This is a genomic window from Woodsholea maritima DSM 17123 (assembly GCF_000382325.1).
Lineage (GTDB): Bacteria > Pseudomonadota > Alphaproteobacteria > Caulobacterales > Maricaulaceae > Woodsholea > Woodsholea maritima.
Window position 1 is genome coordinate 910,808 of record NZ_KB908056.1, and the last position, 55,962, is coordinate 966,769.

At 54.6% G+C, this 55,962-nt stretch carries 60 protein-coding genes (1 of these 60 running past the window's edge); 30 read left to right on the top strand and 30 right to left on the bottom strand.

The window, feature by feature from the left end; genetic code table 11:
* The 4 genes in view from gshB to rsmI are tightly spaced (at most 57 nt apart) and all read right to left on the bottom strand, a layout consistent with a single transcriptional unit that may run on beyond the window.
* Window positions 1-284, bottom strand: the start of a protein-coding gene (gshB, locus tag H151_RS0104255) for a glutathione synthase (protein ID WP_019960400.1). It extends 658 nt beyond the left edge of the window; the window shows 284 of its 942 coding nt (coding positions 1-284); it begins with the start codon at window positions 282-284; the stop codon falls past the left edge of the window.
* A 41-nt stretch (window positions 285-325) separates the two neighbouring features.
* Window positions 326-925 carry a BON domain-containing protein gene (locus H151_RS0104260; RefSeq protein WP_019960401.1) on the bottom strand — a complete coding sequence of 200 codons (600 nt, stop codon included), beginning with the start codon at window positions 923-925 and terminating at the stop codon, window positions 326-328.
* A 57-nt stretch (window positions 926-982) separates the two neighbouring features.
* A complete protein-coding gene (locus H151_RS0104265; RefSeq protein WP_019960402.1) occupies window positions 983-1,372 on the bottom strand; it encodes a YraN family protein in 390 nt (129 codons plus the stop codon).
* Window position 1,373: 1 nt separating this feature from the next.
* Window positions 1,374-2,369, bottom strand: coding sequence for a 16S rRNA (cytidine(1402)-2'-O)-methyltransferase (rsmI, locus tag H151_RS0104270; protein ID WP_019960403.1), 996 nt, complete (start codon window positions 2,367-2,369; stop codon window positions 1,374-1,376).
* Here rsmI and H151_RS0104275 point away from each other — a divergent pair.
* Entirely contained in the window at window positions 2,362-3,903 is a 1,542-nt protein-coding gene (locus tag H151_RS0104275; protein ID WP_019960404.1) for a penicillin-binding protein activator, read from the top strand. The two genes, rsmI and H151_RS0104275, sit on opposite strands and share 8 nt — an antisense overlap.
* Before the next feature lie 3 nt (window positions 3,904-3,906).
* Here H151_RS0104275 and hemW read toward each other — a convergent pair whose 3' ends face one another.
* Window positions 3,907-5,040, bottom strand: a complete 1,134-nt coding sequence (gene hemW, locus H151_RS0104280; RefSeq protein WP_019960405.1) for a radical SAM family heme chaperone HemW — start codon at window positions 5,038-5,040, stop codon at window positions 3,907-3,909.
* On the bottom strand, window positions 5,037-5,663 hold the full coding sequence (gene rdgB / locus H151_RS0104285; RefSeq protein WP_019960406.1) for an RdgB/HAM1 family non-canonical purine NTP pyrophosphatase: 627 nt from the start codon (window positions 5,661-5,663) through the stop codon (window positions 5,037-5,039). The genes hemW and rdgB overlap by 4 nt, the downstream gene beginning before the upstream one ends.
* A 648-nt stretch (window positions 5,664-6,311) precedes the next feature.
* Between rdgB and H151_RS0104300 the strand changes: the two genes are divergently transcribed.
* Window positions 6,312-6,863 carry a DUF2975 domain-containing protein gene (locus H151_RS0104300; protein ID WP_019960409.1) on the top strand — a complete coding sequence of 184 codons (552 nt, stop codon included), beginning with the start codon at window positions 6,312-6,314 and terminating at the stop codon, window positions 6,861-6,863.
* A gap of 14 nt (window positions 6,864-6,877) precedes the next feature.
* Complete coding sequence (locus H151_RS0104305; RefSeq protein WP_019960410.1) at window positions 6,878-7,102, top strand: helix-turn-helix domain-containing protein; 225 nt, start codon at window positions 6,878-6,880, stop codon at window positions 7,100-7,102.
* A 269-nt stretch (window positions 7,103-7,371) separates the two neighbouring features.
* On the opposite strand, the gene rph is transcribed toward H151_RS0104305, so the two are convergent.
* The 3 genes from rph to H151_RS15430 all read right to left on the bottom strand — a co-directional run bounded on the left by rph (window position 7,372) and on the right by H151_RS15430 (window position 10,962).
* Complete coding sequence (gene rph / locus H151_RS0104310; RefSeq protein ID WP_019960411.1) at window positions 7,372-8,088, bottom strand: ribonuclease PH; 717 nt, start codon at window positions 8,086-8,088, stop codon at window positions 7,372-7,374.
* A 163-nt stretch (window positions 8,089-8,251) separates the two neighbouring features.
* Complete coding sequence (locus H151_RS0104315) at window positions 8,252-10,435, bottom strand: TonB-dependent hemoglobin/transferrin/lactoferrin family receptor (protein WP_019960412.1); 2,184 nt, start codon at window positions 10,433-10,435, stop codon at window positions 8,252-8,254.
* A 161-nt stretch (window positions 10,436-10,596) separates the two neighbouring features.
* Entirely contained in the window at window positions 10,597-10,962 is a 366-nt protein-coding gene (locus H151_RS15430) for a hypothetical protein (protein ID WP_019960413.1), read from the bottom strand.
* A 168-nt stretch (window positions 10,963-11,130) separates the two neighbouring features.
* Here H151_RS15430 and hrcA point away from each other — a divergent pair, with 168 nt between their 5' ends.
* Window positions 11,131-12,195 carry a heat-inducible transcriptional repressor HrcA gene (gene hrcA, locus H151_RS0104325; RefSeq protein WP_019960414.1) on the top strand — a complete coding sequence of 355 codons (1,065 nt, stop codon included), beginning with the start codon at window positions 11,131-11,133 and terminating at the stop codon, window positions 12,193-12,195.
* A gap of 72 nt (window positions 12,196-12,267) precedes the next feature.
* The gene (grpE, locus tag H151_RS0104330; protein WP_019960415.1) at window positions 12,268-12,930 is read left to right on the top strand and encodes a nucleotide exchange factor GrpE; all 663 of its coding nucleotides are present in this window, start codon (window positions 12,268-12,270) and stop codon (window positions 12,928-12,930) included.
* 69 nt (window positions 12,931-12,999) lie between these two features.
* Here grpE and H151_RS0104335 read toward each other — a convergent pair whose 3' ends face one another.
* Both H151_RS0104335 and H151_RS0104340 read right to left on the bottom strand, forming a co-directional pair.
* On the bottom strand, window positions 13,000-13,392 hold the full coding sequence (locus H151_RS0104335) for a glycine zipper domain-containing protein (RefSeq protein ID WP_019960416.1): 393 nt from the start codon (window positions 13,390-13,392) through the stop codon (window positions 13,000-13,002).
* A 142-nt stretch (window positions 13,393-13,534) separates the two neighbouring features.
* Entirely contained in the window at window positions 13,535-14,161 is a 627-nt protein-coding gene (locus H151_RS0104340) for an alpha-ketoglutarate-dependent dioxygenase AlkB (RefSeq protein ID WP_019960417.1), read from the bottom strand.
* A gap of 132 nt (window positions 14,162-14,293) precedes the next feature.
* Between H151_RS0104340 and H151_RS0104345 the strand changes: the two genes are divergently transcribed.
* The 6 genes from H151_RS0104345 (at window position 14,294) to dapB (ending at window position 21,249) form a co-directional block, all read left to right on the top strand.
* Window positions 14,294-15,778, top strand: a complete 1,485-nt coding sequence (locus tag H151_RS0104345) for an FMN-binding glutamate synthase family protein (protein ID WP_019960418.1) — start codon at window positions 14,294-14,296, stop codon at window positions 15,776-15,778.
* 91 nt (window positions 15,779-15,869) lie between these two features.
* Complete coding sequence (locus H151_RS0104350; protein ID WP_019960419.1) at window positions 15,870-16,295, top strand: putative adhesin; 426 nt, start codon at window positions 15,870-15,872, stop codon at window positions 16,293-16,295.
* 63 nt (window positions 16,296-16,358) lie between these two features.
* Window positions 16,359-16,826 carry a hypothetical protein gene (locus tag H151_RS0104355; protein WP_019960420.1) on the top strand — a complete coding sequence of 156 codons (468 nt, stop codon included), beginning with the start codon at window positions 16,359-16,361 and terminating at the stop codon, window positions 16,824-16,826.
* A gap of 297 nt (window positions 16,827-17,123) precedes the next feature.
* Complete coding sequence (gene dnaK / locus H151_RS0104360; protein WP_019960421.1) at window positions 17,124-19,040, top strand: molecular chaperone DnaK; 1,917 nt, start codon at window positions 17,124-17,126, stop codon at window positions 19,038-19,040.
* A gap of 134 nt (window positions 19,041-19,174) precedes the next feature.
* Window positions 19,175-20,362 carry a molecular chaperone DnaJ gene (gene dnaJ, locus H151_RS0104365; RefSeq protein ID WP_019960422.1) on the top strand — a complete coding sequence of 396 codons (1,188 nt, stop codon included), beginning with the start codon at window positions 19,175-19,177 and terminating at the stop codon, window positions 20,360-20,362.
* A 62-nt stretch (window positions 20,363-20,424) separates the two neighbouring features.
* Window positions 20,425-21,249: a 4-hydroxy-tetrahydrodipicolinate reductase gene (dapB, locus tag H151_RS0104370; RefSeq protein ID WP_019960423.1), complete on the top strand. Its 825-nt coding sequence runs from the start codon at window positions 20,425-20,427 to the stop codon at window positions 21,247-21,249.
* A 3-nt stretch (window positions 21,250-21,252) separates the two neighbouring features.
* On the opposite strand, the gene H151_RS0104375 is transcribed toward dapB, so the two are convergent.
* Window positions 21,253-21,717, bottom strand: a complete 465-nt coding sequence (locus H151_RS0104375; protein ID WP_019960424.1) for a VOC family protein — start codon at window positions 21,715-21,717, stop codon at window positions 21,253-21,255.
* 184 nt (window positions 21,718-21,901) lie between these two features.
* On the opposite strand from H151_RS0104375, the gene H151_RS17495 reads away from it, so the two are divergent.
* Window positions 21,902-22,372, top strand: coding sequence for a hypothetical protein (locus H151_RS17495; RefSeq protein ID WP_156823357.1), 471 nt, complete (start codon window positions 21,902-21,904; stop codon window positions 22,370-22,372).
* Here H151_RS17495 and H151_RS0104385 read toward each other — a convergent pair.
* Both H151_RS0104385 and H151_RS0104390 read right to left on the bottom strand, forming a co-directional pair.
* On the bottom strand, window positions 22,302-23,006 hold the full coding sequence (locus H151_RS0104385) for a hypothetical protein (protein WP_019960426.1): 705 nt from the start codon (window positions 23,004-23,006) through the stop codon (window positions 22,302-22,304). The two genes, H151_RS17495 and H151_RS0104385, sit on opposite strands and share 71 nt — an antisense overlap.
* A gap of 38 nt (window positions 23,007-23,044) precedes the next feature.
* On the bottom strand, window positions 23,045-23,593 hold the full coding sequence (locus H151_RS0104390) for a DUF2244 domain-containing protein (RefSeq protein WP_156823358.1): 549 nt from the start codon (window positions 23,591-23,593) through the stop codon (window positions 23,045-23,047).
* A 114-nt stretch (window positions 23,594-23,707) separates the two neighbouring features.
* Here H151_RS0104390 and H151_RS15435 point away from each other — a divergent pair, with 114 nt between their 5' ends.
* A complete protein-coding gene (locus H151_RS15435; protein ID WP_019960428.1) occupies window positions 23,708-24,466 on the top strand; it encodes a LolA family protein in 759 nt (252 codons plus the stop codon).
* A 38-nt stretch (window positions 24,467-24,504) separates the two neighbouring features.
* Here H151_RS15435 and H151_RS0104400 read toward each other — a convergent pair whose 3' ends face one another.
* A complete protein-coding gene (locus H151_RS0104400; protein WP_019960429.1) occupies window positions 24,505-25,188 on the bottom strand; it encodes a YggS family pyridoxal phosphate-dependent enzyme in 684 nt (227 codons plus the stop codon).
* A gap of 87 nt (window positions 25,189-25,275) precedes the next feature.
* Between H151_RS0104400 and H151_RS15440 the strand changes: the two genes are divergently transcribed.
* Window positions 25,276-25,830, top strand: coding sequence for a thiamine phosphate synthase (locus H151_RS15440; protein ID WP_019960430.1), 555 nt, complete (start codon window positions 25,276-25,278; stop codon window positions 25,828-25,830).
* 7 nt (window positions 25,831-25,837) lie between these two features.
* Here H151_RS15440 and H151_RS0104410 read toward each other — a convergent pair whose 3' ends face one another.
* Together H151_RS0104410 and H151_RS0104415 are read right to left on the bottom strand one after the other, a co-directional pair.
* Complete coding sequence (locus H151_RS0104410) at window positions 25,838-26,434, bottom strand: NtrZ family periplasmic regulatory protein (RefSeq protein ID WP_019960431.1); 597 nt, start codon at window positions 26,432-26,434, stop codon at window positions 25,838-25,840.
* Window positions 26,435-26,545: 111 nt separating this feature from the next.
* On the bottom strand, window positions 26,546-27,661 hold the full coding sequence (locus tag H151_RS0104415) for a porin (protein ID WP_169336703.1): 1,116 nt from the start codon (window positions 27,659-27,661) through the stop codon (window positions 26,546-26,548).
* A gap of 377 nt (window positions 27,662-28,038) precedes the next feature.
* Between H151_RS0104415 and H151_RS0104420 the strand changes: the two genes are divergently transcribed.
* The 5 genes from H151_RS0104420 to H151_RS0104440 all read left to right on the top strand — a co-directional run bounded on the left by H151_RS0104420 (window position 28,039) and on the right by H151_RS0104440 (window position 33,491).
* Entirely contained in the window at window positions 28,039-28,518 is a 480-nt protein-coding gene (locus H151_RS0104420) for a DUF3576 domain-containing protein (RefSeq protein ID WP_019960433.1), read from the top strand.
* Between the two features lie 91 nt (window positions 28,519-28,609).
* The gene (gene leuS / locus H151_RS0104425; RefSeq protein ID WP_019960434.1) at window positions 28,610-31,228 is read left to right on the top strand and encodes a leucine--tRNA ligase; all 2,619 of its coding nucleotides are present in this window, start codon (window positions 28,610-28,612) and stop codon (window positions 31,226-31,228) included.
* Window positions 31,229-31,258: 30 nt separating this feature from the next.
* On the top strand, window positions 31,259-31,774 hold the full coding sequence (gene lptE / locus H151_RS0104430; protein WP_019960435.1) for an LPS assembly lipoprotein LptE: 516 nt from the start codon (window positions 31,259-31,261) through the stop codon (window positions 31,772-31,774).
* Window positions 31,775-31,776: 2 nt separating this feature from the next.
* Window positions 31,777-32,823 (top strand): DNA polymerase III subunit delta, encoded by a 1,047-nt coding sequence (gene holA / locus H151_RS0104435; protein ID WP_019960436.1) that lies wholly within the window; start codon window positions 31,777-31,779, stop codon window positions 32,821-32,823.
* 2 nt (window positions 32,824-32,825) lie between these two features.
* Complete coding sequence (locus H151_RS0104440) at window positions 32,826-33,491, top strand: pseudouridine synthase (RefSeq protein ID WP_019960437.1); 666 nt, start codon at window positions 32,826-32,828, stop codon at window positions 33,489-33,491.
* 127 nt (window positions 33,492-33,618) lie between these two features.
* Here the strand turns inward: H151_RS0104440 and H151_RS0104445 are convergent, their stop codons facing one another.
* From H151_RS0104445 to H151_RS0104470, 6 genes are all read right to left on the bottom strand, one after another.
* Complete coding sequence (locus H151_RS0104445) at window positions 33,619-34,572, bottom strand: ParB/RepB/Spo0J family partition protein (protein ID WP_019960438.1); 954 nt, start codon at window positions 34,570-34,572, stop codon at window positions 33,619-33,621.
* A complete protein-coding gene (locus H151_RS0104450) occupies window positions 34,569-35,399 on the bottom strand; it encodes a ParA family protein (RefSeq protein WP_019960439.1) in 831 nt (276 codons plus the stop codon). Before H151_RS0104450 ends, H151_RS0104445 begins: the two co-directional genes overlap by 4 nt.
* A complete protein-coding gene (gene rsmG, locus H151_RS0104455; RefSeq protein WP_019960440.1) occupies window positions 35,389-36,021 on the bottom strand; it encodes a 16S rRNA (guanine(527)-N(7))-methyltransferase RsmG in 633 nt (210 codons plus the stop codon). The genes H151_RS0104450 and rsmG overlap by 11 nt, the downstream gene beginning before the upstream one ends.
* Before the next feature lie 23 nt (window positions 36,022-36,044).
* Complete coding sequence (gene mnmG / locus H151_RS0104460) at window positions 36,045-37,937, bottom strand: tRNA uridine-5-carboxymethylaminomethyl(34) synthesis enzyme MnmG (RefSeq protein WP_019960441.1); 1,893 nt, start codon at window positions 37,935-37,937, stop codon at window positions 36,045-36,047.
* 124 nt (window positions 37,938-38,061) lie between these two features.
* Window positions 38,062-39,396 (bottom strand): tRNA uridine-5-carboxymethylaminomethyl(34) synthesis GTPase MnmE, encoded by a 1,335-nt coding sequence (mnmE, locus tag H151_RS0104465; RefSeq protein WP_019960442.1) that lies wholly within the window; start codon window positions 39,394-39,396, stop codon window positions 38,062-38,064.
* Window positions 39,397-39,399: 3 nt separating this feature from the next.
* The gene (locus H151_RS0104470) at window positions 39,400-39,642 is read right to left on the bottom strand and encodes a DUF6489 family protein (protein ID WP_019960443.1); all 243 of its coding nucleotides are present in this window, start codon (window positions 39,640-39,642) and stop codon (window positions 39,400-39,402) included.
* Window positions 39,643-39,725: 83 nt separating this feature from the next.
* Between H151_RS0104470 and H151_RS0104475 the strand changes: the two genes are divergently transcribed.
* From H151_RS0104475 to H151_RS0104485, 3 genes are all read left to right on the top strand, one after another.
* Window positions 39,726-40,412: a dienelactone hydrolase family protein gene (locus H151_RS0104475; RefSeq protein ID WP_019960444.1), complete on the top strand. Its 687-nt coding sequence runs from the start codon at window positions 39,726-39,728 to the stop codon at window positions 40,410-40,412.
* 2 nt (window positions 40,413-40,414) lie between these two features.
* Window positions 40,415-41,374, top strand: coding sequence for a glycerophosphodiester phosphodiesterase family protein (locus tag H151_RS16850; protein WP_019960445.1), 960 nt, complete (start codon window positions 40,415-40,417; stop codon window positions 41,372-41,374).
* Window positions 41,375-41,450: 76 nt separating this feature from the next.
* Window positions 41,451-42,341 (top strand): LytR/AlgR family response regulator transcription factor, encoded by an 891-nt coding sequence (locus H151_RS0104485; RefSeq protein ID WP_019960446.1) that lies wholly within the window; start codon window positions 41,451-41,453, stop codon window positions 42,339-42,341.
* A gap of 265 nt (window positions 42,342-42,606) precedes the next feature.
* Here H151_RS0104485 and H151_RS0104490 read toward each other — a convergent pair whose 3' ends face one another.
* From H151_RS0104490 to hemE, 5 genes are all read right to left on the bottom strand, one after another.
* A complete protein-coding gene (locus H151_RS0104490) occupies window positions 42,607-43,236 on the bottom strand; it encodes a glutathione S-transferase family protein (RefSeq protein WP_019960447.1) in 630 nt (209 codons plus the stop codon).
* A gap of 161 nt (window positions 43,237-43,397) precedes the next feature.
* Window positions 43,398-44,654: a transcription termination factor Rho gene (gene rho / locus H151_RS0104495; RefSeq protein WP_026353822.1), complete on the bottom strand. Its 1,257-nt coding sequence runs from the start codon at window positions 44,652-44,654 to the stop codon at window positions 43,398-43,400.
* Window positions 44,655-45,000: 346 nt separating this feature from the next.
* Window positions 45,001-45,447: a protoporphyrinogen oxidase HemJ gene (gene hemJ / locus H151_RS0104505; RefSeq protein WP_019960450.1), complete on the bottom strand. Its 447-nt coding sequence runs from the start codon at window positions 45,445-45,447 to the stop codon at window positions 45,001-45,003.
* A gap of 16 nt (window positions 45,448-45,463) precedes the next feature.
* On the bottom strand, window positions 45,464-46,501 hold the full coding sequence (gene hemH / locus H151_RS0104510) for a ferrochelatase (protein ID WP_019960451.1): 1,038 nt from the start codon (window positions 46,499-46,501) through the stop codon (window positions 45,464-45,466).
* 20 nt (window positions 46,502-46,521) lie between these two features.
* A complete protein-coding gene (gene hemE, locus H151_RS0104515) occupies window positions 46,522-47,556 on the bottom strand; it encodes a uroporphyrinogen decarboxylase (RefSeq protein ID WP_019960452.1) in 1,035 nt (344 codons plus the stop codon).
* A gap of 501 nt (window positions 47,557-48,057) precedes the next feature.
* On the opposite strand from hemE, the gene H151_RS0104520 reads away from it, so the two are divergent.
* Genes H151_RS0104520 through dnaQ form a run of 5 tightly spaced genes read left to right on the top strand, consistent with a single transcriptional unit; the run spans window position 48,058 to window position 51,608 of the window.
* Window positions 48,058-48,891, top strand: a complete 834-nt coding sequence (locus H151_RS0104520; RefSeq protein ID WP_019960453.1) for a pyruvate, water dikinase regulatory protein — start codon at window positions 48,058-48,060, stop codon at window positions 48,889-48,891.
* Window positions 48,888-49,475, top strand: coding sequence for a Maf family protein (locus H151_RS0104525; protein ID WP_019960454.1), 588 nt, complete (start codon window positions 48,888-48,890; stop codon window positions 49,473-49,475). The genes H151_RS0104520 and H151_RS0104525 overlap by 4 nt, the downstream gene beginning before the upstream one ends.
* A gap of 4 nt (window positions 49,476-49,479) precedes the next feature.
* Window positions 49,480-50,310, top strand: a complete 831-nt coding sequence (gene aroE / locus H151_RS15450) for a shikimate dehydrogenase (protein ID WP_019960455.1) — start codon at window positions 49,480-49,482, stop codon at window positions 50,308-50,310.
* A gap of 2 nt (window positions 50,311-50,312) precedes the next feature.
* Window positions 50,313-50,909 (top strand): dephospho-CoA kinase, encoded by a 597-nt coding sequence (gene coaE / locus H151_RS0104535; RefSeq protein WP_019960456.1) that lies wholly within the window; start codon window positions 50,313-50,315, stop codon window positions 50,907-50,909.
* Window positions 50,910-50,915: 6 nt separating this feature from the next.
* Window positions 50,916-51,608 (top strand): DNA polymerase III subunit epsilon, encoded by a 693-nt coding sequence (gene dnaQ / locus H151_RS0104540; RefSeq protein ID WP_019960457.1) that lies wholly within the window; start codon window positions 50,916-50,918, stop codon window positions 51,606-51,608.
* Between the two features lie 34 nt (window positions 51,609-51,642).
* On the opposite strand, the gene secB is transcribed toward dnaQ, so the two are convergent.
* Entirely contained in the window at window positions 51,643-52,143 is a 501-nt protein-coding gene (gene secB, locus H151_RS0104545) for a protein-export chaperone SecB (protein ID WP_019960458.1), read from the bottom strand.
* Between the two features lie 262 nt (window positions 52,144-52,405).
* Here secB and H151_RS15455 point away from each other — a divergent pair, with 262 nt between their 5' ends.
* From H151_RS15455 to H151_RS0104565, 3 genes are read left to right on the top strand one after another with little or no spacing between them, the layout of a single operon-like run.
* On the top strand, window positions 52,406-53,077 hold the full coding sequence (locus H151_RS15455) for a Tim44/TimA family putative adaptor protein (RefSeq protein ID WP_019960460.1): 672 nt from the start codon (window positions 52,406-52,408) through the stop codon (window positions 53,075-53,077).
* Window positions 53,078-53,093: 16 nt separating this feature from the next.
* A complete protein-coding gene (mltA, locus tag H151_RS0104560) occupies window positions 53,094-54,281 on the top strand; it encodes a murein transglycosylase A (protein ID WP_019960461.1) in 1,188 nt (395 codons plus the stop codon).
* The gene (locus H151_RS0104565) at window positions 54,278-54,967 is read left to right on the top strand and encodes a Smr/MutS family protein (RefSeq protein WP_019960462.1); all 690 of its coding nucleotides are present in this window, start codon (window positions 54,278-54,280) and stop codon (window positions 54,965-54,967) included. The genes mltA and H151_RS0104565 overlap by 4 nt, the downstream gene beginning before the upstream one ends.
* A gap of 184 nt (window positions 54,968-55,151) precedes the next feature.
* On the opposite strand, the gene H151_RS0104570 is transcribed toward H151_RS0104565, so the two are convergent.
* A complete protein-coding gene (locus H151_RS0104570; protein ID WP_019960463.1) occupies window positions 55,152-55,859 on the bottom strand; it encodes a type 1 glutamine amidotransferase domain-containing protein in 708 nt (235 codons plus the stop codon).
* Window positions 55,860-55,962: the final 103 nt, after the last annotated feature.

Here is a 55,962-nt window from a genome sequence, read left to right on the forward strand (position 1 = left end):
ATGTCAAAGGGCGGATCCTGGCGCATCAGGACAACATCCACATCCGTCGCGAGATCCAGCTCCACGCGCTCGCCCACAATCGCAGGCTCGCCCTCAACGCGCTGCACCGTGACCGATTGCGCGCGGGCCATCACTCGGCCTTCACGCCAGCTTAGATGGTGGGGCTGATAAGTCCAAAGCGTATAGCCACGCGCCTGAGCCGCCTCCATCAGTGCGAAGGTCGTATCGCCATGAATATTCACCTGTTCAACGGGGTCCATCTGGACGGCGATACGAAGGCTCATGGATCAATCCTTTTTAGTCGCGTAGAAAGTCTGCGCGTGAATTAGATGGGATTACACATTTCGGCGCGGCGTGCCCCGCGTAAGGGGGTTTGATCGCTTTCATCACCCGCACGCACATACACCACAACCCGCTCTACCCCATCGACGAGGGAGGCATGTTGCGCCGCGCGTTCGCGTTCATCCGCGGTGCGGGCATAGCCCAACAGATAGACGACGCCATTACGGGTTTCGACATTATAATTGACGCTGCGTACCGCGCTATCGGCGAGCAAGCTGGCACGCACACGCTGGCTAAGCCAGGCATCGCGCGCGCGGTCACCCACGGCGCTGGCCCCTTCGCCGACGGTGATTTCATTGGCGACCTGACGCACTGAGGGCGCACTCCAGGCCAGGCATTCAGCATAAATGCGCGCGCTGGTTTCACTGACCTGACCGGTTAGCAGCGCCACACCTTCGGTGACCTCGACATCAACCCCGCTCAGCGCATGCTCTTCAGAGCGCAGCATGGAGGATTTAATGCTAATCGAAGCGTTCTGGTCATCAAGCTCTCGTCCGACCGAGCGACCCGGCTGCACCGAGGCGCAGGCGCTCAAACTCAAACCCAGTAAGGCCAGAACTAACAGGCGGTGAACGATTTTCATGACCCTTATGTCTCCGATTGAGGCACATCAATGATGTGGGCAATTTGCCCGCAAAAACTAGATGAGATCTGTATTAAACGCATGATCGCCCTCAAACGCTGCACGCCAATGACAGATCCATAGGCCCTGCACCACACCGCACACATCAAAACGCATCAGCTGATCTGTGCCATATCCACGCCGGGCGCGCCACTGGGCCGCCGCGCGGATCAAGCGATTTTGATAAGAGGGGTGAAACCGCGTGAGGATTTGAGCGCGCGAGCGCCCGGCTTTCACCTCGATAAAGCACAGCCATGGACCCTTTTTGGCCACCAAATCCAACTCGCACGCGGGCAGACGCACGCGTCGATCTAAAATCTGATAGCCTTTTAGGGTTAAATAGACACTGACCCAAAGCTCCGCCCAGCGCCCTAATGCCTCCGCCCAGATCCGCTTGGCCCGCGCCATATCAGGCCTTTAGCTCCAAGGCCCGCTGATAGAGATCGCGCTTTTTAAGACCTGACAGCTTGGCGACTTGGGCCGCAGCCCCGGACGGGCCTTGATCGCGCAGAGCGTCAAGGAGGGCCGCATCTATGCGGGCACTATCCCAGTCCTGCTCGCCCTCTATAGGGGGAGCGACCAAGAGCACAATCTCCCCCTTGGGATTACCTTCAGCCTCATAATGATCGGCAAGCTCAGGTAATGTGCCCCGGCGCGCTTCTTCATAAAGCTTGGTGAGTTCACGCGCGATTACGCCCTGGCGCGCACCAAAGACACTGGCCGCATCGCCAAGGCTGGCTTTTAGACGCTGCGGGGCTTCATACAGGATCAAAGTCGCATCAATGCCTTTTAGATCCTCAAACCAGCGCAATCGCTGTTGATGCTTATTCGGGGGAAAGCCCGCAAACATAAAGCGATCGGAGGGAAGGCCCGAGATACATAATCCGGCCAAAGCCGCGCTCGCCCCGGGCAAGGGACTGACCATCAAACCTTCCTCAATCACCGCGCGCGCCAGCTTAAATCCCGGATCAGAGACCAGCGGCGTTCCCGCATCGGTGACCAGCACCAATCGCTCGCCCCCCTTAATGGCGGCCAACAGGCTGGGGCGTAGACTTTCGGCATTATGCTCATGATAGGCTTGCAGATGGGCCTTAATGCCATACGCGTCCAAAAGCCGCCGAGTTTGGCGCGTATCCTCAGCCAGGATGCGGTCCGCATTCGCCAAAGCATCCAAAACCCGCAAAGTAATATCGCGTAAATTGCCGATCGGGGTCGCCGCGAGATAGAGGCCCGGGTCGAAACGTTGGACTTTTCGTGTCAAATCGCGCCACGTGGCGTCAGCCAAGGCTTGCCCCGGCTCGCTTAGACGGCTAGCTTCGCGCTCATCACATTCAGGTTCCGCTGGGGATAGATCTGGATGGGGCTCTTGAGAAGGGCGCTCTGGGGAGGAGTTTGAAATGGTCATGACGCTGTTGTCGCGCGCCTTGCGCGTTTCGCCAAGTCCAAAGCTCGGTTCTTTAAAAACTCTGACCGGTTTATCGCTGGGCCTCGTCCTGTTAAGCGCTTGTACCACCACCGATACGCCCGGTCCTGTGGTCGCGCCCCCGCCCGTCTCCCCCGTCACCGGACCTGCGCCAGAGCCTGTAACCCTGCCCGTTGACCTGACCCAGCCCACCTATACGCCCGCCCATATGCGCGGTCGTGGAGATTTAATCCGCGTCGGCGTTCTGCTTCCCTTCTCCGCCACCCAAGCTGCCGCCCGCGCCGAAGCCACGCAAATCCTGCATGCTGCTGAACTGGCCTTGTTTGAACGCGGCTCGGATACGCTGCTGCTGCTGCCTAAAGATACCTCCGGCACCCGTGAGGGCGCACGTGGCGCCGCCGAAGCGGTTATCGCCGATGGGGCCGACCTGATCATCGGGCCGCTTTTTGCCGACGCCGTAGAGGGCGCGGCCAGTATTGCGCGTCAAGAGGGCGTGGCGATGATTGCCTTCTCCACCGATGAGCGGATTGCGGGTAATGGCGTCTACCTTCTCAGCTTCCCTCCGGCAGAAGAAGTGCGGCGCATTGTCGATTATGCCGCCGATCAAGGTGCCGAGCGGTTTGCCTTTATCGGTCCGGCAAACCAATATGGTCAGGCCGTGGCGCGCGCCTATCAAGACGCGATTGATATTCATGCCGGTAATTTTGGCTATGATGGCGATCCCGCTACGCTCAGCTATGAAACCGAAGTCGTCACCCCAGATCCAGAAAACCCCGGCGCGTTTATCACTGAAACCATCACGGTGCCCCGCACGCCTGCGCGTTTGGTGGCGGAGGAATATTATTCCGGCGGTATTCAGGCGATGACCGATGCGGCCCGCCGTCTAGCGCGCCTGGGCGTTACCCCGATTGATTCCATCCGCGCCTCGGCGATGACCGGGCGCGATTGGCGACCCGATCCACAATCGCCCTTCCAGGTCGTTTTGCTGCCTGAAGGCGGGGATAATCTGCGCATGCTGGCGCCCGTTCTGCTCTATCAGGATATTGACCCCCTAAAGATCAAATTCTTAGGGACGGGGCTTTGGAATAATAGCGCGACTTTGCGTGAACCCGCGCTGGCCAATGGCTGGTTTGCCGGGCCGGATCCGCGCGCGCGCAGCCGGTTTGAAAGCGTTTATAATGACAGTTTCGCTCGCACGCCTTCTCGCCTGTCGGGTCTCGGCTATGATGCGATCTCTCTGGCCAATCTGATCGCCCGGATGCCGGGTCAATTTGAAGCGACCAATTTCGAAAACCCTGAAGGCTTTATTGGGGTTGATGGCCTGTTCCGCTTCCGCCCCGATGGTACGATTGAACGCGCCATGGCTGTCTATACGGTGCGCGGTGGGGAATTACGGGTGTTAGAACCTGCGCAAGAGCGTTTCACAACCCCTGTTCAGATGTATCAGGCTTTAGAGCCCACCTCTCCCAGTCAGGATCAAGATGATCGCCTGGATATCGGCGGGGATAATTTTTAGGCCCTAATCCCCAGCCGGGGCCAATTCCATCGCCAGGCGATCGGCATAAAGCCGACCCTGGGGTGTGAGGCGGACGGTTTCATCCTGATCGATCAAGAGTTTCTGGGCAATAAACCGCGCCAAAGCCTCCGGATCCACATCATGGCCCGTTGCCGCGCGCAAACTCGCCCGGTTCAGCCCTTCTTTTAGCCGTAGCCCCATCAAGATCCGCTCTTGGGCATCTTCCAAAGCCGTCACCGCTTCAAATGTCTGGCTAGGCCCTTTGATATAGCCGCCCGGCGTCAAAACCGCGCTTGCGCCCTGGCGTCCACCGTATAGTGGCCGACCCCAGCGTGAATGCGCCCCCGGCCCGATGCCAATCCAATCGGCCCCCGTCCAGTAAAGCTGATTATGGCGTGAGCGCTGATCATCACCGCGCGCATGATTGGAAATCTCATACGCCGCCAACCCATGGGCTGCGCCCAGATCCTGGGTTAAGGTGAACATGTCGGCCGTTAAATCATCATCGGCGGGCACGATCGCGCCACGTTCCGCCTTCTTGGTGAAGGCCGTCCCCGGTTCATAGGTCAGCTGATAGCACGAATAATGGCCCAGCCCCCAAGACAGCGCCTCTTGCCACTCGCCTTGCCAATCGCGCAAGCTTTGCCCGGGGCGCGCATAAATGAAATCGGCCGAAACCCGCTCAAACAGGCTCTGCGCGGTCTCCACCGCCTTGATCGCCGCTGCGCGGCCATGATCACGGCCCAGCACGTTGAGATCATGATCATTAAGGGCCTGAATGCCGATGGACAGGCGCTCTACCCCAGCGGCTTTGATCCCGGCAAAGCGCGCCACTTCCATGGGATTAGCCTCTAACCCAATCTCTGCGCCCGCGACCAAACCAAAAAGATCATCCGCCGCGGCGATGATCCGCGCGATATCCTCAGGCTCCATCAAGGACGGGGTGCCTCCGCCAAAATGCAGGCTGACAAGGCGGCGCGGGCCCAACCGCTCACGCCAGGCTTTCAGATCGGCCAGCATCGCCGCGACCAGCGGCGCACTCTCAGCCCCGCGCGCGCGATAGACATTAAAGTCGCAATACGGACAGATCCGCGCGCAATAGGGCCAGTGAATATAAAGACCGAGCGGGCTGGTCATGCGCCGAATACATCCTCAACCAACAGCTTAAAGGCATGGGCGCGGTGGCTCATCGCATGTTTATGCGCCGGGTCCATCTCGCCAAAGGTGAGATCATAGCCTGTGGGCACAAACATCGGATCATAGCCAAACCCGTTCTGACCGCGCATCGGCCACACCAATTGACCTTCGACAAAGCCTTCATAAACCCGCACGCCCCCATCGGGGTGGGCCAAGGCCAAGGCACAGACAAAACGCGCAGACCAATCGGTGGCATTTTTTTCAATCAAAGCGGCATGAACTTTTTCCATCGCGCGATTGAAATCGCGCGGCTCCCCGGCCCAGCGCGCCGAGTAAATCCCCGGATCGCCACCTAAGGCTTTGACTTCCAATCCAGAATCGTCCGCCAGCGCCACATGACCACTGCCCTTGGCCCCGGCCTCAGCTTTTAGAACCGCATTGCCGATGAAAGTTTTTGCAGTTTCTTCAGGCTCATCCAATCCGGCCTCATATGCGCCGATCGCATGGAGATTATAGGGCGCGATCAGATCGCCTATCTCCCTGATTTTTCCCGTATTATGGCTGGCGATGACCCAGGTCTTAGCCCCTGTAAACAGTGCGTTTTCCCCGCGGTGATGATGCATGTTTTATTGCCTTTCGGAAAATTAATATCGTTTTTCGATATTTTTTTGTTGCAAAACGATCTGAGGCCCGCTACATACAAACTCATGAGGCGGGCAAGACACCGTCCACATAAAACAAACCGGCAAAGACCGGAAGATAAATTGGTTGATCGAGAACACTAGAAACTAGGAGAGTAAAATGGTCAGGTCTCACAATAATGCAAACACCTTTTGGGCTGCTGCGATGAATACGGCTCTATTGGTTGTTGTCATGGTTGGTATGGGCGTCTCCCTCGCCTCTACATTAGCTTAAAACTCCCCTCTGGTGAAAACAAACGGGCAAAGCCCACACCAGAAACACTCAGTAACAAAGAAAACCGGAATAATCCGGATTTGGTTGATCACGATAAGACGGTAGGACTTAAAACAATGACGAACTTTGTAAACATGAACCTGAACACTGTATTGGCAACGGTTATCAATGTCGCCTTGGTCGGTGTCGTCATCGCAGGTATGGGCGCGTCGCTCGCTTCCACCCTGGCCTAGATGAGCGCATTATGGCTCGGTATTCGCACCTTGGCGGGTGAGGAAAAGACAGATAAAACCATCTTTACCGCCAAGGTCCTTCGCGACCAGTCATAAAGGGTCAAAGACCCATAAGGGGATCATATGAACACGCTGGGACCGGGATCGCTGACCGCCATCTTAAAGGTGCTCCTGGATATCGTAGCCTTTATTCTATGGGTCCTTTTAGGCGGGGCCAGCCTGATCATGGTCTTCATTATGGTCGCTGGCGTTTATCGTACCTTTGGTATTGGTCCAGAACTGCCCCAGGCATTGTTGAACTTCCTTCAGCTGGGTGTGGTCTTGGCTTTACCTATGGCGATTACGGCCATTGTTGTGTTCACCTTCGTGGTGGATCGCCTGCGCCGAGTTTGCCGCACTTTGGTCAAGGGGGATCCCTTTGTGCCTGAGAATGCCGGACATTTGCGTTCCATTGCGATTGCCATCGCGATTTACCAATTGATCCGTTACGCCGCCCATGGCGCGATTTCTCTGGCCTATACCCTGTTTGGCCGCCCTGTAGAATCCGGCATGAATTTAGAGCCCCACTTTACGTTAAATCTGGGCGCTTGGTTCGCTGTCATCGCACTGTTAGTGCTCTCTGAAGTCTTTCGTGAAGGCGCACGCCTTCGTGATGAACAACAATTTACGATCTAGGGAGGACGAAGCGCATGGCAATCCGCGTCACCCTGGACCGTATGCTGCTAGAGCGGCGTATGTCACTGACGGAATTATGTGATCGCGTTGGCATTACGATGGCCAATCTGTCGATCCTGAAAACCGGCAAAGCCAAAGCCATCCGCTTTTCAACGCTGGATGCTTTGTGCCGCGAGTTAAAATGCCAGCCCGCAGATTTGCTGGCCTGGACTGAAGAAGACGAAAACTACGACGATTAGGCGCATCGCAATTTTTTAGATGCGCCCTACATAGACCTTCAAGAGGGTCCAAGGCGCATCCCCCCGATCGCGCTGTGACAGCCCCCCTCTTGAACATGCGGCGGCAAGAGCGTGATCTGATAAGATGGTCACCAGCCCGGAGCTTTACGCGATCGCCCAATCGCCACGGCTAAATCCGGACCCGGCTCTCCCCTTTGCCCGCTGGACAACAAGGCCGAACCTCCCCCTCACAGGAGGACGAGATTAAGCCTTGCCGCCGCTTTTTTCTCTTAAAGGCCTAAAACCGCGCGCTGTTTTTGCGCCAGATCATTGACGCCCTTGCGCGCCAGACCAAAGAGTGCGCTAAACTGATCTTCGCTCATCGGCTTATCTTCTGCGGTGGCTTGAATCTCAACAATCCCACCCGTAGCGGTCAGAACGAAATTGGCATCGGTCTCTGCAGCGCTATCTTCGACATATTCCAGATCGAGGCGCGCTTCGCCCTCAACTATGCCGCAGGAAACCGCCGCCAGCTGGCTGTGGATTGGGCATGTTTCCAGAAGACCTTCTTCGATCAGATAGTTTGTCGCCTGCTTCAGCGCGATCCAGGCCCCGGTAATGGCGGCTGTACGCGTACCGCCATCGGCCTGCAAGACATCACAATCAATGGTGATTTGACGCTCACCGAGCGCACCCAGATCAATGACCGCGCGCAAGGACCGCCCAATCAGACGCTGAATTTCCTGGGTCCGGCCCGAGGGCTTGCCCGAATGCACTTCACGCCGGGTGCGCTGATGGGTTGCGCGCGGCAACATCGCATATTCCGCCGTCACCCAGCCTTTGCCCGAGCCCCGCATCCAACGCGGCAGGTCATTTTCAACACTGGCCGTGCACAACACCCGCGTATTGCCAAAGACCGCCAGGCAAGAGCCTTCCGCATAGGGCGCAGCGCCCAATTCAAATGAGACCGGACGCAAGCCATCTAAAGCACGATTATCGGGGCGCATGGGAATTCCTTTCGTTACACTGCCCGGCTTGGTAAGGCTATTTTCGTCAAGGGCAAGGGGGCATAGCCGCAAAGCACCCAAAAAATGCCCGGCCAAACGCGAACGCCTGACCGGGCCTAAGATGTATGACATAAGGTTCGGGCAGAACCAACTCGGTATTGATTTAGAACTCTAAGCGCGCATTCAGCGTAAAGGCACGGCCCCCCCGTTCGAATTGCGTCAAGTCATCGCGCGCTGCAATCCCGGCGACACTGGGATATTCGACATAGGCCGTATCGAAGAGATTATGGACCCCAGCGCGTAGGCTTAACCGCTCCACCGGCTGCCAATGCGTGGTTAAATCCACCACCGCCCAGGCCTCGCTATCCTGCCAGCCCTGTTCGATCTTCTGCATATCATCGGCCCAGCGGGTGACGATCTCCCCGCCCCACTTCTGCGCCTGATAGCCCACGCCCAGCGTGCCATTAACGGGCAAAATCGTGGTCAGATACACATCACTGCTTTGGTCTTCACCCGTCTGCCAGGCAATATTACCAAAGGCATTAAAGCCGCGGCCCAGATCGGCTTCAAAACTGGCTTCAACCCCTTGGATCGTGACCGCATCAATATTGCGGTATTTGAAGATCGAAACCACCGAACCGGGGAAGTAAGGACTTGGCTCTTCACCCACCCGTTCGACATCAATAAAGTCTTCGTAATCGGTATAATAGGCCGATAGGCTCAAGCGCGCACGGGCAGTTTCACGGCGCAGACCAATTTCATAGGAGCGACTGGTTTCCGGGCTTAAATCATCCGATGGAATGACTTTATAGCCATAGATCGAGTTGTCGTGATAAATATAGGCCAAATCATAGGGTGGTACTTTAAAGCCTTCCCCATATTGCGCGAACACACTGATGCCGGGACGCCAATCATAAACAAGACCCAGATTAGGAGAGAGACGATTTTCACTGATCTCTTCAAACTGCGCTGCCGTGCCGGGCAGATCATTATTCGGCTCTAACTTATAATAATCCCAACGCGCACCGGGGGTCAGCCTTAGGCGGCCTTGCATAAAGCTCAATTCATCAAAGACATAGGCCCCGATGCGCAGCGTATCATTCTCCGGGAAGGGCCGAATGGTTTCATCTTTAATCACCGCCCCGGCCTGAACGCGGTAATCGGTTGTGGTGCGCCAGCTCTTTGTAGTTTCAATGTCCAGACCATAGCCCAGAATTTGCGGGATTGAAGTCGCAAAATCCTTGGTAAATGACGACACAAAGCCAAAGGTTTCCTGGCGATAGGTATTATAATCCCACATGTCCCGCGTGCCTTTATAGGGCGTATAGGGACTATCAATCGTCAGCTGCATATATTGTTCGTTATATTGCTCTGAGAGTTGCGCATAGAGGCTGATGCTGGCGTAATCAAAGAACCGTGTTTCACGCTCAGAGCCATAGCTGATCTTGAAGGCTGAGCTTTCTTTCTCCTCCGCGCTGGTGCGCTGGGTAATGTCATAGCCGGGCAGGTTCTGCCATTGGCCATGATTGACCTGACCTGAATCTGGGCGATCAACGTCTTGGGTGAAATACTCCGCCGACAGATCAAGATGATCGCCATTGGTGAAATTATAGCGGGTCTTTAAAAGCCCTGAATGTGAGGTGATGTCCAACGCGGCCTGTCGATCGGAATGGTTTTTATACTCACCGCCATCACGATAGGTATAGATGCCCAGGGTCTCGAAATTGCCCGTACGGATTGCACCGGTAAAGCCTGCGTTATATTCATCACTGCGCGAGGTGAAACCTGCGCGCACGCTGGCATAATGATCACGGTCTACCAGATAGTCACTCGCGTCTTTCGTGGTGAAGATCACCACCCCGCCCAAGGCGTCCGCCCCATAAAGCGAGGACACCGCGCCCTTAGCGACTTCGACCTGTTTCAGATTTTCAGTATCAATAAAGCCGCGCCCGACAATGTCATTAAGACCACTGGCCCCATAGCCTTCATTCAGGCGCATGCCGTCCTTGATCATCAAAATGCGATCACCGCCCATACCGCGTACACGTATATTCTGCGCCTCACCCACATCGCCCGTGACATAAAGGCTAGGGTCGCGATCAAAAAGCTCGCTCATATTCGTAACCAGCTGGGTCTCAATATCCTCAGCCGTAAGCACGCTGATCGAGCCTGCGACATCGCTTAAGGTCTGATCCATACGCCGACCCGTCACCAGAATAATGTCCTCTGGCGGTAAATTAGCCTCACGCGCGGCGACCTCAGCCGAGCCGTCCGTTGCCCAGCCTTGCGCACTGATCATCACACTCATAAGCGCTGAACCCAGCCCTAATACAGATTTATACCCCATTCCCCGCTCCATTGCAAATGCGTTTCAGAATCATTATTAGGCTATAGCCATTATGCAAATCATTCGCAAACGCATTTTCACTAGGGTCTTTTAGGATACAAAAAAGCGCAACGCTCTCCAGAGAGCCTTGCGCTTGGATACACCTCAAAAACTTGAGGGGCTTAAATCCCGCCTACCACGCTCAATGCCGCCAAGGGCACAAAGAAGCTCCATTGCGGATGATGAGCAAATTTACGCTTCATCGCCGCGTTCATCACGATACCAAAGACAACGAAGGTCAGGCTAAACGCGCCCGCGACCCACCCCAAAAGACTCAAAGTTGGATAGAACGCGGCAAGGGCGAACATCACGGCAATACCGGCCAATTCCAAAGTGACGATATGCCAGCAATAATAGCTGGTATATTTGGGCACGCCGCGTAAATCCGCATCCAGCAAGGGGCGCGCAACTTCTTTTCCGCCTAAAATCAAGTGGGTTAAGGTGATCAATACGGCTAAGCCCGCCGCCAGCGCTAAATAAATATTCAATTTTCCCCCCGTTCAGAAATTTCTGATTATGTTAGCGGGCATTCTCACCGTGTCGAGGTTCAGATCGTCACACCCTCGCCTCAAAAGCTCCAATGCTTGCGAGCCGGGCCAACACAGCCTAATTTTATCAGGACAATGGGTTCAGTCCGGGCTAGGTATAGACATCAGATGACGCCGTTTCAGCGCACGACCCCCAGCTTAAGCGATCTTGATGATCGCTCGCGCCATATCTTTCGCGCCGTGGTGGAGGCTTATCTCTCCAGCGGGGATCCTGTGGGCTCGCGCACCTTGTCTAAAATGCAAGGGCTTAGTCTTTCCCCGGCCTCTATCCGCAACACCCTTTCGGATCTGGCGGCGGCCGGACTATTGACCGCGCCCCATGCCTCGGCTGGGCGCCTGCCCACCCATGCGGGCCTGCGCCTGTTTGTTGATGGCCTGTTACAAATTGGCGAATTGAGCGATAGCGAGCGACGCACCATTGATGGCCAGGTTGCCGGACAGGGTAAGCGCGTCGATGATATTTTGGGTGAGGTGTCTGCAGCTCTGGCCGGGCTTGCCGGCGGTGCGGGACTGGTCGCCAGCCCCAAACGCGATAACGCGCTACGCCATATTGAGTTCGTACCCATCTCGCCCCATGAAATTCTCGCTGTTCTGGTGTTTACCGATGGCACCATCGAAAACCGTTTGATGACCCCGCCCATGGGGCTTCCCGCCTCCGCTCTTGTTGAAGCGGGTAATTTCCTGTCCGCTCAACTGGTCGGGCGCACGATTAGTGAAGCGGTTGGCGATATTTCTCAGCAATTGCAAAAAGAACGCGCTCAGCTCGATGATGCCGCCACGCATCTGATTGAGCTGGGCCTTGCTGATTGGGCGGGATCAGAAAGCCAGACTTTGATCGTACGCGGCCAAGCCAAGCTCTTGGATAATGTCCAGGCCGCGGAAGATTTAGAGCGTATCCGCCTCCTCTTCGAAGATATCGAGCGCAAACAAGATCTGCTGGCCCTGTTGGAAAAGGCGCAAGATGGGCGCGGCGTGCGATTGTTTATCGGTTCGGAAAATCCCTTATTCTCGCTTTCGGGTTCCAGCGTGATTGTCGCACCCTACCGCGATAAAAATAACAAGATTTTGGGGGCCTTAGGCGTGATTGGGCCGACGCGGCTGAATTATGCCCGGGTCATTCCGCTGGTTGATTATACCGCCCAGGCGGTTAGTCGACTGCTCAGCCCGCATTGACAGCGCGCAAAGATTGCCCACTTCACTGATCACTTCCCTTTTAAGACCACAATCAAGAGATGGCCTTTACGTATGACTGCTGAAACACCCAAGACCCCGACGCCTGACACCGAAGCGGAACTGAGCCCTGAGACGAATGCTCAGACCGAAACCCGCGACAGCGAGGCCGATGCGAGCGAGGCGGATGAAGCGCAAGTCAGCTCAGAAACATCGCCTGAAAAGTCTGTCGAGCAATTGAGCGCCGAGCTGGATGATCTACGTGATCGCCTGCTGCGCGCCGTGGCCGAAGGCGAGAACACCAAAAAACGTGCAGCCCGCGACGTTAAAGACGCGCGCGAATATGCCGTTACCGGTTTTGCCCGCGATATGTTGGACATTGCCGACAATCTGTCGCGCGCCATTGCCTCGGTCGATCAAGAGACCCGTGAAAACGGCTCTGAGGCCATGAAAAACCTGATCGAAGGCGTGGAAATGACCGAGCGCCGTCTGATCACCACGTTAGAGCGTCACGGCGTGAAAAAAGTTGAGCCGCAAATCGGTGATGCGCTGGACCCTAATATTCACCAGGCTGCCGCCCAAGTGCCCTCTGACCAACCGGTCGGCAAAATCGCCCATGTGATGCAGCCCGGCTATGTCATTGCCAGCCGCACCTTGCGCGCGGCGATGGTCGTGGTCTCCTCTGGCCCGCTCGCGTCCAATGGCAGCGAAAGCGCCAATGTCGATGTCGAAGCCTAAGGCGGATCAATATCCATAAAAAAGCCCCGCTCAACTGAGCGGGGCTTTTTTGTTTAAGCCGCTATAAACTTAATAGCGGGGCGCGCGAGTGCGAAGTTCGCCGCCCTGCCAATAGGTGTCACCGGTTTGGCGATCAATATAGTAATATCGCCCAGCCTGCGAATCATACAACATATCAGACTGTTGGCCGTTATTGTGTTGAGCGCCGCGGTTTTGCCCGCCTGGGCCACCGCACCCGCCGCCTTCACGGCAATTGCCATAAGCAGCCCCGGCGATACCGCCGATCAAACCACCGACCAAAGCACCATCACCAGCATCACCACTGCCGGTGTTATTGCCAATGACAGCACCGGCCAAAGCGCCTACGGCTGCGCCTGTGGCTGCGCCGCCCATTGTGCTATCGGTCGCACACCCGGCCAGGGTCAGGCCAGAGGCGATAACAAGTAATCCAAGCATACGCATGAGGGGTCTCTCCCAAAAAGAATGTCCCGAAACCATTCGCCTACTCTCTCACACCAAAGCTGAGCCGAGCCTGAATGAATTCAGACCAGATTTGGACTAACTTTGTGGCCAAAATAGTGCTCATACAGTCTTGGATAGGGATTTATTGATGCACCCGGCGCAAGGTGAGGTTGATCCGGCCCGGCCTGAAGCTTTCCGGCAACAGGCTGGACGTACCGGGCAGGATTTTATCAACCCCATGGTAAAAACGCCGCGAAGCCCCGCCCAAGATCACCACATCGCCAGAATGCAAGGTGAGGCGCTGGGTCGGGCCTTTTCGGCTTGGCCCCCCTAAACGAAAATACGCGCTATCGCCCAGCGAGACAGAGAGGACCGGGGCGTAGGTCGCGCTTTCATCTGCATCAATATGAAGGCCCAGCCGAGCCTTCTCATCATAATGATTGATCAGGCACGCTTCGGGCAGGTCTGGCCAATCGCTTTGCGCGCGCCATAAGTCCAGCAAAACCTCGGGAATGGGGGGCCAGGGCTGTCCGGTTTCAGGATGCGTCGCGCCATAGCGATAGCCCGCCTTTTCACTGATCCAGCCCAAAGCGCCGCAATTGGACATCTTCACCGATAAAGCCCGGCCCGAGCGCGGCATAACGGGTTGATAAATTGGGGCGGTTTTCAAAATCGTCATAATACTGGCCACGAGGGCCTCTTGCGCGGGGCGATCAAAATATCCCGATAGGAGACGAAACCCATCAGGGGTGGAAAACGAAGCGCTCATCGCGCTTTAGCCTTTAACATTCGTCCCATAAATCATCTCGCTTTGTCATGGATCTGTGCTAGACGACAACGCTTAGGGTGGGATCTGGTCGACATCATAACCTGGCACACACAGCCAGGAACGGAGGGGAATATGTTTGAAAACTGGGTCATTCACGCCTTAAGTGTTCTTGCGCTTATCTTTATTTTCGTCGTGGGTGCAATCGCGTTTCTTGCGGTCGTTTTGTTTATTCTCGACAGTAATCAGCGCCATGATGCGGTCCGGCGCAATTATCCCGTCATTGGGCGCTTTCGCGATCTTTTCATCAAGCTGGGTGAGTTTTTCCGCCAATATTTCTTCGCCCTCGATCGTGAAGAAATGCCCTTCAACCGAGCCGAGCGCGAATGGGTGTACCGCGCCGCATCAGGCCGGGGCAATACCATCCCCTTCGGCTCCACCAAGATTTTGACCCAGCCAGGCACCTCGCTGTTCGTCAATACCCCCTTCCCCATCCAGGAAGAGGACCGCGAACCCTCCCCGCCCATTCTCTTTGGTCCCTATTGCGCAACACCTTATCACGCGCCCTCCTTCTTCAACATTTCTGGAATGAGTTATGGTGCCCTCTCCAAACCCGCCATTCGCGCTTTGTCCATGGGCGCGGCCAAGGCCGGGGTCTGGCTCAATACCGGCGAGGGTGGGCTCAGCCCCATGCATCTGGAAGGCGGATGCGATATCGTCTTTCAGATCGGCACCGCCAAATATGGCGTGCGCAATGAGGCGGGCCTGTTAGACGACGATAAACTCAAAGCGTTAAGTGAAAATCCCCATGTGCGCATGTTTGAGGTCAAGCTCAGCCAGGGTGCCAAACCGGGTAAGGGCGGGATCCTGCCCGCCGCGAAAGTTACACGTGAGATTGCCGATATCCGCGGCATTCCCAAGGGTGAGGCGTCTATTTCACCCAATCGTCATCCAGAGATTTATGACGTCAAAACCTTGCTCGACTTTATTGAACGCGTGCGCGCAATCACCGGCAAGCCCACCGGCTTTAAATGTGTGCTGGGCAGTTATGGCTGGCTGGAAGAATTATGTCAGGCCATTCAGGCGCGCGGTATTGAAAGCGCCCCTGATTTCATCACGCTGGATTCCGGTGATGGCGGCACCGGGGCCGCGCCCATGCCTTTGATGGACAATGTCGGGCTTTTGATCCGCGAAAGCTTACCGCTGCTGATTGATATTCTTACCCGCTATGGTCTGAAATCGCGCATTCGCGTCATTGCCGCAGGTAAGCTGATCACGCCTTCAGGGGTGGCCTGGGCGCTAGCGGTGGGCGCGGATACCGTCCAAAGCGCGCGCGGCTTCATGTTCTCATTGGGCTGTATTCAGTCCATGAAATGCCATAAGAACACCTGCCCCACCGGGGTGGCGACCCATAATAAGCGCCTGCAACGCGGGCTTGCGCCCCGGCAAAAGGCCGAAACAGTCGCCCATTATGCGCGCAATATCATTCATGATGTCGAGACCATCGCCCATTCGTGCGGCGTACCCCATCCGCGCCGCCTGTCACGCCAGCATGTGCGGATCGTACAAGACCCGCAACACTCCATCGCGATGAGTGATATGACCCGCCCGGCGGAGTGAAGGGTTCACCCTCACGAAAATACAACTTGAAATTTATCGCCATATCATAGATCTTCGCCTTAGGGGTGCACTCTTTGATATGGAGTGTATTATGACTGATATTGTGCAGCTCTCGGCTCATGGCTCGGGAGAGACTGATTCCTATCCAGTTTTGAAAAAATGGACCTATGCCTTCTTCTGTCAGGAAGGCGAAGTGCTCGACTGGGATCTTTCGGTAGAGGTCTATAACCTCTTGGCCAAAAAAGACTTCGACGCCGTCAATAAATTGGTCGTCGATACCGCCAAGGGTTCAAACGGCGATACGGTCAAGAACTATAAGCTGTGGGATCTCAAAGACCCAAATTATGCCAGTGGCCTCGTTCTTCCTGGTCACACCACGGCCTATTATGAATTCCCCTCAGGCACCAGCGAGAAAAACCCCATTGAAATGTCTCACTTCCTGGCCAATGCCATCGATGAGAACAAGCTGAGCTTTGATCGCGAAGCCGTCATCTATGTCAATGCATGCCGTAGCTAAATCTTAGCTGTCTCAATAGCGCCATAACCGTCTTTTCATCATAAAGGACAGGGATGATACCCCGTGAACCCATATAGCTTTGAAATCTGTGCTGCGGGTAGTTGCCAACGCTCTACCTTCAATAATCCAGCTGATGAAGTGTGGACGTTCACGCCCTATAAGTCGTGGCGCTATTGTTTTTTTGAGGCCCCATGCACATTGGTTCGAAAATCTTTGTCCCTCAGCATTCATCAGGCTTTCGTGGATGATAAGATCGAAGTCTTAACCCCCCTGATTAAGAAAACACTTAAATATCCCGATCTCGTTCCTCTATATTGGCTATGGACTTTAAACAGTGATGAACAGATTAGCGGTCTATTCATTCCTGGCGAAATTGAACCTATTGTCAGTTTAGGCTATGTCCCCAAATCACAACCCTATAACTTACCACAGGTGACCGCCATGGCTCTGGCAGCGCTGAAAATTCCTCGACCCGAAGATGTCGAGGTTACGGTCTATATGAATATTCGCGCCAGTGATCGGCCATCATAAACTCGACCTATAACTTGCAAAACACCAGTAATATTCAATCTCACAAGAACTGCGAATACACGGTTAAATTCCCACACTCCCCTTGCGGATGTTCGGAACTCTCCCTAAATCGCCAGCTAACGCGCGTTGTTCAAAAACACCCGCGACCTGTTAGCCGGATCTCAGTGATCCAATGATGAACCCCGGCCTTTGACCAAGGCCACCACCATTTGACGATGGGGGGAGGGAGATAAAAGCGAGTGAATGCGCTTCGGGCTTCACCCTTTTCCGCCCCGCCTGTGAAGGAGTTTGATTTTTATGAGCAAAGTAATCGGTATTGACTTAGGGACCACCAATTCATGTGTTGCAATCATGGACGGCGACGCCGCAAAAGTGATTGAGAACTCAGAAGGTTTGCGCACAACACCCTCTGTTGTTGCTTTTACCGAAGATGGTGAGCGTTTGATCGGTCAACCTGCAAAGCGCCAAGCCGTCACCAACCCTACGCAGACCTTCTTTGCGATCAAGCGCCTGATCGGTCGTACGATTAATGATCCGACCGTGACCAAAGACAAGGACATGGTGCCTTACGATATTGTCCCCTCTGACAATAACGATGCCTGGGTTCAAGGCCGCGATAAAAAATACGCACCGTCTGAAATCTCAGCCTTTATCCTGCAAAAGATGAAGGAAACGGCGGAAAACTTCCTGGGTGAAAAGGTCGAAAAAGCTGTCATCACGGTTCCCGCTTACTTCAACGATGCCCAGCGCCAAGCCACCAAAGACGCTGGTAAAATCGCGGGCCTGGAAGTGTTGCGCATCATCAACGAGCCCACTGCCGCTGCGCTCGCCTATGGCCTGGATAAAAAAGAAGGCAAAACCATCGCCGTTTATGACCTCGGCGGGGGGACTTTCGATGTGTCCATCCTGGAAATCGGTGATGGCGTTTTCGAAGTAAAAGCCACCAATGGCGATACCTTCCTGGGCGGTGAAGACTTCGACATGCGCATTGTGGATTATCTGGCAGACGAGTTCAAAAAAGAGAACTCCATCGATCTGCGCAAAGATAAATTGGCGCTGCAACGTCTGAAAGAAGAAGCGGAAAAGGCCAAAAAAGAGCTGTCTTCTGCGAGCTCTTACGAAGTGAACCTGCCCTTCATCACCGCCGATGCGACCGGTCCAAAACACCTCAATATCAAGCTCTCTCGGGCGAAATTGGAAGCGCTGGTCGAAGATCTGATCAAGCGCACCATTGAGCCGTGTAAGGCCGCGCTGAAAGATGCGGGCCTGTCAGCCTCTGACATTGATGATGTGGTTCTGGTCGGCGGCATGACCCGCATGCCAAAGGTTCAAGAGGCTGTTAAAGGCTTCTTCGGCAAGGACGCTCATAAGGGTGTGAACCCCGATGAAGTCGTTGCCATGGGCGCGGCCATTCAGGCCGGTGTCCTGCAAGGCGATGTTAAAGACGTGCTTCTTTTGGATGTGACGCCCTTGTCTTTGGGGATCGAAACCCTGGGCGGTGTCTTCACCCGCATGATTGATCGTAACACCACGATCCCGACCAAAAAGTCTCAAGTGTATTCAACCGCTGAAGACAATCAGCAGGCTGTAACCATCCGCGTTTTCCAAGGCGAGCGCGATATGGCCGCTGACAACAAATTGCTGGGCCAGTTTGATCTGATGGGTATCGCCCCCGCACCGCGCGGCATGCCGCAAATCGAAGTCACCTTCGATATTGATGCCAATGGTATCGTCAACGTGTCTGCGAAAGACCAGGCCACGGGCAAAGAACATGCAATTCGCATTCAGGCCTCGGGTGGTTTGTCTGACAGCGATATCGAAAAAATGGTTAAAGACGCTGAGGCCAATGCCGAAGCTGATAAGAAACGCCGTGAGCTGGTCGAAGCCCGCAATAATGCTGATGCTCTGGTCCACCAAACCGAAAAGCAAGTCGAAGAGTTTGGCGACAAAGTCTCTGACGCCGACAAAACCGCCATCGAAAGTGCAATCGCTGAATTGAAAGCCGTTAAAGACGGTGAAGACCTTGAAGCGATCCAGCAGAAAACCCAAGCCTTGATGCAGGCCACCATGAAAATTGGTGAAGCCATGTATGCGCAGCAACAAGGTGCGCAGGCCGAAGCCGATGCGGCCGCGGATGCGGCCAAAGACGGTGATGATGTGGTGGACGCTGAGTTCACCGAAGTCAGTGATGATGACGAGAAGAAGTCTGCCTAAGGGCTGACCTCTGTCGATGAAAGGATGGGGGCGGCGTTCGGTATGGACCCGCCCCGCCTTTTTGATGTGGAACCCAATCCCTAACCCGGCCGCCTGGCCGCTATTAGGGTGAACACATTTGGATACCCCATTCCATGGCAAAACGCGATTTCTATGAAATCCTGGGCGTCAGCCGCGATGTGGATGAGAAAACATTGAAGTCCGCTTATCGCAAGCTGGCCATGCAATATCACCCCGACCGCAATCCTGATAATGGCGAAGCCGAAGCCAAGTTTAAAGAAATCGGCGAGGCCTATGCGATCCTTTCTGATCCGGATAAGCGCGCCGCCTATGACCGTATGGGCCATGCCGCCTTTGAAGGGGGTATGGGCGCGCGCGGCCCCGGTGGCTTCCATGGGGCCGGTGGGGCCGCAGATTTTGCCGACATTTTCGAGCAAGTCTTTGGCGATGCCTTTGGCATGGGCGGGGGCGGGGGCGGGGGCGGTCGTCGACGCTCAAACGGCCCGGCGCGCGGGTCTGATCTTCGCTATGATATGGAAATCACGCTGGAAGAGTGCTTCAACGGCAAGGATGCCGTTTTGAAAGTGCCCTCTACCGAGACCTGCGATACCTGTCATGGCAATGGCGCAGAACCCGGCACCGATGTCACGACCTGTAATACCTGTCAGGGGGCAGGGCGTATTCGCCGCTCTCAAGGCTTCTTCCAGATGGAACAAACCTGTCCGACCTGCGGCGGACGCGGCTCCTATGTCGAGCATCCGTGCAAAGCCTGTGATGGGGTGGGCCGGGTGCGCAAGACGCGCGAATTGAAAGTTCAAATCCCAGCCGGTGTCGAAGATGGCATGCGTATCCGCCTGGCCGGTGAAGGTGAAGCGGGTGTGCGCGGGGGTCCACGCGGCGATCTTTATATTTTCGTCTCCGTCAAACCGCATGAGATTTTTGAGCGCGACGGCCCCAATCTTTACTGCCGCGCAACGGTACCCATGGTGAAAGCTGCGCTGGGCGGGGTGATCGAAGTGCCCACCATTGAAGGCGGGCGCGCCGAGATGACCATCCCGGAAAGCTCACAAACCGGGCGGCGTATGCGGTTACGCTCCAAGGGCATGACGAAGCTGAAAGCCGGCGGCGCGCGCGGGGATATGTATGTGGAGCTGTTCGTAGAAACGCCCTGCAATCTGTCTGAGCGTCAAAAAGAACTTCTCAAAGAATTCTGTGACCTCTCCGGCAATGGCTGTAACCCGGCATCTGACGGTTTCTTCAAGAAAGCCAAGCGCTTTTGGAATGACATCACGGGCGAGGAAGGCGAAAGCCACCCGCATTAGGCCCTTGATCTTCACCGCGATGCCCCCTTTCATAGCGCTCTGAACAGTGAAAGGGGGCCATCATGGGCCGGGAGCCTTTAAAGATTGCCATTGTTGGGATTGCCGGTCGTTTGGGCCGTTCGATCCTACATACCGCTGCCGCGCGCGATGATATTGACATCGTCGGCGCGATGGTCAGCCATGATTCCCCTTTTAAAGACGCTGATATCGGCCTGATTGACAAAGAGGACCCCATGGGGGTTACGGCCTGTGTCAGCCTGGAAGAAGCCTGCGCGACCGCAGATATTGTCATCGACACCTCTGTGCCCAAGGTGACAGCCGCCATCGCCCCGCGTCTGGCTGACTTTGGCCGTCCTATCGCTTTGGTCACCGGGGTCACCGGCCTCTCCAAGGACGAACACAGTGCCGTCATCGCCGCCGCCCAGCATATTCCCGTTTTGCAAGCGCGTAATTTCTCGCTGGGCCTAACAGTCGTCGAAGCCGCTTTAAAACAGCTCGCCGCCAGCTTAAGCGCCAAGACCTGGGATGCAGAGATTATTGAAGCTCACCATAAGCGCAAAACCGACAGCCCGTCCGGCACAGCCCTGTTGCTGGGCGAGGCCATCGCGAGGGCGCGCGGTCACAAACATAGCGAGGTCGCCGTTTTTGATCGTCCACGCCAGGGCGAGGCGCGTGAAGAAGGCAGTATCGGCTATAGCGCGGTGCGCGGCGGCGGCATCATTGGGGAGCATACCGTGCGCTTTTTAAGTGAACTAGAAGAGGTGGAATTGCGCCATGTAGCGCGCGATCGCGCCATCTTCGCCCATGGTGCGCTGGATGGGGCCAAATGGCTCGCCACCCAGCCCGCCGGGCATTATTCCATGACCGATATGGCCAAAACGCTTTGAGGCTTACCAGCTGCCGGTGTTTTCCATGCTGACCCAGGGCTCTGCCGGGGCCAAGGCTTCGCCGGCTTGTAGCAACTCCACTGAAATACCATCCGGCGAACGCACAAAGGCCATACGGCCATCGCGTGGTGGGCGATTGATGACATAGCCCATCGCCTGTAAATGCGCACAGATCTGGTAGATATCCTCAACCCGGTAGGCGAGATGACCAAAATTACGCCCGCCTTCATAGGGTTCAGGATCCCAATTATAGGTCAGCTCCACGCAAGGCACCCCATCCGGCACCAGGCCTTCTTCGATAGTCACGCCTTCACGGTTCGCATCTTCAGGGGTTGCCAGAAAAACCAGGGTAAATCGGCCCTGTTCATACTCTGAACGGCGCACTTGTATGAGGCCCAAGCCCTCACAATAAAAGCGCAGTGAAGCGTCCAGATCGCTAACCCGAACCATGGTGTGCAAATAGCGCATTTTGATGTCCCTTAAAGCTGTTCCACGTAGCGTTCTCTATAAGCCAGCTTGGCGTCGATTCCGAGCCCCTTAGCGTAACATCCTGGAACATATGGCGTTAAGCAAGTTTTCAAAAGCGATATTACACCGGTTTAATTTCATGCTATAGGTGATTTGCAACGTCTTATTCACGGGGTGATTTATCATGACAATGCGTATCCCTGCCCTCGCCGGCGCACTCGCGCTTGGCGTTTCTGCTTTGGCCCTGGCTGCTGTTGAAGAACACAATGCTAGCGTCGATCTCGCGCTACACTCAATCCATGCTGTGACCCCTGAAGGGTCCATGGATCCTGCCCATGATGGCCAGTGTGAAGAGCGCTATCATGCCATGTTGGGTGAGGCGGTTCACACCACCTATTCCATCAATCCAGACACATCGATCATGAGTGCGGAAGTGACCTTCGAAGAAGAGCATGCTGAATTGCATCCGCTCGGCATCGAGGGCACCTATTCCTTTATGTCAGATGGTGTTCCCCATGGTTGGGAAGAGCATGGTATTTTCCAAGCCATGTTCGAAATCGACACCCATTACGAGCATGCACAATCTAACTTTTTGGCTCACCTAAATGATGAAGCCAATTGCGTCCTGTCCTCTCAGGACGATGATCATCACTAAGATCATCTGACACTTCTAAGAGTTCAGGCCGGTGAGCGTCAGGCTCATCGGCCTGTTCATTCTTAGGCTCAGCATCACGCGCCGCGCGTTTTTCTTTGATGATAGCATGCGCACGTTGGGCCCATTTGGGTCGGCGACGCCATGCATGATCCTCTGGGATCGGTTCACCGCGCGCACGGGCAAAAGCATGCGCCCAAGGCTCAGGCGCGCGGCTGTGATGGAGACGCGCGAAAGCCGCCCCAACACCGGCCCAGACCCCGGCAATGGCAAAGAAAATCGAGAACATGAAAACATAGCCGCCCCGTCCAGCCCAGTCATGACGCCCCGTGGCTTGCCAAATCTGTTCATAGCCTGCGGGGATCAACACCAAAGCCAGCGGGCTGATTAAAACGGCCGTGGTCAAAGTTGCCGCCACATACAAGGCCCAGCGCGGTGTATGGCAATCGACATAAAGCTGCACAAAATGCGCTTCATCCACAGTCGCAATCGTATGAGGTTTGACCACACGGCGATCGGCGTATTCATCAAGGGCTTCTTGGCGAACGCGCGTGCACACATAGAACCACCACGCAATCAAAAGCGCGCTTAAACCAAGGGCCGCATAGGCGAAATAGACGATATTAGACTGGATCATAGATCCGCTTTTAGCCCATCAAAACCAGGCTGGCGAGCCTATTGACCTGCAAGAGGATTAAAATCTGCACGCCGGGCGCGCGCGAGTACACTTTGAAGCGCTTGGCCCAGATCTTCACGTTCTTGGGGCGAGAGATGGGTGCCTACAATCAAATGCTTACCCTGCTGGCTCAGGCAGATTTGCACATCACTTTGCCCCTTGCCGCGCACACTCAACTGACACCAGCCCGTCGGCATACGATATTGGGTGAAGTGCCCAGACGGCCAGAACCGCGAGACCCGGATCTCTGCGCGTGTCACTTCGATTTTTTCCAATTGACGGCCATCGCGATAGCTCAGCTTAAACGCCAACCAGACCAGCGCGATATCCAGGCCGAAAAAGCCGATCACCGGCCAGGCCCCGATCAGCCAGAAGGCGAGACCTGCCGTAAAGCTCATCGCGACCAAAGTCGCCATTACCACGATGAAGCCCAGACTGGGAAGGGAGCGATGCGGGCGCACCTCGCCATCAAACAGCAAAGGATCTGCAAGCGGAGCCAAAGGCTCGGCTTCACGGGGCCAGCTTTCATAAAAACGACGCTCCATCATAGAGCTATGATAGAAAAATCACGGCAAAAATCCAGCGCCGAGGCAAAATGTGATGAGCGCGCGATGAACGCAAAGGCCTTTCTAAAGTCGCAATCATTCTCTACATAGAGCCCTATGAGCACACAATTTTTTATCACCGCTGTCGCCGCCTTGCTTCAGGCCACCAGTGTGGAGCCTGACAGCCAGAGCGTTTCTGAAACCCTGGCCACCACGCAGTCTGTTGAAACGCACGCGGCGGCCCAAACCTTGGATGATTTGCCCGAACCCCAAGAGATTCGCCAGGCCCAGACCCTCACCCAGGATGTTGAGGCGCTGGCCCATCGTGCCCAAAGCTATCTTGAGAGCGTAACGACGCTGAAAGCACGCTTTAGCCAGACCGGCCCCAATGGTCAGGCCATGCCCGGCGAGATTTATATCGCACGGCCCGGACGGATCCGCTTTGCCTATGATGAACCCAGCCCGCTGCTGATCGTGGCCGATGGCACAACAGTGGCAATTGCTGATCGTGAGCTCGATACCGTTGATCGCGCGCCCATCGGCTCAACCCCGCTACGCTGGTTGCTCGCCGAGGAGACCAATCTGTGGGAACGCGGCGCAGTCGTGACCGCAGAATATCATGAAAACCAGCTTTATATCACGCTGGAAGATCCGGAAGGCGAAACCGAAGGGCGCATCACCTTTGCCTTTGATGATCCCAACCCCCAGGGCCCGGCCAGCGCCATGACCCTGACCGAATGGTATGCGGTCGATGCCGTGGGCGGTCTGACCCAGATGCATTTGAGTGAAATTGTTCGCGGTGAGCGTTTAGATCCGCGCCTGTTTATCTTGGATGATGATCAGGGTGATGATCGCCGCCGCGGACGTCGGCGTTAATATCAACCAAGGCCAGATCCCAGGATCTGGCCCTTTTTTTATTCTGGTTTTGCCCGCTCACCAAAGAGCGCAGAGCCCACCCGCACCGATGTCGCGCCCAGTTTCGCCGCGACATCATAATCCCCGCTCATCCCCATGGAGAGCTTTTCGACACCGCACGCCTTAGCCAATTTGGCCAGCAAGGCAAAATGCAAGCTAGCCGGTTCTTCCACCGGGGGGATGCACATCAAACCTTCGATGGTCAAACCATACTCAGTGCGCATCTTCGCCACAAAGGCTTCAACCTCATCAACGCCCAGACCGGCCTTTTGCGCTTCATCACCGGTATTGACCTGCACATAGAGCCGCGGGCTGCGCCCGGTCTCATCCATCGCTTTTTTGAGCGCGCCAGCCAGCTTTTCCCGGTCTAAAGTCTCAATCACATCAAACAAAGCCACCGCATCTTTGGCTTTATTGGTCTGGAGTGGCCCGATCAGACGCAATTCCAAATCCGGATAAGCTTCGCGGCGCGCTGCCCAGCGCGTGAACGCCTCTTGCACCCGGTTTTCACCGAAAACCCGCTGACCGGCCGCTAAGGCTTCATCAATACGCACATCAGGTTGTTGCTTTGACACCGCAACCAGAGTGATATCGCGTTTGAGCGCATCAGGGCCTAAACTCTCATGCGCCTCTTCAAGACGCTTCAAGATCAAGGCGCGGTTTTCAATAAAGCTCGGGCTCATGGCAGGCTCTGCAAACGTGTGTGTGAGACAAAAGGCATGATGCGACACTCCATATCACGTCCACTGGTAAAGCAAGCGCTAGCACGCATGTTTTTCTTCACCGATCCCACGCGCGTGCCCGATCCCTTAAGCGTACTGGATCGCCTACCTGAGGGTAGCGGTGTAATCCTTCGCCATTTTGGTAAACCCGGCAATCGCTTAAACGCGAAAGCCCTGTGTGACAAAGTCCACCGCCGGGGCCTGCAATGCCTGATCGCCAATGATCCCACGCTGGCGCGCGATATCGGTGCAGATGGTGTCCATTGGCCTGAACGCCATTTGGCCCGTGCCAGGGCCTGGGCCCAATCCCATCCCCATTGGCTGCACACCGGGGCCGCCCATAGCTTAAAGGCCTTACAGCGCGCCCATTATGCCCGCCTGGATGGAGTGTTCTTATCACCCGTCTTTGCCAGTCAAAGCCCCAGCGCAACGCATATTTTAAGCGAGACAGATCGCCAGACCTGGCTGCGCCAAGCCCATCTTCACGTACTGGCCTTAGGCGGGGTAACCCCTGCGCGCGCGCAAGCGCTCAAAGCCGAAGGGTTCTACGGCTGGGGCGCGATCGAGGCCTGGCTTAACGATGATAGGAATAATGAGAGGTAAAAGGCGTTTAGAAGCGGAAGGCCGATTCAAATTTGATCTCAGGATCTTTGTTTTCCGTTTCAAGACCGAAAACATCGCCTTCAGGTGAGCTGAAGCGGAACTCACCGCCCACGGTGATACGCTCATTCAGATCAAAGAAGGCCCCGGCGGTCACATCGTCCGAGCCAAATTGTGGTCCGGCCTGACTTTGATCGAAGCCCAGGGTGAAGCCCCAGCGTTCCCCGGCAGAAAAATGAAATTGCGTCCCTTCATTCCCCCAGGCTGAGTTCAAGCCTTCGGACGGGGCAACGGTAAACTGCTTATACCACGGCAGAGACGAGGTAGACGGCGCGCTGTTAGTGGCCAAGTTTGCCGCATAAGCTTCGCTGTTCTGCGCAGACGTTGGTGCCGATTCAGCGTTCAATGCGGGACGATCATCCTCTTGAGAGGGGGTAATGCTGAGGCCAAACTGCTCCAACGGGGCAAGATTGATGCCCTCACCTTGCAGGTTAAACTCTGGCGCAGGTGCTGCGCTGTCAACAGGTTGCGCAACAGCCATCGCGGTACACACAAGTGTCCCGGCGGCCAATCCCGCAGATGTCCCAATGACCAGCTTACGCAACATCACACCACAACGGCAAGCGCCGTCCCTCCATATGAGCTTTATATATACGCACAGCCGAAGCTAAAGAAAACGTGTATAACCAGAAAAAGGCGAAGTTCGGACAAAAGCGTGTTAAAAACGCAACCCTGTTTCGAGAAAGATCTGGGTGGTTTCGCGCGTCAGATCCCCTTTAAGTGAATGCACCCCAAAATCATTCTGGGTATAGGCCACACCGGTGCCAATCAAAAATCCTCCGTCGAACCAACGCGATAAACCGATTTGCGCGCTTCTGGATGTCATGTCCCAGGCCGAATGATCGCTTTCAGCGAGCTCCAGCCCATAAAGCCAATCGCCCACACCATAGGTGAGGCTGGCCGTGTACGCATCATAGCGTCCTTGCATCAACCCATCATTGGTGCTGAGCCAAGCCACACCGAACGCCCAGGTCCCATGTTCAAGCACGCCCTGAGCGGAATAGATCCATGCATCTTGATAGAGTGCGCCGGTGTCCTCAATCTCGCCCCAGCTGGCACTGATCCCTGCCGACAGGCGAAGATCTTGCGGGCGCAAGGTATAATCAAAGCTAAGCGCCAGATCATAGACCGCATCCAGATCGACATCGCGCGTACAGATTTGCGGCCCGCATTGATCGCCATCCGGGGTATAGGCCCCGCTAAAGCGGAAACCAAAAATACGCTGGGTCTGGACGCTCACTTTCGGGGCAAAACCCGAAAGCGTGTTTCGGGTGGTAACCCCGGCCAGCCCAGACGGGTCAATCAAGCCCTGATCGGCGCGCATCAAGCGGAAAACGCCCGGCATCGCCTCTAACTCCAAGCGCGCTGCGCCTTCGCCCGGACCGACGCGCACTTCGCCATAGGGTGTTTTGAGATAGGCTTGCGCGATAGACAGCTGAGCCTCAGCGCCGCCTTCATCGCGCGCCTTACCCGAAAAATACCCTGAGATCAGTCCTGAACGCGCCGCGCCGGCCTCATCGAGAAACAGACGCGATCCGCGCCGACCATTATCGCGTTGGGCCTCAACCCCCAGACGTGTGCCCCAACGCCAGCCTTTTTCAGTTATGGCTTCTGCAATTAAGCGCACCTGCGCATCAAAATAAGGTGTGTCCTGGTGAACATAGCCCGAATGGCTCGCCAGTAAGACATCCGCCTCACCTTCAAGGGTAAGATCAAACGGGCCGAGCGATGCGCTATCTTGGGCAAAGGTCGGTGTGCAAACCACAGCACTCACCAGTGCGCCCGCACAACAGGCTAATTTTAATGATGTTTTTGAGAAGACAGAGCCAGCCACGAGCGGCGCGCATCTATTGGAATACTCAACAATATCGCGCGTCATGTTATCGCTCGCGGCTGCACTCTACAGCCCCATACCCCCGGACTACATACTTTGAAGCCTTGTTTACTGGGGTTGGTCAAGCCTTTGCCCCCTCCTAATGCAACAATCCTCACAGACTTGTTGCCTGAAGGCCACAAATCTGCCCTAGTGATTGACTGGATTCTACAGCGGTTAGCCCTCTTCCGCATGCCCAACACCATGGTATAGAGGGGGTAATGGCTTCGCCGAGCCTTAGGTGAAGTGATAACATTCTTTCAGTCAGGAGCACTGACATGACGTTTGAACGCGCAACTCGCTTAATCGGCCTTAGCCTGGCCTGTGCTGGCCTGCTGGCTGCATGCTCTTCTAAACCCAAAGATGAAGGGCGCCCGTCCTTCTTCCCAAGCTTTGGCGGCTCTAACGCTTCGTCCAGCGAACCCGCCGAAGCCGGCATCGGGGTTAACAGCTATCTGTGGCGTGCCAGCTTGGATACCCTGTCTTTCATGCCTTTGTCTGAGGTTGATCCCTTCGGCGGCGTGATCATCACCGATTGGTATGCCAATCCAGAACAGCCTCAAGAGCGCTTCAAGGCAACGGTTTATATCCTTGATACCCGTCTTCGCGCTGATGCCCTGTCGGCTCAGGTCTTCAAACAGACCCGCGACGCCCAAGGCAATTGGGTGGATTCTGCGATCGACCAAGCCACACGCATCCAAATTGAAAACGCAATTTTGACCCGTGCGCGTCAATTGCGTATTCAAAACATCAACTAATAGACCAACTTGACGCTTTAGACGTGAAGGGGCCTTTCTTTGTTAGCAAAGAGGCCCTCTTCGCGTTAGGGCGGTAAAAAAAGACAAAGATATGAGCCGCTATAATCCGAACGAAGCCGAGCCCAAATGGCAAGCTGCCTGGGCCTCTCAGCAGAGCTTTAAAGCTGGGACCCGCCCTGATCAGCCCAAATATTATGTCCTGGAGATGTTTCCTTATCCCTCCGGGCGCATCCATGTGGGCCATTCGCGCAATTATACCATGGGTGATGTGGTCGCCCGCTATAAACGCGCCCAAGGCTTTGACGTGCTTCATCCCATGGGCTGGGATGCATTCGGTTTGCCGGCGGAAAATGCTGCGCGTGATCGCAAGATCAATCCGCGCGAATGGACGTATGACAATATCGCGGTGATGCGTGCCCAGCTGCAACGCCTGGGCCTGGCGCTCGATTGGGAGCGTGAGATTGCAACCTGTGATCCCGAATATTACAAGCACCAACAAGCCATCTTCTTGAAATTCTTCGAGAAGGGCCTGGTCTATCGCAAAAAAGCCAAGGTCAATTGGGACCCTGTTGATCATACGGTTTTGGCCAATGAACAGGTGATTGATGGCAAGGGCTGGCGCTCGGGTGCGCCGGTTGTTCAGCGTGAGTTGGACCAATGGTTCTTCAAAATCACCGAATATGCTGATGACCTAACCGATGGTTTGGAAAATCTCGAGCGCTGGCCCGACAAAGTCCGCTTAATGCAGAAAAACTGGATTGGGCGTTCGCGCGGGGCTCATATCCGCTTTGAGTTTGCCAATGGCGAAGACTTGCTGGGCCATGGTTATGAAGCCGAGTTTGGCTCGAATATCGAGGTCTTTACCACGCGTCCGGATACGATTTTCGGCGCAAGCTTCCTGGCCCTCGCGCCCGATCACCCTTTGACCAAGCAATTGGCCAAAGAAGACCCGGCGATTGATGAGTTTATCGCCCTGTGCCAACGCCTGGGCACCAGTGAAGAAGCCATCGAGAAAGCGCCAAAGCGCGGCATTGATCTGGGTCTTCGCGTCAAACACCCCTTTGATCCCAATTGGGAATTACCGGTCTATGCGGCCAATTTCGTGCTGTCGACCTATGGCACCGGTGCCATTTTCGGAAGCCCCGCCGGTGATCAGCGCGATTTGGATTTCGCGCGTAAATATGATCTGCCTGTGAAGCCCGTCGTACTGCCCGCCGGGCAAGACCCTGCCCAATATCGTTTGGGCGAAGAGGCTTATACCGGCCCGGGTAAAATCTTTAATTCCGCCAGCTGGCTCAATGGCCTGGATACACTCACAGCCATCGAAGAAGTCATCAAACGCCTGGAAAAATCAGGCCAAGGCCAAGGCGCGACGACCTTCCGCCTGCGCGATTGGTTGGTCTCGCGCCAGCGCTATTGGGGCTGTCCGATCCCGATTGTGCGCTGCGATAGCTGTGGCCCCGTACCCGTGCCAACCGAGCAATTGCCCGTCAAACTGCCCGATGATGTCAGCTTTGATCGTCCGGGAAATCCACTCGATCACCATCCGACCTGGAAAGAGACGACCTGTCCCAAATGTGGTGCTGCGGCCCAGCGTGAAACCGATACGCTTGATACTTTTGTCTGCTCATCCTGGTATTTCCTGCGCTTTACCGATGCCCAAAACACCGATCAGCCCTTTGATAACGCGACCGCATCGCGCTGGATGCCGGTGGATCAATATGTGGGCGGGGTTGAGCATGCGATCTTGCACCTTCTCTATGCGCGCTTCTTCACCCGTGGGCTTCGCGATTGCGGCTTGATTGATCTGCCTTCAGGGGAGCCTTTCGCCGGGCTCTTCACTCAAGGCATGGTCACCCATGAGACCTTCCGCGCCGAAGATGGTCGCTGGCTGGCCCCTGAAGAAGTTGAAGAGCGCGATGGTCGCCTGGTCGAAGCCACGTCTGGTATCCGCGTGGAAAAAGGCCCCTTGGAGAAAATGTCCAAGTCGAAGAAAAATGTCGTCGATTTGGAGCGCTTTATCGCGGATTATGGCGCAGATGCCGCGCGTTGGTTCGTATTATCCGATAGCCCGCCCGAGCGTGATGTCGAATATACTGAATCTGGTGTCGAGGGCGTTTGGCGCTTTATCCAACGCCTTTGGGCCACGATTGATGGCCTGCCTGAAGGGGCACCAAAGCCCTTCAGCCCGGTCAGTGCGCTATCCGATGCCAATGCAATTGAACTGCGCAAAGCCGCGCATAAGGCTGTTCAGGACATCACCGATCATATTGAAAACTTCCGCTTTAATGCGGCCGTAGCGCGCGTGCATGACTTCGCCAACGCCCTTCGCAAGGCGGGCAATGACGCCGGCAGCCAAGACCTGTTAGCTGCACGGGTCGAGGCCAGCACGATTATGGTTCAGCTTATTGCGCCCTTCATGCCGCATCTGGCCGAAGAGTGCTGGAGCCGTCTGGGCGGGGAAGGTTTGATTTATGATCAGGCCTGGCCGAAGGCGGATCCCAGCCTGTTGGTGGAAGACAGCGTCATCATGCCGATCCAGCTTAACGGCAAACGCCGCAGCGAGATGAATGTGGCTAAAGACGCCTCTAAGGACGAATTAGAACGCTTGGCCTTGGATGATCCATCGGTTAAACGCGCTTTAGAAGGCCTCACCCTTCGTAAAGTGATTGTGGTCCCCGGCCGCATCGTTAATATCGTCGCCAATTAGACAAAGCTTGAAGTAGAGGACGCAGATCTCATGGTAAATTCACCGAAACTGATCTTTGCTGTCGGTATCAGCGTCCTCACCCTGACCCTTTCAGCGTGTGGGTTTCGTCCGCTTTACAGCGATCAAAGCCTCTTGGGTCAGCTGACGGCGATGCAGATTGAAGCCGGTGATGAGCGGGTTGATTATTTCCTGCAACAATCGCTTGAAAACGCTTTTGGTTCAGTAGAAGAAGCCAGCCCTTATCGTCTCGTGGTTCAAACAACCGGCCAATCATCAGGTCTTGGTATCTCAGCCTCTGATATTGCCTCGCGCTTTCGCTATGATCTCAGAGTGAACTATCAACTCATTAATGATCGCAGAAGCGAAGAGGTCACGACAGGACGGTTTAAGACATCAGCCTTCTATGATGCACCTCGCTCACCTTATGCGCTTTATACCGCACGCCAGGACGCGGAAACTCGCGCCGCCAATGATGCCGCAGATCGTTTGGCGCGCCGTTTAATCGCAGAGGTTCAAGCCTATGAGCGCCGTCAAAACGGGCAATAAGCGTGGCTAAACTTCGCGCCCAGGATATCCCGGCTCGGATTAAAAACCCGGACCCCAAGACCAAGATTTATCTGATTTATGGCCCGGATCTGGGCCTGGTGCGTGAACGCGCAACCGAGCTTTGCCACCATTTGGTGAGCGATATTGATGACCCTTTTTCTGTCAGTCGCCTGTCAGAAGAGGACATCAAGGCCGATCCTGCAGCTCTGCCGGATGCCATGGCGGCCCTTTCTATGATGGGCACAGCGCGCCTGGTACGTTTGCGGCTCCATGGCGATAGCGCCCCGGTTGCGAGCTTTATCAGCGAGGTTGAAGCGGGTACTGCCCCGGTCGAGGCCAGCTTGGTGATTGAAAGCGGCGATCTCAAAAAAACCGCCAAGCTGCGCAAGATTGTAGAAGATGGTAAGATCAGCCTGGTTCTGCCCTGCTATGCGGAATCTTTACGTGATCTCTTGAAGCTCGCAGAGGATCATTTCAAAGCCGAAGGGCTAAGCCTTGATCCTGATGCGCGCCAAGCCCTTGGCCCCGTTTTAGAAGGCGATCACCGCCTGGCCTTGGGTGAGATTGAAAAACTGATCCTTTATAAGGGCCTCGCCAGCCAACGCTCTGGCCCCGATACCATTACCCGCGCCGACATTGCCGCGGTGTCCGCCATCGGCGCGGAAGCCGCGCTTGATCAAGCCCTTGAACCGGCCCTCTTGGGTCAGCTCGCCAAAGCAGACCGTGGCTATGCCCGTGCCATAGAAGCCGGGATCAGTCCGGTGGCAATTTTGCGGGTCTTGCAGCGCAAAATCGATCAATTCGCAATCTTCCATGATCAGGGTGGCAATGATATGGCGCTGACTAAAGCTGGGGCCCCGCGCTTTGGCCCGCCGGCTGATCAATTCCGTCAAGCCGCCACCCGCTGGAAAGGCCGGCGTTTAGATCATGCCCGCCATCTCGCCTTTGAGGCCGAGCGCGATATCAAACGCTCCGGTGCCCCTGCCGAAGCCCTCGTCGGCGCGCTCCTCATCCGGCTGGCGCGCGGTGCGGCCCAGGCCGGACGTTAGTCATGAGCGAGGACTTTATCTATAATCCGCCTTTGGAGCCGCGCCTCAATATCCTCCACCGTGATGGGGATATCATCGTGCTCAATAAGCCTTCAGGCCTCTTGACCGTACCGGGTAAGCATGAAGATCACCGCGACTGCCTGGAAGCACGGGTTAATGAGGCTCATTCTGGTGCCACGATTGTTCATCGTCTCGATATGGACACATCCGGTCTGGTGATTATGGCGCGCAATCTGGACGCCCATCGGTTTTTATCGCGCCAGTTTGAAACCCGTAAAACCGAAAAGACCTATATCGCTGATCTATGGGGACAAGTCACAGAGGATCAAGGCAGCGTCGATGCGCCCTTGATCTGTGACTGGCCCAACCGACCCAAGCAAATGGTCTGTCATGAGCGCGGCAAGCGCGCCCTGACCCATTGGCAAGTCATCCAGCGGTTTGACACCTTCACCCGAGTTGCCTTCACACCCGTCACCGGGCGGTCCCATCAATTAAGGGTGCATGCCTGTGTTATGGGCCATCCCATTTTGGGCGACCGGTTTTATGGGGAAGGGGCCAGCCTAGCTGCGAGTGAACGCCTACGTCTTCATGCCTATAAGCTGACGATTTTGCATCCCAATACCGGGCTGGCCCAAAGCTTTAGCTGCGAGCCTGATTTTTGGGGCTAAACGACTTAAAAACAGGGCTTTCGAATTTTATTAACTTCGCAACATCTATAGCGGTTTCTTCCTGAAAATAAAAAGAAAACCGGACATTGCTGAACCGGTTTACTTATTTTCATAGCTCTGAGAGCGCTTAAAACTCTATCGCTCCACCTTGGGGACCGGATAAGCGCCGACAGATATCGTCTAATTGCTCTAGATTGGTATAGCGTAAACGTACCTCACCGGCCTCGCCCTTGTGACGGATATCAATGTCGAGGCCAAGACGCTCAGCAAGGTCCACCTCCAAGGCCCGTGTATCGGCATCCTTATACCCACCGCCGCCCGAGTTGGACCGCGCACCATTCACAGCGGGTGTTTTAGGGTTGATGGCTTCACGCGCCAGGGCTTCCGCGGCCCGCACTGACAGGCCCTGCTCCATCACCTGAACCGCCAAAGCGGCAGGATCGGGGGCACTGGCGATGGCGCGCGCATGACCGGCGGTGATTTTACCCGCTTGCAACATATCCAGCACCGGATCCGGCAAAGCTAAGAGGCGCAAAGTATTGGCCACATGCACCCGGCTTTTACCCACGGCCTTGGCCACATCTTCTTGAGTATGGCCAAAGCGCTCGGTCAATTGACGAAAGGCACGCGCCTCTTCCACCGGATTAAGATCAGAGCGCTGGACGTTTTCAACGATCGCGACTTCTAAGGTCTCGCGATCCGTAAGCTCACGGATCAAGCAAGGCACTTCATGCAAGTGCGCACGTTGAGAGGCGCGCCAACGCCGCTCACCCGCAACGATCTGATAGCGCGAAGGATCCTTCGGCAAAGGCCGCACCAGGATCGGCTGCAACAGGCCTTTATCTGCGATCGACTGGGCCAGCTCTTCCAACTCTGACTCGGTAAAAATCCGGCGCGGCTGATCGGGATTGGCTTCCAAAAGATCAATCGGCAGAACGCGAACGCCCGCGCCAGAATGTTCGCTTGTGCGCGCTGAAGGCTCACCATGATCCATGCTATCGCGCATCGCCTCGGCATCTGCGCCTTCACCCAATAAAGCCGATAGACCACGGCCTAAGCCGCGAGAGCGTTCAACACTCATGCTGAGGCTCCTTCAAGAGAGCGTTCCTGGCGCACCACTTCTTTGGCCAGCGAGATATAGGCTTGCGCGCCGGTACACGCCAAATCATAAAGAATGACAGGCTTACCAAAGGATGGGGCCTCAGAAATACGCACATTGCGCGGGATCATGGTCTGATAGACTTTATCGCCAAAATGCGTGCGCACATCTTCCGCCACCTGGCCGGAAAGGTTATTGCGCTTATCATACATGGTCAAAAGCACGCCCTGGATATCGAGATCCTTGTTGAGATTGCCCTTCACCAGATCAATCGTGCGCATCAATTGGCTGAGGCCTTCTAGCGCGAAGAACTCACACTGCAAGGGCACCAAAACACTGTTCGACGCCGTCATCGCATTGACCGTCAACAGATTAAGCGAAGGCGGACAATCAATCAGGATATAATCGCAATGCGCACCCTTGGCCTTTAACGTCCGGCGAAAACGCTCAATCCCATGGCGCAGGCGATAGGAACGGCGCGGCGCATTGGCAAGCTCCAGCTCAGCGCCTGAGAGATCGACATCAGAGGGAATGATCGACAGGCCAGGCACGGCCGTATCTACCAAAGCCTCTTCCATGGGCCGCTCAGAGACCAAAATATCGTAGGACGTGGCCTTACGCTCCGAGCGCGGCACGCCCAAACCGGTGGAGGCATTGCCCTGGGGATCCAAATCCAGCACCAGAACACTTTTGCCAATGGCCGCCAAAGCGGTTGCCAGATTGATGGCCGTCGTGGTCTTGCCCACACCGCCCTTTTGGTTGGCGATGGAAATGACTTTTGGAGGACCGGAAACGGGTTCAGCGGACACGGCGGAGCCTTTCAATTTTGAGAATGGCAGCATCAGGTGAGGTCATACTCGGTAACACCTCTAACTCAAAACTCCAGCTTTTCTGGGCTTCAGTCAATTCTTCTTTATGCTTTGCGCCCTTTGGAAACAAACAAATTGCACCCCGCTTGGCGAAGGGCTCGGCATAGCTCAGCAATTTATCTAAAGACGCCATAGCGCGCGCGGTCACCACATCAAATGTCAGGTCTTTATCCAGGCTTTCCGCACGGATCGCCAAAGCCCGCGCCGGGGCTCCCGTCGCTTCTATAACCTGTTTCAAGAACGCCGTTTTTTTATGAATAGATTCCACCAGCACCACTTCGCTCTCAGGCTCGGCTTGCGCTTTCAACAGAAAAGCAATCGCAAGACCGGGAAAGCCCGCGCCCGCGCCCAGATCCAGCCAGCGCTTGGCCTGGGGTGCGTGATTAAACACCTGCACACTGTCATAGGCATGGCGAAACCAGAAGTCTGGCAAGGTTGAACGCCCGACTAAATTGGTTACCGCATTGGTCTCCACCAACAGGTCATACCAGGTTTGAAAATTGTCGAGCGTTTCACGTGAAACATTCGTTGCTTCTAAAAAGGCGGATTTATCGAAGCTCATCGCCCCTTCCCCATTCTTATTCTTTAAGAGGCTTGTTTGGAATGCCGCTTGAGATGGGCCAAAAGTGCTGTCAAAGCCCCGGGCGTAACGCCTTCGATACGGCCCGCTTGTCCCAAAGTGGCCGGACGTGCCTTGATCAGCTTTTCACGCACTTCATTCGAAAGCCCGCCCACGCCAGAGTAATCGAAATCTTGCGGAATGCGTACACCTTCATCGCGTTGGAAAGCGAGGATATCCGCCTTCTGGCGCTCAATAAAACCATCATAGATCGCATCAATTTTGACCTGCTCGACAATCTCATCAGACCAGCCCGTCATTTCTGGCCAGATCTTTGCCAAGTCCGCCCATTCAATCGTGGGATAGGCCAAAAGGTCCAGCGCCGTGCGGCGCTTGCCATCTTGGTTGAGGCTCAAGCCCATTTTCTGCGCTTCATTCGGGGTCAGACTATGGCCCGCCATAAATTTACGCGCCAGAGTGAGCGCTGCCATCTTGGTCGTAAACCGCGTTTCACGTGAAACACTGACCGCGTTCAGGGTAATACCCTTCGCCGTAAGGCGTTGATCGGCATTGTCCGCGCGCAGCGTCAACCGATACTCAGCACGCGATGTAAACATGCGATAAGGCTCACTGACACCGCGTGTAATCAGGTCATCGATCATCACGCCAATATAGGCTTCAGAGCGATCAAGAATAAAGGGATCAGAGCCCGCCACCTGAAGCGCGGCATTAAAGCCCGCCATCAGACCTTGCGCGCCCGCTTCCTCATACCCCGTGGTACCATTGATCTGCCCAGCGAGATAAAGCCGCGGCAAGGCGCGAACCTCTAAAGTCGCTTTCAACTCGCGCGGATCAACATAATCATATTCGATGGCGTAGGCGTAGCGCTTAACCTTCACCGCTTCTAAACCGGGAATGGTCCGCAAGAACGCATCTTGGACCGGGATCGGCAGCGAAGTAGAAATCCCATTGGGATAAACCGTGTCATCATCCAGACCCTCTGGCTCCAGAAAAATCTGGTGCGAGGTGCGATCCGCAAAACGCACGACCTTATCTTCAATCGACGGGCAATAGCGTGGACCGCGACCAGAGATAGACCCACTATAAACCGCAGACTGGGCGAGATTATCGGCAATGATCTGATGGGTCGCTTCAGTGGTGCGTGTAATGCCACACGCAATTTGCGGCACGGTGATGACATCATTCATGAAGGAGAAGGGCACAGGCGTCTTATCCGCCTCTTGCATTTCCAAACTCGCCCAATCAATCGAATGCGTATCAAGGCGCGCCGGCGTTCCGGTCTTCAAGCGCCCCATAGAAAGGCCAAGACCGTAAAGACGATCAGAGAGTCCAATCGCGGGCTGATCGCCCTCTCGGCCCGCCGGAATACGTTCCTCGCCGCGATGAATGATGCCCTTCAAGAAAGTACCGGTCGTGAGCACCACAGCCCCCGCGCGATAGGCATGGCCTGCGCCATCTATCACACCGCGACATTCACCCTCCACAATGATCAAATCTTCAGCAGCAGCCGCACAGATTGACAGATTGTCCGTCTCGCGAAGCGCCTTTGCCATGGCCTGTTTATAAAGCTTACGATCCGATTGCGTGCGCGGACCGCGTACAGCCGGACCTTTTGAAGCGTTGAGCATCCGGAATTGAATGCCGGAGGCATCGCTGACCCGGCCCATCACCCCATCAAGCGCATCAATCTCTCGCACCAAATGGCCTTTGCCCAAGCCGCCAATCGCCGGATTGCACGACATCTCGCCAATCGTTTCGATACGATGGGTCAGCAACAGGGTCTTGGCACCGATGCGCGCAGCGGCACTGGCCGCTTCACAGCCCGCATGGCCGCCACCAATGACAATCACATCCCATTCCTGGGAGTGTGCGTGAGAAGGAGAGAGAGCGTCTATCATAGGGGCCTTATACCCGATTTCTAATGCCAAGCCCATCCTGAACCCGCCAGATCGTTTCATCTGGGCGCTGCGCGCACAGGCGCGCACGGGTCAGACCGAGTAGTGTTTCACGTGAAACATTGCACTACTTCCCGATGCAGAACTGGGAGAAGACCCGATCAAGGACATCTTCTACATCCACCCGCCCTGTGAGGCTTTCAAGAGCCCGCAGTGCACGATGAACCTCTGCCCCAGCCAGTTCAGGGAGATATGATAATTGCGCCTCAGCACTCATCAGAGCGGACAGCGCAGCCTCCACCGCATGGCGGTGACGAGCGCGGGACAATGCCGGAAACGCCCTTGAAGATAAACGCTTTTGTACAGTTAAATCGAGCCAATCCTCAAGCTTTTGCAGTCCCTCGCCCGATTGTGCGGAGACGGTGAAAACAGCGCCTTCAAAGCCGGGGAGTTCAGTGGATCCGCCAAGAGCCAAATCTGCCTTATTGAGCACCACAGCATCGCCTTCACGCAAATGCATCAAGGCCTCAGCCCTTGGCGTTTCACGTGAAACATCGATGATCAACAGCCGCAAATCCGCATCTTCCGCTTTAGCCAGCGCCCGGCGTATCCCTTCGGCTTCTACAATATCTGCGGCTTCTCGCAATCCCGCCGTGTCGGCAAGAACAACGGGGAAGCCAGCGCGGATCTGGCGCACTTCGACAATGTCACGCGTGGTGCCGGGAATATCCGTGACAATCGCTGCTTCGCGTTTTGAGAGCGCATTCAGCAGCGAGCTCTTACCGGCATTGGGTTCACCGATGAGGGCAATGGTAAAGCCATCGCGCACGCGCTCGCCGCGGTGATCATCATCAAGATGCAGACGCAGGGCCGCAATCACGCGGGCCAGATCTCCACCAGCGGTATGGGCCAAATGATCGGGAACATCGCCTTCATCGGGGAAATCAATCTCGCCCTCAATGGCCGCCAGTACGGTGATTAAATCCTCGCGCCAGCCCTCATAAAGCGTCTTCAAGGCCCCCGTCATCTGCGCCAGAGCTTGGGCGCGTTGACCCTCAGTCTCGGCATCAATCAGATCGGCCAGCCCTTCCGCCTCGGTCAAATCCATCTTGCCATTTTCAAAGGCGCGCCGCGTAAACTGACCCGCTTCGGCCGGGATCCCACCTGCGGCACGGATCGCGTCGAGTGCGGCCTCAATCACCGCCGGGCCGCCATGGAGTTGAAGCTCTCCACAATCTTCCCCGGTAAAGCTCGATGGCGCAGGAAACCACAACACCAAGCCCTGATCAAACACCTCACCGGCAGCGGTTTTGAGGGCCGATAAATGCGCACGACGCGGTGTGGGCAAAGCCGTGCCCATTAAAGTCTCTAGGATCGCACCCGTCTTGGGGCCAGATATGCGAATAACAGCCACACCGGCACGCCCCGGCGCACTGGCCAGGGCAAAGATCGTATCCGTCAAGGCTTAGTCCTCAGAGCGTTTAGTCGATGCCGCCTGAGTGAAGAGAGCGAACATCTGCTTTTGCATCTCACCGCCCATGGACATCCAATTGCGCATCAAAGCCTCTGGCTCCAGCGCATCCATATTGGCTTCCATACGCCGACCCATCTCTTCCACCAGCTTATCATTCAAAGGCTCGATATTGGGCAGGCCAAAAAACGCACGCGCCTCAGCCGGGCTACATTCGATATCAATTTTAACCTTCATCACCGCCCTCGTCTCGATTAGTGTTCCACGTGAAACAACAATAGCACGCCTTGTGCCCCTGTCCCTAGATAAGGATGTAGATCTTGGCTGGTCAATATATCGATATTCCCACCACGGATGGTTCCAACTTTAAAGCGTATAAGGAGGGCTCTGGCCCCATCATCCTGGTGATCCAAGAAATCTTTGGCATTAATGGTGTGATGCGCGAAACCTGTACCCGGCTCGCGAGTGAGGGTTTTACAGCGCTCTGCCCCGATCTTTTTCATCAGTTTGAACCGGGTATAGAGCTCGATGATCATAACCCTGAGGATTTAAAACAGGCTTTTGCCTATTTCGCACACTTCAATATCGATCATGGCCTACGCGATATCGCCGCAACCCTCGCCCATTCACGCACCCTGCAGGCGGGAAAGGTTGGCGCGATGGGGTTTTGCTTAGGCGGCTATCTCGCCTATCGCACCGCCACAGATACCGATTGTGATGCGGTTGTCGGCTTTTATGGCGTGGGCATTGAAAACATGCTGACCAAGGCCGAAGCCATTCGTCATCCCCTGATGTTGCACACCGCCGGTCAAGACGAATATGTCCCGCATGAGGCCCAATCGAAAATTCATCGCGTGCTCGACACCCATGACTTTGTCACACTTTATGATTATCCCGAACGCGACCACGCCTTTGCGCGCCCGGATGGAGCCCATTTTCATCAGGATGATGCAAAGACCGCCTATCAACGAAGCTTTGATTTCTTCCGCACGCATTTGGGGGCATAATAATGATGCGTTCTTTCCTTCTCACATCCGCTTTGGGTCTTTGCGCCGCGCTAAGCGCCTGCTCTGAACCTGCACAAACTCAAAATCCAGTTGTTGATGCCCACGCGCCAGCCGCAATCGAGCACCATAGTGACAACGCAAGTGAAGGGGCTTCACCTAGCCTCACCTTAGCCGATTTCATGGACTGCGCGCGGGAGCAAAATGTCACGCTGATCTCCGCCCACCGGGCCGGACCGCGTGCAGGTATTGCAGAAAACTCTCTCAGCGCGATCGCCGCATCCAGCGCAGATGGGGCCTATTTCTTTGAGATTGATGTGCGTCAATCCGCCGATGGTACGCTTTTCCTTCTCCATGATGAAACGCTTGATCGCACAACCAATGGCGAAGGCGAGGCCAGCGCTTTGACATGGGAGGCCCTCTCGCAACTGACATTGATCGATGAAGAAGGTCAGCCGACTGAAGATCGTATTCCAACCTTGGCTGAAGCCCTCGCCGCCCTCGATGGCATCGGTATCGCCCAGCTCGACATCAAGGGCGTGGACCCAGAAGTCATCGTCGCCAATGTACGTGAAGCGGGCGCTGAGGATCGGGTCCTTCTGATCAGCTACACTACCGAGCAAGCTTTGACCCTGCACCATCTGGCCCCGGAAATGATGCTGTCTGCCGGAATGCGCGATGAGGCCGATCTGGAAGCGTTTAAAGCGGGCGATGTTGATCTTACCCGTATCGTCACCTGGTTGGGTCTGGGCCAAGGCAATCGGGAGTTTGACGCGCACCTGGCAGCAGAGGGTATCGAAACCAGCTATGCTGATTTCCGCGCCGAAAATGATGCGGACTTCGATTATGTCGCCTTCGCGCACAATGGCGCAGAGATTATCTCGGTCGATAATGTCCCAGCGGCCAGTGCGGCCCTAGAGACCCGTTCGTCCCTGGATAATCTTCTAGCGCACTGCCCCGCTTAAACCAATCATAACCCTGTGTCCCTGGTACGGACTTTGCGCTAAACTTTAGCCAAGGATCAAAAATCGGGGACACGCCATGGGGGCACACACACAAGAAATTTTTCGCCTGATAAAGGCTGAATGGACACTCAAAAATATCGCCCTACTTGGGGGATATTGGCTTTTGACCGTATTTTCTTTCGCCTTCGCCTTTTACATTGATGCCCTGCGCAATGAGTATCAAGGCGGCTATAGTCCCATTTTACAAGGCTTCGCTTTAGGCTTTATGCCCTGGTTGATCTTTGCGATCCCACTCTTCTTCCGCGCCAGCCATCTTTTTAAAAATCCGAAACCTTTAGCCCTCATTGTCGCTATTTCATCAGGTTATTTTGTCCTGATCTTCGCCCTTATTGTTCTTTATGCTAGCATCGTCTTTGGCGCGATGCGCGCCCAAGGTTTTCTGGGCTTCATCCAATCAACCCGCTTACAAGACTGGATGTGGGATTTTGCCATGTTTGGTTTTGTCTATTTAGCCGGTTGTGTTCATGGCTTAAAACAGCGCGTGGAAGTTATTAAAACAGCGCGTGATCAAATGCTCGAACAATTCGATGATCCGATCCGCTATTTACATACACACCCGCACAGCAACCTTGAGATGAATTCACATATTCATGTTCGCCATAATGATCACAGCGAACGCATTACCATAAGCGATATTTTAGCCGTATCATCTCAAGCCAATTATGTCGCATTAATAACAGCAGAACGGGAAATCTTGCACCGTTCGACGCTTACGAAAATAATGAAAGACCTTGTTGATCAGGGTTTCTTTCGAATACATCGCTCGCATATCGTGCGATTGAACGCGATTAAAACCCTTCAAGGGGGGCGCCATCCTCATGCGCTAACTTTAACCAGTGGTCATACATTTCCGGTGTCAGCACGCTATCGCTTAGGTTTATTAAACGCCTTAACTTCATCAACATAAGGTTGAATCTTCAAGATCTTTTTATTCTATCCCACCATCCCTTCATCCCGTCTTACTGAATTGTTATACCATTGTAACTCGCCGTTTATTCAGAGTTTAGCTAAGGTGCACGCGGAGATCCAGCTCGGGTAAATTTTGGATCTGGCAATAGCCTTTGATGATTTCCCACCTAGGCATCTGTTTAGGACTGGATTCTCCGATCAGATACCTTTGCTGAGTTTGCAGCCAGGCGGGGCCAACCCCCGCCTGCTTTCTTTACCCTCATCTAATCAAAGCTTGATTTTATCCAGGCTTCGCGTGTGGTGACCCGATCAAAATAATCACGGATTTCTTGTGGTAAATCGGGCAGGATTTTCAGGATTTTCAACAAGAACATCATATAGCCCACGCTAATATCTGCGGCGGTAAATTGATCTCCAATCATCCAGGGACGCCCATCACCCAAAGAGCGCACCATTAAATAATTGATGTGTTTATCCATTTCACTGCGTGCCCAGTCCGCTAAGCGCTTGCTGCGTTGCTCTTCAGGCAACAAAAGAAGATGGGCGATCAGCAAATTCATGGCCATCGTCATCCCGCTTTCGCCAAAATGGAAAAGCTCTAAATAGCGCCCATAAAGCTTATGATCAGAGGAGATTGCCAAATCGGTTGGGCCAAATTTAGTGATCAAATATTCAATACAGGCCAGCGATTCCAAAATGATCTCATCGCCAACGATCATCGCGGGAAGCTTATTACTGGGATGGATCGCCGTATAGGCTGGACCCCCGGTTTGGCCCACTGCCAGGGTTAAACGCTCCAACTTATAGGGTAATCCCATCTCTTCTAAGGTCCAGCGCACCCGGATCGAACGGCTGCCAGCGGCGTGATATAGCGTAATATTAGGGATGGTCATCGGCCCTCTCCTCCTAGCTTTAATAAGAGTGTTATAAATCAGAGGCCTCAATGGCGATCTTCAAGATTGAATAGCCCGATAATATTTTTGAATAACTCCAATGACAAAAAAGCCGACCTCAATCGAGACCGGCTTTTAATAAATCCAAGGCCATGAACCCCTTAGGTGTTCATGCTGTCGAAGAAATCGGAATTGGTTTTGGTCTCGCGCATTTTGCTGAGTAAGAAATCAATGGCATCTTGCGGACCCATCGGATTGAGAATGCGCCGGAGCACATAGGTTTTTTGTAGATCAACTTTGTTGACCAGCAATTCTTCCTTACGCGTACCGGATTTGAGAATATCAATCGCCGGGAAGACGCGCTTATCGGCGACCTTACGATCCAGCACGACTTCGGAGTTACCAGTGCCTTTGAATTCCTCAAAGATCACCTCATCCATCCGGCTACCGGTATCAATCAAGGCGGTGGCGATAATGGTGAGAGAGCCGCCCTCTTCAATATTACGCGCGGCCCCGAAGAAGCGTTTGGGGCGTTGCAAGGCATTGGCATCCACACCGCCGGTGAGAACCTTACCAGAGCTGGGCACTACGGTGTTATAGGCTCGGCCCAGACGGGTAATAGAATCGAGCAAGATCACCACATCGCGGCCATGTTCAACCAAGCGCTTGGCTTTCTCGATCACCATTTCTGCGACCTGAACGTGACGTGAGGCCGGTTCATCAAAGGTCGAGGAAACAACCTCACCCTTCACCGTGCGCTGCATATCCGTCACCTCTTCGGGCCGCTCATCAATCAGCAGAACGATGAGGTAGCATTCAGGGTGATTGGTTTCGATGGCATGGGCAATATTTTGCAGAAGAACCGTTTTACCGGTACGCGGCGGGGCCACGATCAGCGCGCGCTGACCCTTGCCCAAAGGCGAAACGATATCAATAACCCGGCCAGAGCGATCCTTCTTGGTCGGATCAGGCAATTCCATAATGAAGCGCTCATTGGGATAAAGCGGCGTCAGGTTATCAAAGTGAACTTTGTGACGGGCTTTTTCCGGCTCTTCAAAATTGATCGAGTTGACTTTAAGAAGTGCGAAATAGCGCTCGCCATCGCGCGGAGAGCGGATTTCGCCTTCCACTGAATCGCCAGTGCGCAGACCAAATTTGCGGATCTGCGAGGGCGAAACATAAATATCATCCGGACCGGCCAAATAGTTGGCTTCAGGCGAACGCAGGAAACCGAAGCCGTCTTGCAGAACCTCCAGCGTGCCGCCGCCGTAAATCTCGGTGCTCTGCTCAGCCAACTCTTTCAAAATCGCAAACATCATGCCTTGCTTGCGCATCGAAGAGGCGTTTTCGATATCCAGGCTTTCGGCCAATTGCAAGAGATCAGCGGGTGATTTTTCCTTCAATTCTTGCAAGGACATACGCAGAGGCCCATCGCCGCGCGGACGTTCATGGGCGCTGGTTTCGATCTCGTCTGGGCTCTCGATATTTTCTTCGACTGACATGAGTGTTCTTTTTTGAAAGGAAGGTTGGCGGCCTGCTGCGCCATTTTCAGGGCACCGTATGAAGATACGCTTCCCAAAATGGTGCAACATGCGGGGCAGGTTGCAGGTTTTATGCCGTCACGGTTGAATGGCGGCGATGATGAAAATTGTTGGTACCTGAGCGCGTCACATCACAAGTCGCGCTGTCCAAGGCAATAGGTAAGGTCCATTCGGATCTTTTAATGCCTGACATAGGCGAAAGGTTGCGTCAAGCGCTTTAATCTTAGAATGGCTTCACAATCGCTAAAGGGGCCAGGATCAAAACCAGGATCGCCGGTCCCTCATTCATGATCCGCCAGAATTTTTCGCTGCGTGGGCGCTCACCCCGCGCAAATTTCTTCTGCGAACTCACGTAAAAGCCATGTATTCCAGAAAGAATGATCACGAGCATCAATTTAACATGAAACCAACCGGCTGTGAATAAACTGGGATTGGCGAACATCATCAAGGCCGCCAACAACCAGACCGCAATCATCGAAGGATTAATGATGATCTTTAACAGGTTACGTTCCTGGATCAGCAAAGCCTCTTCCAGTTCACCGCCCGGTATAGCACGATGATGATAGACAAACAGGCGCGGCAAATAGAGCATGCCCGCCATCCAGAAAATCACGGCGGCAATGTGGAAACCCTTGATCCACAAATAGTGATTTAATAGAAAATCTTGCATCATCAATACCTTAATTCTAGGCTACTGGATCAAGCTTGGCCGGACATTGAGTGCAGTGTGCCGGGCACAGGCGCGCACCCTGAGGCGGTTTAATCCCCACATCACCCTCCAACGCCTCCAAGGTCAATGCGCTGAGCGCTTTGATATAGCCGGCATTGACACTCAGTGTGGGAACACGGGTATAGCCCAGAACCTTATGTTCTTGGGCAAGCTCATAATATTCTTCATCCAGCTCCACCAAAGTCTCGATATGCTCAGAGACGAAGGCAATCGGGACCAATAGAATGTGGCGGCCCGCTTCACTGGCGCGAATCACACACTCATCCGTCGATGGCCCGATCCATTTCAACGGACCCACGCGCGATTGATAGCAAATCTCGATATCGTCAAACGCGGGCAAATACTGACGCACAGCTTCAACCGTGCGTTCAACCTGCCACTGATAAGGGTCACCGGCTTCAATGATTTTCTCCGGCAAGCCATGGGCCGAGAACAGCACCCTCACCCCTTCAGGTGATCCGGCCGCCTTCCAGCTTTTCAAAATCAGTTCGGCATGGGCTTTGATGAAATCACCCTCTTGTGGGTAACAACAAATGGTCCGTGCAGGACCGCCCCCGGCTTTGGTCCAGGCCGTTAAAGACGATCCTGTCGTGGTCGTTGAAAACTGCGGATAAAGCGGCAGCAGCACGGTTTCATCGGGTTCAAATTCTTTGACCAACTCAACGGCTTCTTCAACAAAAGGATGCCAATACCGCATGGCGATAATGATTTGAAACTCATCATCAGGCGAGAGGGCCTGTAGCTGCGCCTTCAAGGCATCGGCTTGTTTTTTGGTTTCGGGCAGCAAGGGCGAGCCCCCACCCATCTTATCGTAATTCACCTGAGCTTCAGGCGCGCGCTTTTTCGAGATGATCCAGGCCAAAGGCTCACGGATCAATCCCGGCAGATTGATAATCGCGGGATCACGAAACAGGTTTTGCAAAAAGGGCTGAACGTCTTCGGGCAGATCTGGTCCACCCAGATTAAATAAAACCACGGCAATTTTGCGGCCCATCGTCGTTCCTCCCTATTGTTTTAATGATCCGACGCGCGCACCAGCGCCATCAGCTGATCAACATGCTCGGGTGGCACATCCGGTGTAATGCCATGTCCCAGGTTGAAGATATAGGGCCGATCTTTCCAGGCGGCGCGTAATCGCTGTACTTCATCGGCTAAAATCGCACCGCCCACCTTCAACACGGCCGGATCGAGCTGGCCTTGCACGGGTAAATCACGCGGTAAAGCCTCAATCGCCCAACGCGTTGACACCCCATGATCAAGCGCCAGGCCCGTAATTCCGGTTTCCTTGGCATAGGCGACATAATTCGGGCCAGCCCCGCGCGGAAAGCCAATAATCGGGGCCTCAATACCTGCGGCGCGCACTTTTTCAATGATAGCACGGGTCGGGCCAATGATCACCCGATCAAACAAAGGATCTGGAAGACCTTCAGCCCAGCTATCGAACAGTTTTAAAACCTCTGCGCCCGCATTGGCTTGCATGATCAGATAATCGGCCGTTACCTCGATCAACAGGCTTAACAGATCATCAAAGCGCGCGGGATCTTTCCAAGCGGCCTGACGCACCGCCCATTTATCCTTACTGCCGCCGCCTTCAACCATATAGGTCGCCACCGTCCAGGGTGATCCGGCAAAGCCGATCAAAGTACAGCTGGAGGGTAATTCACGGCGCAAAATGGAAAGCGTTTCACCAACCGGAGCCAGATGATCCATCGCGCCCGTGGTTGAAAGATGATTGAGCCGGGTTGGATCGACCGCTTCTAATTTTGGCCCTTCGCCTTTCACGAACCAGACTTTCTGGCCCAACGCCATGGGCGTAAGAAGAATATCGGCAAAAACGATAGAGGCATCGAAGCCATAACGTCTGATGGGCTGCAAAGTGACTTCGCTGGCTGCCTCTGGGTTCAGACAAAAGCTGATGAAATCGGGTTGAGTGGCGCGAACCTTGCGATATTCGGGTAAATAGCGTCCTGCCTGTCTCATCAACCAGATCGGAGGCGGAGAGACACACTCCCCACGAAGGACCTTTAACAGGGCTTTATCTTGGTTCACCGCTCATGCTCCATAGGCTTTGGGTATGACTATTCACACCCGGTCATACCCGTCCTTCAATTCTTTCTATTAGACTCTTAAAAATAGAAGGAGTCGTAGGGGCGTGGGTAATGTGGACAACAGGCCATACCCGGATTACTCCCCATTATCCAGACCCTGGGGATAAGCACTTGCACACTGCGGCGGTATGACCGGGGATAATCGCGATATTAAGATTTTATTAACCAAAATTTACAAGCGATAAAAAGTCATACCGGCCTGTGGGTCGATGTTTAAAACACCGTTCACTGAATATTGCTTCTCACAGCCCTGTGCCAAATAGGTCCTTATGGGTAAAACAAATCTCATAAAGGTGCATGACGGGCGAAGAAACGAATTCAATAAATGAAGTAAGTGTTTAGCGGGGAAAACTGAGCCAATTGTCCACACCCTCTTCACAGCCGCGTGCGCAAAACTTATACCTAACGCCCCTCACCCTTCGCGTAACGGAGCCTTCCGGCCATGGCTGCCCCCTCTCTTCCGGTCCATTTTCACGTTCATATGATTTCAGATTCGACCGGGGAAACCTTGATGGCGGTAATGCGCGCCTCGGTGGTGCAGTTTGAACATGCCCGCCCGATTGAACATCTCTATGCGCTGGTCAGAAGTCCACGTACCTTGGAGCGGGCGCTGGATCATGTGGCGGCTTATCCAGGTATCGTCATGTTTACTATGGTCAATAATGAATTGCGTGAAGCGTTGGAAGATCGCTGCGCTCAGCTGGGTATGCCAGCCATTGCGATCCTGGATCCGATCCAGGCGACGCTATCGGGCTATCTCGGTGCGCCCATGTTGGGGCGCACGGGCGCGCAGCGTCAGTTGAATGCGGATTATTATCGCCGGATTGAGGCGATGGATTACTCCATGAACCATGATGATGGTCAGGGCGAGCATTTGGCGAAGGCTGAAGTGATTTTGATGGGGGTTAGCCGGACCTCGAAAACACCAACCTGCGTGTATCTGGGCCATCGTGGGATCCGCGCGGCCAATGTGCCGATTGTCAAGGATGCGCCCTTGCCGCCCATCCTGTTTGAATTGAAAAAACCCTTGATTGTCGGGCTGACAGCCTCGCCGGAACGGATTATCCAAATTCGCCGTAATCGCTTGTTAAATCTACAAGAAGAGCGCTCAACGGATTATATTGAAGAAGACGCCGTACGCGATGAAATTATCTATGCCAAGCGGCTTTATGCCCGCCATGGTTGGCCGACCATTGATGTCACCCGGCGCTCCATTGAAGAAACGGCCGCGAAGGTCATCAACCTCCTGACTGAACATAAAGCGAATTTATCATGAGTTTTATTCTCGCCTCGGGCTCGGCCTCACGCCGGGCCATTTTAACTCAAGCTGGGCTTAGCTTTGATGTCGATCCGGCTAAAGTTGATGAAGATATTTTAAAACAACAGTTTAAAGGTTTGGATCTGGGCGATCTGGCCCAGGCCTTGGCCGATGAAAAAGCGTTGGACGTGTCACGTCGGCGCGCAGATCAGATCGTGATCGGCGGCGATCAGGTCTTAGATCTGGATGGGCACTTGTTTGATAAGGCCAAAACCCCTGAAGAGGCGCGCGCGCGGTTAGTGGCGTTTCGCGGCAAACGCCATGCGCTGAAAGGGGGGCTCGCCGCAGCGCTTAATGGGGAAGTGATCTGGCGCCATCAAAGTGTGGCCTATTTACAGGTTCGCGCGTTTTCTGATGCGTTTTTAGACGATTACATGATCAAGGCCGGGGATATTTTGACCCAAAGCGTAGGGGCCTATGCCTTTGAAGGCCTGGGCGCGCAATTGTTTGACCAGGTTGAGGGCGATTATTACGCTATTTTGGGCTTGGATTTGATTGCCTTGTTAGGGTTTTTGCGCCGTCAGGGCGTAATTGCGGAGTAAAGCCATGGCCTTACCCATGCCTTTGGCGGGTGTTGTTGGATGGCCGGTGGCCCATTCCTTATCGCCGGTGATGATGGACCAATGGCTGGCCGCCACCCAGTGTGATGGGCGCTATTGTGCCTTTGCGGTCAAGCCCGAGGATTTTTCCCGCGTCATCAAGACCTTGCCGGATATGGGCGTGGTGGGTGTCAATGTGACCCTGCCTCATAAGGAAGCGGCGCTGAAGATCGCGGATATCTTAAGTGACCGCGCAAAAGCTGTTGGTGCGGTGAATGTTCTGACCTTTAAGGACGGGCATATCCATGGTGATAATAGCGATGTAATTGGCATAGAAACGGCGCTTGAGCCGGTTACACATCGTGATCTTCCCGTCTTGGTTCTGGGGGCTGGGGGTGCGGCCCGCGCTGCCCTCACCGCCCTTAAAAGCTTAGGGTTTTCTAACATTCGCCTTACTAATCGCACCCGCGAACGCGCAGAGGATTTGGCGCAAATGCTCAGCCCCTCTGCCCAGATTTATGAGTGGCAGGATAAACGCGCGGTTGAGGCATGTGGTTTGATCATCAATGCCACATCGATGGGATTAAAAGGGCAAAACCCTTTGCATCTGGATTTGAAGGGCGTGGATGCGCGTGCCAGCGTGTTTGATATGGTCTATAATCCCTTGAAAACCCAGCTTTTGGACGATGCTGAGGCCGTAGGGCTTACAACGATTGATGGGTTAGAGATGTTGATCGGCCAGGCGCGTCCCGCCTTTGAAGCCTTCTTTGGCGTTAAACCGGTGGAGCCCTCAGATCAAAGCGTGCGCGAAACTTTAGTGTCCGCGCTGGGGCTATAGCCATGATTAAAATTGGCCTGACCGGTTCGATAGGAATGGGAAAATCCACTACCGCCAAGATGTTGGCTGATATGGGTTATCCGGTGTTTGATGCCGATCAGACCGTCGCCGATCTTTATGCTCAAGGCGGTAAGGCGGTCGAACCTGTTGCCGCGCGCTTTCCTTCAGCCCTTAACAAGGGTGCCATTGATCGCGTTTTGTTATCGCAGGCTTTAAATGACGATCCGAAGGGCTTCGCCGATCTTGAAGCGATCGTCCATCCTTTGGTGGATGAGGCTCGTCAGGCCTTCTTCGCTGAGGCAGAAGCCAACGGCCACACTTTGGTTATCCTTGATATACCCTTGTTGTTTGAGGCCGGGCTTGATCGTCTATGTGATGTGATTTGGGTGGTGTCCGCGCCTGAGGACCATCAGCGTGCGCGGGTTCTGGCGCGTGAGGGTATGAGTGAGGCGAAATTTGCCGCCATTGTTGCGCGGCAAATGCCCGATGCGCACAAGCGTGCGCGCGCCGATGCGGTAATTGATACCAGTCAGGGGCTGGAAGTGGTGCGCGAACACTTGCAAACTTTGATCGAAAATTTATCCGTCAAAGGATCTTAGACGCGCATGGCCAGAGAGATTATTTTCGATACCGAAACCACGGGCTTTCATGCCCAGGGCGGTGATCGCATTACCGAATTGGGCTGTGTGGAAGTCATTGATATGATCCCGACGGGCCGTGATTATCGCCAGCTCATCAATCCAGAACGCATCATCCCAAAGGAAGTGACCCAGGTCACCGGCCACACCAATGAGATGCTGAAAGATTGCCCGAAATTCCATCAAATCGCCGATGATTTCATTGAATTCGTGGGCGATTCGGTGATGGTCGCCCATAATGCGCCCTTTGATATGGGCTTTATCAATATGGAAATGGCGCGCCTGGGTAAGCCGACTTATCCGGTTGAGCGCTTTAAAGATACCGCAGCGATGGCGCGCACGCGCTTTCCCGGTGCTCCGGCCTCCTTGGATGCTTTGTGTAAGCGTTTCAATGTCTCGCTAGAAAGTCGGACTAAGCACGGGGCCTTGATCGACGCCTATCTGTTGGCCGAGGTGTATCTGGAGCTGAATGGCGGGCGTGAACGGCGCCTGGAATTTCATCGCTCCCAGCATGAAGCGGGCAAGGTTGTTTTTCCCAAACGCCCGGCACGGCCCAATCCTTTGGCACCCTTCTCAACGACTGAGGAGCATGAGGCTCACAAGGCCTTTTTAGCGGGGCTCCCCAGTGAAACCCTGTGGCAAAAATTAGGGGGGCTCTAGGCCCCCCTTTGGTCTTCGCGCCTGTCGTGATCGCTTAGGCGTTGCCTACAGGGCCATCTTGTTGGCCAGCCATAGACCGCTCGGCCAATTGACGACGGTAAAGCGCTGCGAAATCAACAGGCTCCAACATCAGAGGCGGGAAGCCACCATCGCGGGTCGCATCGGCCAGGATCCGGCGGGCAAATGGGAAGAGCAGGCGCGGGCATTCGATCAGCAAGAAGGGCTCGCGGCTGACATCATCAATGCCAGTGATTTGGAACAGGCCCGCATAGACCAGCTCAGCCACAAACAGGGCCGCATCATCGCGCTTGGCATTCGCGCCCAGAACCAAAGCGACTTCATAGGTTTGTTCGTCAAGTTTGCGCGCCTGAACATCAATCGTCAGATCAATATTGGGCTGGCTGGCACCTGGACGCAGGCTCTCTGGAGCACCTGGATTTTCAAAGGATAAGTCTTTGATGTATTGACCCATAACCCGGATTTGTGGGCCTTGGGGTTGTTGTGGCGCTTCAGGTGTTGCAGGTGCATCAGTCATAAGAATATCTCGAAGGTTACAAACAAAACGAGGATTGAAGATCATCAATCCTTAAATCTAGAGCTGAGCCGCGCGTAGCATGGGGGCCGGGTTCTGACAAGCGTAGCGCTTCATTTCGCGCGTGCAGAACGGGGGTTTCAAAGCACGTTGGCTTATCTATATCTGCGCAAAATGATGAGATAAGCCATCTTTATAAGTCGGTTTAGGCTGACGCGCCGTCAAAACACGCTTATATCTTAAGCCAAAGCCATAAGGGATCATCATGGACGTTTTACAAATTGTCTTTTTCGCCGCGATTGCGGTGGTTTTAGGTGTGTTCCTGTTTCGGGTCTTGGGCCGACCCACGGGGTATATGGGTGAAGATGAAACCCATGAAGACCCTGATTACCGCGGTCCTTATGGCCATAATGAAGATCTCGATAAGAATAAAGAGACCTCGATTATTCGCCCTGAGGTTTTTCAACGCTATGACCGTGAAGTGGCCGATGGCTTGAAATCGATTGAAGCCGAAGATCGCGCTTTTGAGCCGGTAAATTTTGTCGAAGGGGCTAAGGGCGCCTATCGCATGATTGTTGAGGCGTTTGCTGAAGGCAATCGTGAGGCTCTTAAGCCTCTGTTATCCGAAAGAGTGTTTAACGCTTATTCTCAAGCGATTGGCGATCGCGAAAGCCGGGGTGAAACCATGAAAACCCAGGTGGAGCGTTTTGCCGATGTCAAAATCACCCATGCCAGCCTTAATAAGGGGCGCGCGCGGGTGAAGGTTTACTTCGCCAGTGATTTGGCGACAGAAACCAAGAATGCGGCGGGTGAACGCATTGCCGGGGACTGGTCGACCCTGCAAAGCGTGAAAGAAACATGGAGCTTCGAGCGGGATGTGGCGAGCGATAATCCAAACTGGGTTCTGGCCGGGGTTAAACCGGAAGACGACGCTTAACGCTCTGGCGAAATTTATGATTTTGGCAGGTTGTCTAACATTGGCGGCCTGCGCATCTTCGGGGGGGTCCACCAGCTCGGGGCGCTATACACCTTCCAGCCCCTCCTATACCCCGCCCGCCCAAAGGGTGAGCCAAGGCCATGTGGTCGATTATCGCCAGGTTTCAGGTTGGGGCTATCATGATCCGCGCCCTGCCCTGACGTCTTTCTTACAATCGTGCACTTATATTGTGCGGCGCAATCCCTCTGATCCTTTATCGCCCAATACGCCCTATGCGGGCCGCATTGGCGATTGGCTGGATATTTGCGCCGCCGCGCAGGCTTTAAGCTATGGCGCGGTCAGTGAAGCGGACGCGCGCACCTTTTTTGAAGACCATTTCACGCCGGTCGAATTGGGCGGTGAGGGCAAGCTAACGGGCTATTATGAGCCGATTATTGATGTGCGCTCACAGCCCGATAGCGAGTATTCCATGGCGATCCGCGCGGTGCCGGGCGATCTCTTTTCCGGTGATGTCGGTCAACTGATCGCGGGCCTCGATCAAGGCTATGATCCTTATAGCGAAAAGACTGCGGATGTAGGTCCGCGCGGCGATATTGAAAGTTATGATCTGGGTGCGCCTTTGGCCTGGGGCCATCCGATTGATGTTTTCTTCCTTCAGGTTCAAGGCTCTGGGCGTTTGCGTTTTGAAGATGGCCGTGAAGCGCGTGCGGCCTTTGCTGCCCATAATGGCTATAGTTATGTCTCCATCGGCCGGGTTCTGATCAATCGCGGGGAGCTGGATCCTCATCGCGCTTCGAAACAGGATATTGAAAATTGGCTGTGGGCGCGTGGGCCATCGGCCTGGCGCGATTTATTCAATGAAAACCCGCGCTATGTCTTCTTTCGCCTTATTCCGATAGACAATCATGATCTTGGACCCGTCGGTGCGCAGGGCGTGCCCCTAACACCGCTGGCGAGTTTGGCGGTTGATCGCAATCTTTATCCGCTGGGTGCGCCGATTTGGATTGAATCAGATTTGGCCGAAGCGCCCAACTGGACCGGTCTGGTCATTGCCCAGGATGCCGGGGGCGCAATCACCGGACCCTTGCGCGGGGACATGTTTTATGGTTGGGGTGAGGCGGCTGAACGTCGCTCGGGTCGGCAAAATGCCCAGGCCCGCTGGACCATCTTTCTACCCCATCATCTCGCACGCAGGATATCGTGACCCCTAAGCGCCCTAAATTCGGATTATCTTCTGAAGATCGCCAAATTTGGGACCAGATTACCCGCAGTGTAAAACCGATCAAGAAAGCGCCTGCCCCACCGGTTGAGCCTGTGAGCGACAGTGCCGACGAGGATGTCACGCCTGCGCGCGCCAAGCGCGGGGCGCGTTCGGCCTATCGCTTGAAAAAAGCCCCAGACGCTAGTCCTGAAGATTATCAAGCCATGGTCAAGGGCTATGGTGGGGCTTCGCGCGAGGTCATGGCGCGCGCTTTGGCTGAATTCCAGGCCGATCAGCGCAAAAAACGCCATAACCCCCAGCCTGTGGATCGCGGGCCGGAAAAGAAAATCCGCCGTGGTCAGGTTGAGGTGGACGCTCGCATTGATCTGCATGGTCTGACCCAGGCAGAGGCCCGCCATGAATTGCGCGCCTTTATCACCCGCGCCCATGACAGCGGGAAGAAAACTGTGCTGGTCATTACCGGCAAGGGAGCCAATAAGCGCACACGCGATGAGCGGCGCTTTCAACCCTGGCATCCTGATGAGCGCGCCTTGCCGGGCGTTTTACGGCGCAATTTTAGTCTTTGGCTGAGTGAGCCGGATTTAGCGCCCTTTGTCTCTGGCTTTGCCAGTGCCCATATGCGTCATGGCGGCGATGGGGCGTTTTATGTGATGCTACGCCAGTCTTAGGCCCGTTTACCCTGTATCAAAACAAGACGGAGCGAACTTGATAAGTTTGCGCGGTTTAGGTGTAAGTTATGGTAAACATAATTTAAACAGAGTAAATATCGAGTAAAGAATTAACCTTATAAAAACTTTATAGCAATTTGCATAAATTAAGGGCACGGATGAACCGTGCCCTTAATGCTATGAATTACGCTGGAACGGAGATGAGCGCTTCAATCAACAATTCTGCCGTGGGCTCTGAGGATGCTGGGTTTTGACCCGTGATTAACAGACCATCTTGGATGGCATAGGGCGCAAAGGCGTCCCCCTTTTCATAGCGCCCACCACGATCGATCAGAGTATCTTCCACCAGAAGAGGCACGATGTCGGTAAGGCCCACAGCATCTTCTTCCTCATTGGTAAAGCCTGTGACTTTACGGCCCTTTACCAGATAGTCACCGTTTTTATCCTTGGTGTTGGCCAGGACGATAGGCGCGTGACACACGGCGGCAATCGGCTTGTTTTGCCCCCAGAAGGCTTCGATCAAGGCGATGGAATGGGGGTCAGACACCAGATCCCATAACGGGCCATGCCCACCCGGATAAAAGACCGCATCAAAGTCATCGGCTTTGACGTCAGCCAGTTTCACGGTGGTGGCCAATTGATGTTGGCTGGCGCTGTCTTCGTTAAAACGCCGGGTCGCCTCAGTCTGGCTTTCAGGTGCGGAGCTTTTGGGATCGAGCGGGGGTTGGCCGCCTTTTGGGGAGGCCAAAGTGATCTCGTAGCCTTTATCCTTCAATGCATAATAGGGGGCTGCGAATTCTTCCAGCCAAAATCCGGTTTTTTCGCCCGTATTGCCCAAGCGATCATGGGAGGTCAAAACCATCAAAACGGATTTCGCCACAGAGTGTGTCATCGTTGTCTCCTTATGGTAAGGCCACCTCTGAGCTGAGTGCGCCTCAAACAAATCTTGATAGGGGGTATATAGTTTGTTCCACATGGGTGATTAGGGGGTAATT

Bases quoted from the DNA above. Each gene is read 5' to 3' on its own strand.
- H151_RS0104260 (WP_019960401.1), bottom strand. From the start codon at position 925: ATGAAAATCGTTCACCGCCTGTTAGTTCTGGCCTTACTGGGTTTGAGT.
- H151_RS0104265 (WP_019960402.1), bottom strand. From the start codon at position 1,372: ATGGCGCGGGCCAAGCGGATCTGGGCGGAGGCATTAGGGCGCTGGGCG.
- H151_RS0104275 (WP_019960404.1), top strand. From the start codon at position 2,362: ATGGTCATGACGCTGTTGTCGCGCGCCTTGCGCGTTTCGCCAAGTCCA.
- rsmI (WP_019960403.1), bottom strand. From the start codon at position 2,369: ATGACCATTTCAAACTCCTCCCCAGAGCGCCCTTCTCAAGAGCCCCAT.
- hemW (WP_019960405.1), bottom strand. From the start codon at position 5,040: ATGACCAGCCCGCTCGGTCTTTATATTCACTGGCCCTATTGCGCGCGG.
- rdgB (WP_019960406.1), bottom strand. From the start codon at position 5,663: ATGCATCATCACCGCGGGGAAAACGCACTGTTTACAGGGGCTAAGACC.
- H151_RS0104300 (WP_019960409.1), top strand. From the start codon at position 6,312: ATGAACACGCTGGGACCGGGATCGCTGACCGCCATCTTAAAGGTGCTC.
- H151_RS0104305 (WP_019960410.1), top strand. From the start codon at position 6,878: ATGGCAATCCGCGTCACCCTGGACCGTATGCTGCTAGAGCGGCGTATG.
- rph (WP_019960411.1), bottom strand. From the start codon at position 8,088: ATGCGCCCCGATAATCGTGCTTTAGATGGCTTGCGTCCGGTCTCATTT.
- H151_RS0104315 (WP_019960412.1), bottom strand. From the start codon at position 10,435: ATGGGGTATAAATCTGTATTAGGGCTGGGTTCAGCGCTTATGAGTGTG.
- hrcA (WP_019960414.1), top strand. From the start codon at position 11,131: ATGACGCCGTTTCAGCGCACGACCCCCAGCTTAAGCGATCTTGATGAT.
- grpE (WP_019960415.1), top strand. From the start codon at position 12,268: ATGACTGCTGAAACACCCAAGACCCCGACGCCTGACACCGAAGCGGAA.
- H151_RS0104335 (WP_019960416.1), bottom strand. From the start codon at position 13,392: ATGCGTATGCTTGGATTACTTGTTATCGCCTCTGGCCTGACCCTGGCC.
- H151_RS0104340 (WP_019960417.1), bottom strand. From the start codon at position 14,161: ATGAGCGCTTCGTTTTCCACCCCTGATGGGTTTCGTCTCCTATCGGGA.
- H151_RS0104345 (WP_019960418.1), top strand. From the start codon at position 14,294: ATGTTTGAAAACTGGGTCATTCACGCCTTAAGTGTTCTTGCGCTTATC.
- H151_RS0104350 (WP_019960419.1), top strand. From the start codon at position 15,870: ATGACTGATATTGTGCAGCTCTCGGCTCATGGCTCGGGAGAGACTGAT.
- dnaK (WP_019960421.1), top strand. From the start codon at position 17,124: ATGAGCAAAGTAATCGGTATTGACTTAGGGACCACCAATTCATGTGTT.
- dnaJ (WP_019960422.1), top strand. From the start codon at position 19,175: ATGGCAAAACGCGATTTCTATGAAATCCTGGGCGTCAGCCGCGATGTG.
- dapB (WP_019960423.1), top strand. From the start codon at position 20,425: ATGGGCCGGGAGCCTTTAAAGATTGCCATTGTTGGGATTGCCGGTCGT.
- H151_RS0104375 (WP_019960424.1), bottom strand. From the start codon at position 21,717: ATGCGCTATTTGCACACCATGGTTCGGGTTAGCGATCTGGACGCTTCA.
- H151_RS17495 (WP_156823357.1), top strand. From the start codon at position 21,902: ATGACAATGCGTATCCCTGCCCTCGCCGGCGCACTCGCGCTTGGCGTT.
- H151_RS0104385 (WP_019960426.1), bottom strand. From the start codon at position 23,006: ATGATCCAGTCTAATATCGTCTATTTCGCCTATGCGGCCCTTGGTTTA.
- H151_RS0104390 (WP_156823358.1), bottom strand. From the start codon at position 23,593: ATGATGGAGCGTCGTTTTTATGAAAGCTGGCCCCGTGAAGCCGAGCCT.
- H151_RS15435 (WP_019960428.1), top strand. From the start codon at position 23,708: ATGAGCACACAATTTTTTATCACCGCTGTCGCCGCCTTGCTTCAGGCC.
- H151_RS0104400 (WP_019960429.1), bottom strand. From the start codon at position 25,188: ATGAGCCCGAGCTTTATTGAAAACCGCGCCTTGATCTTGAAGCGTCTT.
- H151_RS15440 (WP_019960430.1), top strand. From the start codon at position 25,276: ATGTTTTTCTTCACCGATCCCACGCGCGTGCCCGATCCCTTAAGCGTA.
- H151_RS0104410 (WP_019960431.1), bottom strand. From the start codon at position 26,434: ATGTTGCGTAAGCTGGTCATTGGGACATCTGCGGGATTGGCCGCCGGG.
- H151_RS0104420 (WP_019960433.1), top strand. From the start codon at position 28,039: ATGACGTTTGAACGCGCAACTCGCTTAATCGGCCTTAGCCTGGCCTGT.
- leuS (WP_019960434.1), top strand. From the start codon at position 28,610: ATGAGCCGCTATAATCCGAACGAAGCCGAGCCCAAATGGCAAGCTGCC.
- lptE (WP_019960435.1), top strand. From the start codon at position 31,259: ATGGTAAATTCACCGAAACTGATCTTTGCTGTCGGTATCAGCGTCCTC.
- H151_RS0104440 (WP_019960437.1), top strand. From the start codon at position 32,826: ATGAGCGAGGACTTTATCTATAATCCGCCTTTGGAGCCGCGCCTCAAT.
- H151_RS0104445 (WP_019960438.1), bottom strand. From the start codon at position 34,572: ATGAGTGTTGAACGCTCTCGCGGCTTAGGCCGTGGTCTATCGGCTTTA.
- rsmG (WP_019960440.1), bottom strand. From the start codon at position 36,021: ATGAGCTTCGATAAATCCGCCTTTTTAGAAGCAACGAATGTTTCACGT.
- mnmG (WP_019960441.1), bottom strand. From the start codon at position 37,937: ATGATAGACGCTCTCTCTCCTTCTCACGCACACTCCCAGGAATGGGAT.
- H151_RS0104470 (WP_019960443.1), bottom strand. From the start codon at position 39,642: ATGAAGGTTAAAATTGATATCGAATGTAGCCCGGCTGAGGCGCGTGCG.
- H151_RS16850 (WP_019960445.1), top strand. From the start codon at position 40,415: ATGATGCGTTCTTTCCTTCTCACATCCGCTTTGGGTCTTTGCGCCGCG.
- H151_RS0104485 (WP_019960446.1), top strand. From the start codon at position 41,451: ATGGGGGCACACACACAAGAAATTTTTCGCCTGATAAAGGCTGAATGG.
- H151_RS0104490 (WP_019960447.1), bottom strand. From the start codon at position 43,236: ATGACCATCCCTAATATTACGCTATATCACGCCGCTGGCAGCCGTTCG.
- rho (WP_026353822.1), bottom strand. From the start codon at position 44,654: ATGTCCTTGCAAGAATTGAAGGAAAAATCACCCGCTGATCTCTTGCAA.
- hemJ (WP_019960450.1), bottom strand. From the start codon at position 45,447: ATGCAAGATTTTCTATTAAATCACTATTTGTGGATCAAGGGTTTCCAC.
- hemH (WP_019960451.1), bottom strand. From the start codon at position 46,501: ATGGGCCGCAAAATTGCCGTGGTTTTATTTAATCTGGGTGGACCAGAT.
- H151_RS0104520 (WP_019960453.1), top strand. From the start codon at position 48,058: ATGGCTGCCCCCTCTCTTCCGGTCCATTTTCACGTTCATATGATTTCA.
- H151_RS0104525 (WP_019960454.1), top strand. From the start codon at position 48,888: ATGAGTTTTATTCTCGCCTCGGGCTCGGCCTCACGCCGGGCCATTTTA.
- aroE (WP_019960455.1), top strand. From the start codon at position 49,480: ATGGCCTTACCCATGCCTTTGGCGGGTGTTGTTGGATGGCCGGTGGCC.
- coaE (WP_019960456.1), top strand. From the start codon at position 50,313: ATGATTAAAATTGGCCTGACCGGTTCGATAGGAATGGGAAAATCCACT.
- dnaQ (WP_019960457.1), top strand. From the start codon at position 50,916: ATGGCCAGAGAGATTATTTTCGATACCGAAACCACGGGCTTTCATGCC.
- secB (WP_019960458.1), bottom strand. From the start codon at position 52,143: ATGACTGATGCACCTGCAACACCTGAAGCGCCACAACAACCCCAAGGC.
- H151_RS15455 (WP_019960460.1), top strand. From the start codon at position 52,406: ATGGACGTTTTACAAATTGTCTTTTTCGCCGCGATTGCGGTGGTTTTA.
- mltA (WP_019960461.1), top strand. From the start codon at position 53,094: ATGATTTTGGCAGGTTGTCTAACATTGGCGGCCTGCGCATCTTCGGGG.
- H151_RS0104570 (WP_019960463.1), bottom strand. From the start codon at position 55,859: ATGACACACTCTGTGGCGAAATCCGTTTTGATGGTTTTGACCTCCCAT.